Genomic DNA, 52,666 nt, shown 5'->3' with positions numbered 1-52,666 from the left:
CCCCAGTCCCACCTAGTACGGCGGATAAGCAAAATCATCTTCATCAGCATAAACGTAAGAGTTGGAAACTCCTGCCATTGCCAATTTAGGCGTTTCAGCTTTTACAGGTTCCTTGCCAAAATCTTTGTATTCTTCAAAAGTCTTGCAAATCATTGCAGACTCAAGAGAATCGGAAGCAATTAAATATTCTGTTAAAGTGCCTACCGTCGGATGTTTGTAGTCTACAGTTGAAGCTACCAGAACTGTATTTGGTTCAATACCTCTTTCTTCAGACTCAATTATCGGGCAAAAAATCCCGTGAGCGTGGAACAAAGGCCCTTTTGGTGTCAAAGGTTGCTTGCGGTAAATAGCATAAGCTTTTTCTAGTTCAGCGACGAATCCACTAACTACTTTGCCTTGTTGATATTCGCAGTAGGTTTTGCTGAAACTCGCTCCGGCGGCACCATTAAGAGTTAGTTGTAGTGGTGATTCATGTAAAAACTTTTTATTCTCACCCACTATAAAAATTAGATAGCGAGTAAAGGTTTTAAATTTAAGTTTGTCAGCTAAAAAAGCATCATAATTTTCTTTGAGCGTACCCAGTTTTAGACCACTTTCCCGGTCTTTGACAGACAATGGCCCCCGACGCACTAGAACCAAGTGTGGAGTACTGCTAATAAAGACCGTTTCGACTCCAGAGCTAAATTCATGCTCCACTTGCTGCCAATTCTCATCTGGTACAAAGCCGACAGCATTAGCATTATCTAGCCTAAGCGCCAAACCGTGAGATTGCATACCATCTGTGCCATACCGAGGATTAATCATCTGACACCAGGGGATGACTTGAGAAGGCGGTGCATTGAATTTCTCGTCTTCAAAGTCGAAATTAGCAGATGCTTTCATCGTTTTAGGCTATCAAAGTGTTTTGTTAAACCAGTTTATCGGCAGAAGGGCAAATGTGCCGTCAAACTGGCGTAGTAGTTTTTCCAGATTAAGGCAGAATCAATCTATATTGCAATCCCTGTTTCGTTTTTTAACAACAAATTCTCATCGAAACAGTGTTAGGCACTCAGCACTTATTGCTCACTATTGTTTCGGTGAACTCAAAGCGGCGAGAGTCTTTAAATCAGGCACTTCTAAATCAGGTTGACTTACTGCTGATCCTGTGGTATCTACTCCTTTTTGCCCGGCTCGACGGTTTACCCACACTGTTGATAGTCCCAGAGATTTGGCTGTAACGATATCGTGATATACACTAGCCGCAACGTGTAATATCTGCTCTAGCGGCAAATCAATTCTCTCAATAGCCACTCTGAAGTTGTTTAAGGAAGGTTTGTAACTTTTTGCCTGTTGTGCTGTGATTATCTGGTCAAATTCCACCTCCAAGTGCTTTGCCGAGAAAGCAAAGAGATCGTCATCTACGTTGGAGATAATTACCAGCTTAAACTTTTGTTTGAAGGCTTTAAGTGCCTCAACTGTATCAGGGAAAGGCAGCCAATGCTGAATCGAATCAGCAAGTGAATTTAGTTCTTCAGCAGTTGGCTCAAAGCCAAATCGCTCACCAAATTTCTGGACTACTCTCTTCAAAACTTCTCGATATTTGATATATTCTCCAATTTCGAGTTCTGCTTCAAATTCCGCAAAAAGTTCCAGAATTTGCTCGTCGTCCAAATTAGTGTTATATGCCAGCAGAAGTGGCTTTAGCACCCCTAAGATGCCGTTCTCCCAATCAATCAGGGTTCCGTAACAATCGAAAGTTAAAGCCTTGTACTGATTGAAGTCAATCACCTTTTTATACTCCAGAGCTTGATTAATTGTGTTCAGTTTTCATAAACCAAAAGACGGGTGAACCCAGCTGCGATCGCCACACAGGGAAATATTTATTCTCCGCATCACTGTGTCTTTGTCTGATTGCGTCGCTCCTTACCGATGATTTGTTGATTGATAGGCGACTATTATGACATTTAGTTAATTCTAGATCCTTCAAATTTTGCCACATCTCAAATTAATTGTAAACCCGCTTTATTCACCGAATTTTAGATTTTAAATTTGTAAAAATGGAATTGAAGATTCAAAATTATTTAATCCCAAATCTAAAATTAAATAACAGAGCTAGTGACTTGATTCCTGGGGTAAATCTAAAATCTAAAATCTAAAATCCTCTCATTGTTTGACCTCGATAACTCAGGCTATGTTGGCAGAATCCTTATTTATATCATTCTGATTAGATTCATAATTGAAGCTTAATTGCAATCAATTTAGAATTAACAATGTTCAAGAAAGTCTTAACCTAAATTTGTACTAACTTTAACTCAACCTTTGCTTACGCTGTATGCCTTAGTAAGAAGATTGTGTAGTAACTATGGCAAAATACTGTATTCCCATCGATTTTTAGATGTATTGCGACCATTAACCCAGAGCTAGAAGTCAAATTGGAGGTTATTAGGAGTTGCTGTTGACTGCATTAAGGATCGGAGATTCATGAAACTGCAACTGACCCAATTACATATACTCTGAGCCAAATTAACTGGAGCGTAGACCCATGAGACCCACAGGTGCTGCTTGCATAGCGAAAAACCAGGTGTCTACGCCGACAGCATGATATTTGCATATTTTCTGTGGAGTTTTCTTAACTTACTTGAGGAGTACAAATGCTTGAGGCGATCGCTGTTGCTTGGTTATTACTGTTTTTTGGCGATTTTTTATCTACATTCATTTACCACGTACCCGAGCACGTTTTTGGTGGCCTTCATTTAAAAACGCACCACTCTTGGAAGAAGGACTTCCGCCACTACGCTATTTTGACTTTTAATCCCCAGGTTCTTTTAGATGGTATCTTGGGAGCTTTGCCTTATGTACTCATAGCAGTAGTCTTGTGGTCTTTCTCTCCCATTGGCGTGATCTCTGGATTACTGCTTGGTCAGTTTCATGTATGGTGGAGACACATAAGTGTACTGGGTTGGCAAACTTCAAAGCCTGTAAATATTCTATGCCAAATTCTATTTATTACTACTCCTGAAAGACACTGGTTACACCATCACAAAACTAATTTGGGTTTCGGTGATATTTTTACCTTCTTTGAACAACCTGCACAAATCTGGTTACGCTGGTTACGGCTACTCAGACTTCGTTTTCGCTATTCTCGGATCTAACTGAAGCTACCGCTTACCTAAATATTTTTTAAAAGTACAAAAATCAGCTGCGATCGCAGCTGATTTTTGTACACTATTTATGTTTCGCCAGAGAGGGGATTATTCCAGTCTCAGAAATGCGCTCACCTACATACTCAAAAAAGCTGATTCCCAATTTACGAGTAGTAGCAACAAGAAACATCAATTTACCATAGATTTAAATCTATGGTTTTCTCGAATTATGAACGTTTTATTTATAGTTTTTCTAGAACTCATAAAAAAGTAAGCGAGTTATACGGAGGTAAGAACGCCTCTGGTAAGGAGCTTAAAGGTATTTGCTACCCCTCAACTTCACTGTTATATCGCCAATCTTTTTGGGAAAACTAGTCTTAATTAGTAAATTATTATATTACTAGATTTTTATGACAATTCCTCTCTTTTCTGGAGATGCTGGGCGTAGCGTGCTGATCCGAAGGGTTACGCATAGCTACGCTAAGGAAACCGTTCAGATTCTTAGCTATCTCATCACCAAAGAGATTTACTTTGAGGGTCGCATCTTGGTCTATCGGGCAGTTCGCTATGCTGACCAATTCCCCGTTGCCATCAAACAGTCTAGGGAAGCATTTATACGCAATTTCGACAAAATCCTCAATCTGCTCGGCGCTGAAGCTGCGTCTTTAGAAAATGCAGGGCTTTATCAACAGGCGCGATCGCAACTGATACAAAGTGAGAAAATGTCTGTCTTGGGAGACTTAGCGGCAGAGGTGGCAGATAAAATTACAGCAGTTTTCATTTATTTGAACCATATATATTGTAGGGGCACAGCAATGCTGTGCCCCTACGGTATGGTCTATTTACCTGGAAATAGCTGTAATAACTCGGTTAGCTCGAATGCGGTCAATTTGCAACCTGCTCTAGATGAGGTGTTTCATGTCCGCAGTTAACCTCAGAAAGATTCTCAACAAAAAAGAGTTGCCATCTCTGCTTCAGAACTTAGTCTATCAGCTCAACATGGCTATTGATGTTGAACTGGTAGACGGCACGAAACTAATTAGCATTGGGGAACAAACTGCAAAAAACCGATATCCAATAGAGGTGTCAGGAGAAATCATCGGTTGGGTTGTTGGGGAAGAACAGGCAACTCTACTTGCGACTTTGCTCTCGTTTGTGGCAAAGCAGGAAACTGAGAAGAAAGAACTCGCTATAGAATTGCTGGAGCGATACCAGGAAATTGATTTGTTTGAGGATATCTCGACTAAACTCACAACAAGTTTGGATACGCGACAGATTGCCCAACTCGTGCTTCAAGAATTGAGTCAATTAATTGAATCGTCTGCGGGGATGATTCTGCTGCTGAGTCCAGATGCAACTGCATTTGAAATCATTGCCGAATTTGGAGTGTTTTTTGACAAAAGTCAGCCGGAACCAAGTAAGGGAATTATTGGCAACATTGTGCAATCCAACCGGGCAGAACTCGTCAATGATGTGCAAGCCGATCCTCGATTAGAGGGACAAGAAAACGTTAACGCCCTGATTTGTGTACCGTTGCGAGCCAAGGAGCGGGTACTGGGAGCGATCGCGATTGGAACGCCCAAAACTGACTCATACAAGGCTGAACACCTGAAACTTGTGAGTATCTTTGCCTCTCAAACTGCGATCGCTATTGACAAAGCTATGCTTTACGAGCAAAGCACTCAAGCAGCCGTCCAGGCAAAAGCCCAGACACAGAAGCTTCAGCAAGCTCTCCAAGAATTGCAATTGGCCCAAACTCAGTTGATCCAAAGCGAAAAAATGTCCAGTCTAGGGCAACTCATTGCCGGAGTTGCCCACGAAATCAACAACCCGGTTAACTTTATTTGCGGCAATTTAAGATATGTTGCCGAGTACGCCAATGACTTGTTGCACCTGCTGCAAGAGTATCAGAAATTCCTACCTGTTGCTCCTCCAGAGTTGGAATCAGAGCTAGACAAAATCGATCTGGAATTTATCATGGAGGATCTCCCCAAATTGCTGAATTCGATGAAGGTGGGCACAGGTCGCATCGTGGAAATTGTGCAATCTCTGAAAAACTTCTCCCGCCATGACGAAGCCGAAATGAAAGCCGTCAACATCCACGATGGCATCGATGGGACGCTGATGATTCTTCACCATCGCCTGAAAGTAGATGTTCGCCGTCCGGCAATTGAAATTATTAAAGACTATGGCAAACTTCCTCTGATTGAATGCTACCCCGGACAGTTAAATCAGGTATTTATGAACATCCTGGCAAATGCCATTGATGCTCTAGAGGAGGGAATGGGCAATGAAGAAATATCCTCCCCGACTGCCCAAATCACCATTCGGACTGAAATCCTCGACAACCAGTTTGTGGTGATTCGCATTGCCGATAACGGCCCAGGCATTAAGGAGGATGTCATCGGACGCATCTACGATCCCTTCTTCACCACGAAAGAAATTGGCAAGGGAACCGGATTAGGCATGGCAATCAGTTACCAAATTATTGTGAACAGACACCTGGGATTTCTCAAGTGTCGTTCTAGCCCAGGTGAAGGGACAGAATTCTGGATTCAGATTCCAGTGAATTGTTCAGTGGTGGACGCTGTTGAAAATCACAATTTCCCGATCTCTGACCCGAAGATGGCTCACGCCTCTTCCACAACCGAATCATCCCCCAGTCCCGATGCAGACGGCTTCATTTCCTCAACAACTCCAATGCTCAAACCAACTGATCTACTAATCCGCCATAATCAACTGATTCAGCGACTTTCAGAGCAGAGTCCAAACCTTGGCGCTGCATCACCAGAGCAAATTTACCAGATGTTCCAACGTAACCCAATTTCGTTAAAGCTTTACGCCACCTTGTTGTCTTGGTTCAGCTGTCCTAATCCTAACCACATCGACCATTAAGGAAACCTTAATCATGTCTAGCCAACTTGATGAATACAACCGTCAGCTATTTGAACAATGTCCCGTTGGGCTAGTACTGTGCCAAACAGATGGGACGCTGATTGACATCAACCCCGCTTATGCTGCCATTTTGGGGCGCACTGTTACGGAAACCCTGAATCTCAGCTACTGGCAGATTACTCCTGAAAATTATGCCGCAGCCGATCGAGCGATGCTAGAGAACCTAGAACACACTGGTCGCTACGGGGCTTATGAGAAGGAGTTCATCCACAAAGACGGGCATCTAGTTCCGGTCAGGATTTCTGGACTGATGATTGAGAAGGATGGGAAGCCACTAATCTGGTCGAGTGTGGAAGATATCAGCGATTTACGATGCGCCCAGCAGGAACGCCAAGATACTGAACAAAACCTGAAACAGAGTGAAGCCCGATACCGCTCTCTGGTGACAGCTGCCACACAAATTGTTTGGGTAAGCACATCAGAAGGAATTTACTTTGAACTGGCAAGCTGGATAGCCTATACAGGTCAAAGTTTAGCTGAAGCTGAGAACGGGGGCTGGATTGATGCCGTTCATCCCGAAGATCGCGATCGCACTGCCAAAGTCTGGGATGTGGCCGTGAGAAACCGCAGCCACTATGAAGTTGAATACCGGATTCGTGGCAAAGACAACACCTACCGCCACTTTTTTGTTTGTGGTGTCCCCGTCCTAGCAGAAGACGGCAGCATCAGTGAGTGGATTGGCACCTGCACCGATATTCACGATCGCAAGTTAGGAGAACAAACTCTGCAACAGAACGAACAACGATTTCGCTCTCTGGTGACTGCCAGCTCACAAATTGTCTGGGTGGCTACCCCTGAAGGACTGGCGGTGAGCAGTGAAATGCCTACCTGGTTAGCGTACACAGGTCAGAGTGCAGATGAAATCGAGGGTTGGGGCTGGCTTGATCCGATTCACCCCGATGACCGTACCCACACAGCCCTTGCCTGGAGTACTGCTGTGGCAAATCACAATCTTTTTCAAACTGAATACCGGATGCGTGGCAAAGACGGCAGCTACCGCCACTTTTTTGTCTGTGGCGCCCCCGTACTGGAAGCAGACGGTAGCATCCGGGAATGGATTGGCACCTGCACCGATATTCACGATCGCAAACTGGCAGAAACTGAAAATCAGCGTACTAAAGAACGATATCGCTCGTTAGTAACTGCTACTTCACAAATGGTCTGGACGACATCCTCGGAAAGAATGGTGAACTCGGAAATAGTCGGTTGGCAGGCATATACAGGTCAGAGCGAAGCCGAAATGATCGGCTGGGGCTGGTTGGATGTCATGCATCCCGACGACCGTGCCCACAGTGCTGAACTTTGGAGTGCTGCTGTGGCGAACCGGAGTCTTTATCAACTTGAATATCGGATTCGTGGCAAAGACGGCACTTATCGCTACTTTTTTGGCAATGCAGTTCCTGTTTTGGAAGCAGACGGCAGCATCCGGGAATGGATTGGCACTTGCACCGATATTCACGATCGCAAGCTAGCAGAACAAACTCTCCAACAGAACGAACAACGGTTTCGCTCTCTAGTGAGTGCGATCTCACAACTTGTCTGGGGAGCTACCCCGGAAGGACTGGGAATAAGCAGTGAAATGCTCACCTGGATGGCCTATACGGGGCAGAGCGAAGCTGAAGTTGAGGGTTGGGGCTGGATTGATCCAATTCATCCCGATGACCGTGCCCACTCCGCAGAAGCTTGGAATGCTGCTGTGGCGAACCGAGGTATCCACCAAACTGAATATCGGCTGCGTGGCAAGGATGGCACATACCGCTACTTCTCTGCCTGTGGTGCCCCCGTACTGGAAAAAGACGGCAGTATTCGGGAATGGATTGGTACTTGTACTGATATTCACGATCGCAAACTGGCAGAAGCCGAAAATCAGCGTCTCATGGATATGTTAAATCATTCCAGCGATGCGATTATCGTCCGTGATATGAACGACAAAATTTTGTACTGGAATCAAGGTGCAGAAAGGCTCTATGGCTGGACTCGTGAGTTCGTGAAAGACCAATACATCCACACATTTCTGAAATCAACCTTTCCAAAACCTTTAGAAAAACTTCTACCAGAGTTTTTACGGCAGGGCACTTGGGAAGGAGAACTGGAACACACCACCCGCGACGGCAGAACCATCACAGTTCAAAGCCGTTGGACTTTGCAACGAAATTTATCCGGTCAACCCTGCGCCATGCTGGAAATCAATACTGACATTACTGCCCGCAAACAAGTAGAAATGGCTCTGCGACAACTGAATCAAGAACTGGAAGCCAGAGTTGCAGAAAGAACGGCTGCCCTGCAAAATACCTTAGCAGAAGCGCAAGGTTTAAATGCAATTTTAGATAACTTAGCAGATGGTTTGTTAGTGGCAGACACCGCAGGACAAATTACCCACTTCAATCCTGCCTTTTTAGCTATGTATGGATTGACAGCCACCGCCCTCAAAGGTCACTACCGAGAACTGCCGATATCTGGTTTAGCAGACCTGGTTGCACGAACTCAGTCCCATCCCAAAGAGGTGTTCTCTGCCGAAGTTGCACTGACGAAGGAACGCATTGGTCAGGCAGTGGCGACCGCCATTTTCAAAAAGACGGCAGATCAGGAACCCGCTGCCTGCTTCGGTTCGGCGCTGCTGATTCGGGATGTGACGGCTGAAAAAGAAATTGATCAGATGAAAACCGATTTCATCTCTACGGTTTCCCACGAGTTGCGGACACCACTAACTTCTGTCCTCGGTTTTGCCTCGATCATTCAAGAAAAGCTAGAAACCGATGTGTTCCCAATGCTTTCTACCGAAGACCGCAAGCTTCAGAAAACGATCAAGCGCATAGGTGACAATCTCAACATTATTGTGTCGGAAGCAGAACGGCTCACATCTTTGATTAACGATGTCCTGGACATTGCCAAGATGGAAGCAGGTAAAGTGGAATGGCAGATGCAGCCCATTGATCCGAGCGAATTACTCGATTTGGCAACCAATTCCACCGCCGGGTTGTTTGAAACCAATGGCTTGGAGTTGCTGTGCGAGATTGAACCTGGACTGCCTCAGATAGTAGGCGATCGCAATCGTCTGCTGCAAGTTTTAATTAACCTGATTTCTAATGCCGTTAAATTCACTGAATCAGGTTCTGTCATCTGCCGCGTCAAACGAGAGAAGGAAGGTGTTTGCATCAGTGTCATCGACACAGGGGTTGGTATTACACCTGAAGACCAGCCGAAAGTATTCGAGAAATTCCGCCAAGTTGGCGACACCCTCACCGACAAACCCAAAGGCACAGGGTTAGGACTGCCCATCTGTAAACAAATCGTCGATCATCACGGTGGTAGAATCTGGGTGGAGAGTGAACCAGGCAAGGGCAGCACATTCTCGTTCATCATTCCCACCACTGAGAGCGATCGCAAAACCACTGCTAATCTGAATCTGGATGCGCTAGTTAAACAACTCAAAGAACACGTTATCACCACAAACCCTGTGCTGAACCAAAACCGTAAAACCATTTTGGTTGTAGATGATGACGCTAACATTCGGGAACTGCTCCGTCAACAACTGGAAACCGAAGGCTACAACGTTTGGCAAGCGAAAGACGGCGTGGATGCAATTCATCAAATCAAAACAGCCCGTCCCGATCTGATTCTCTTGGACGTGATGATGCCCCAAATCAACGGCTTTGATGTGGCAGCCGTCCTCAAAAACGATCCCCACACCGCAGACATTCCGATCATCATTCTGTCAATTATTGAAAACAGGGAACGGGGCTACCATATTGGCATTGATCGCTATCTCACCAAGCCCATTGACACAGAGAAACTCCTCAACGAAATTGGCTCACTGCTTTACCAGGGCACTTCTAGTAAAAAGGTATTGGTTGTAGATAAAAATGCATCAGCTTTAAAAACCCTATCGGATGTACTGCAAACTCAGGGATACAGCGTGATTGAAGCCTCCGATCCGCAAGAATGCATCTATAAAGCCCTATCGGCCAAACCTGACATGATCATCATCAATTCCATCTTCTCTCAAGAAGCCGACCTGGTGAAAACCCTACGGTTTGAGAAGGAGTTGGAAAATGTATTTTTTATTATGCTGTCAGAACAGTAATCGCTGCGACTGCGAAATGTCCAATCCCTAATCCCTAATCCCCAATCCCTATGACCCAGAAAATTCTGATTGTTGACGATGAACCCAATATCTTGATTTTGATGGAACAAGCTTTAGAAGCATTAGAAGACAAGGGTGTTGAACTTTTAACTGCTAGAAATGGAGAAGAAGCTCTCGAAACGATTAAAACTGAAAAACCAAACCTAGTTTTTCTCGATGTGATGATGCCTAAAATGAATGGTCTGAAAGTCTGCCACATTGTTAAACACGACCTGCAAATGACTGATATCTACATTGTGATCTTGACAGCTAAAGGGCAGGAATTTGATAAACAAAAAGGAATTGAGGTTGGTGCAGATTTATATCTAACTAAACCATTCCGCCCCAAAGAAGTACTTGAAAAATCAATGCAGGTGTTGGGTTTTAACTAATTCGTAATCAATATTACTCAGCACTTACCACTCTCTTATGCTAAAAAAAATCGCTGACCAAGGAATCCTCAAGCAATTCCTGATCACTTTCTTACCACTGTCCATCCTGGTTGGGGGCGTGCTGCTGATCATTCACCAGGCAGAGAGTAAAGCTGAACGGGGCGCAATTTCTATCAACGAAAGCCGGAACGTTGACCTGCAAGCCAAAATAGCTGCTAATGATTTCAATTTAATTAAGTCAGACTTGATGTTTTTGGCTACCCAAAACGAGCTACAGTCTATGCTCAACGTACCTGGGGGTACAACTGAAACACTGGAGTTGAGACAGGCGATCGCTAAAGAGTATTTTTCGATGTCTCAGCAGAAACAACTCTATGACCAGATTCGCTTTCTTGACACAACTGGCAAAGAAATTGTCAGAGTCAACTTTAATAAAGGTCAGCCCAGCGTTGTGCCTGACGAAAAACTGCAAGTCCAAGCAAAGCGTTACTGGTTTAAAGACACCTTGCCCCTCCAATCAGGCGAGGTGTTTATATCGCCACTGGATCTAAATATTGAGCGGGGCAAGATTGAACAACCGCTTAAACCAATGATCCGTTTTGGCACTCCTGTATTTGATTCCCAAGGGCAATCTCAACATTATTGTGTCGGAAGCAGAACGGCTCACATCTTTGATTAACGATGTCCTGGACATTGCCAAGATGGAAGCAGGTAAAGTGGAATGGCAGATGCAGCCCATTGATCCGAGCGAATTACTCGATTTGGCAACCAATTCCACCGCCGGGTTGTTTGAAACCAATGGCTTGGAGTTGCTGTGCGAGATTGAACCTGGACTGCCTCAGATAGTAGGCGATCGCAATCGTCTGCTGCAAGTTTTAATTAACCTGATTTCTAATGCCGTTAAATTCACTGAATCAGGTTCTGTCATCTGCCGCGTCAAACGAGAGAAGGAAGGTGTTTGCATCAGTGTCATCGACACAGGGGTTGGTATTACACCTGAAGACCAGCCGAAAGTATTCGAGAAATTCCGCCAAGTTGGCGACACCCTCACCGACAAACCCAAAGGCACAGGGTTAGGACTGCCCATCTGTAAACAAATCGTCGATCATCACGGTGGTAGAATCTGGGTGGAGAGTGAACCAGGCAAGGGCAGCACATTCTCGTTCATCATTCCCACCACTGAGAGCGATCGCAAAACCACTGCTAATCTGAATCTGGATGCGCTAGTTAAACAACTCAAAGAACACGTTATCACCACAAACCCTGTGCTGAACCAAAACAGCAAAACAATTCTGGTAGTGGATGATGACGCTAACATTCGGGAATTGCTTCGTCAACAACTGGAAACCGAAGGCTATAATGTTCGGGAAGCGAAAGACGGCGTGGATGCGATTCATCAAATTAAAATAGCCCGTCCCGATCTGATTCTCTTGGACGTAATGATGCCCCAAATCAACGGCTTTGATGTGGCAGCTGTCCTCAAAAATAATCCCCACACCGCAGACATTCCGATCATCATTCTGTCAATTATTGAAAACAAAGAACGGGGCTACCATATTGGCATTGATCGCTATCTTACCAAGCCCATTGACCCAGAGAAACTTCTCCACGAAATTGGCTCATTGCTTTCCCAAGGCACTTCCAGTAAAAAGGTATTGGTTGTAGATAAAAATGCCTCAACCTTAAAAACCCTATCGGATGTACTACAAACTCAGGGATACAGCGTGATTGAAGCCTCCGATCCCCAAGAATGCATCAATAAAGCTCGGTCAGCCAAACCTGACATGATCATCATCGATTCTATTTTCTCTCAAGAAGCCGATATGGTGAAAGCCCTACGCTTTGAGAAAGACTTAGAGAATGTATTCTTCATTATCCTGTCTGATCGCTAATTGCATCAACTGGGGATTGCTTACCGAATTTTAGATTTTAAATTTTGGATAATGGAATTGTTGGCGGAGCCTCTCGTAGAGAAGATTCAAAATCTAAAATTAAATGACAGAGCCAGTGACTTGATTGCTCTTTTCAATCTAAAATCTAAAATCTAAAATTGTATGACTCAGAAAATTCTGATTGTTGACGATGAACCCAATATCTTGATTTTGATGGAACAAGCTTTAGAAGCATTAGAAGACAAGGGTGTTGAACTTTTAACTGCTAGAAATGGAGAAGAAGCTCTCGAAACGATTAAAACTGAAAAACCAAACCTAGTTTTTCTCGATGTGATGATGCCTAAAATGAATGGTCTGAAAGTCTGCCACATTGTTAAACACGACCTGCAAATGACTGATATCTACATTGTGATCTTGACAGCTAAAGGGCAGGAATTTGATAAACAAAAAGGAATTGAGGTTGGTGCAGATTTATATCTAACTAAACCATTTCGCCCCAAAGAAGTGCTTGAAAAGTCAAAGCAGGTATTGGGCTTTTGAGGAAAGTTCTGAATGCTTTTCATTTGCGATCGCAGTACTTGGTAGTGCTAATTTCTCTGCAATGGGCGTAGCTTGTTCTGCAACTACGCTATTTCGACTTTCAATCACCAGATTATTTTAGATGGAATTAAATACTTTTTAAAAGTACTAAAAGCTGCTGCGATCGCATCTAATTTTGATCCGCTATTCCAAAGCTATCCGCACCTTTGATAAGTCAGAAAACTATTGAGACGAAGATTAACCAAGAGTTTTCAACAGAGAACACTTACTCTTCATTCACAAATTTGGCGACTACGAACAACACTACCATCTGGCATAGTGGTGGTGATGTATATAATAGCTCCACTGATGTTGGCATTTTTAACACCAGTCAAATTAGCATCAGTAATGTTAGCACAGTTGAGAGAAGCTCCGCTTAAATCAGCGTTGGTGAGATTAGCGCCAACCAAATCGGCAACATTCAAACCCACATTACTAAGATTAGCTCCACTCAGGTTGGCTCCACTCAAAACGGCGGTGAACATTTCGGAACCACTAAAATTAACACCAACCAAGTTAGCGTCGTTGAAGATACACTCGGTCAAATCGGAAGCACTCAAGTTGGCATAACTCAGGTCAGCACCTTCAAAGATAGCACTTATCACCATACTCTTACTCAAATTAGCCCTACTGAGGTTAGTTTTGGTAAAATCAGTATAAGTAAAATCGGATTCACTCAGGTCGATACCACTGAGATTTACACCAGTCAAATCGCTGTCGCTCAAATCAACCGCCCTAAAATCTCTCTCCCCAGCAGCATACCTTTCCAGCAATTCTTCAAGATCCATAACTGAAATCCTGCATCAACTAACACATATAAAGATAACTCACTCAATCTTTGGCAAATCCTCTTTGACCCTACCAACTCTTTTGTCGCTTTCCTAACCCCAAGTTCCCATTACTTTTTAAGTCGGGCGAGTAATTTCATACAAATCCTGGGTGCGGGTATACCAGTTACCCGACAGGCGACCGATCGCGTGCAACTTTGCGACATCAATTGTGTTTTGTGGTGTCAGTAAATCGTCTCGAATATGCCACAGCACCGCCTCAGCAATAATTAATCCCGATTGGCTACCTTCATTCCCTATATAAACGACTTGCTTCAGCACACACTCAATATTAATCGGTGATTCCGCAACTCGTGGCGGACGCACTCGTTTTGAGGGAGCAGGAGTTAGTCCCGCTACTTGAAATTCGTCCACATCTGGCGGAAAATCGCCACTAGTGGCGTTCATCTGTTCCCCCAATTCTTCAACAACTATGTTGACCACTAGTTCACCCGACTGCTCTACATTGAATAAAGTATCTTTTTTAACACCACGTTTCAGACCTGTGGAGATGGCTAGAGTCGGTGGATTAGCTGTCACGCCCATAAAAAAACTGAAAGGTGCGACATTGGGCGTACCATCGCTGGCGATCGTTGACACCCAAGCGATCGGTCGGGGAACCACTGAACCGACAAGTAATTGATAGGTATTTCGTGGGTCGTTCTGGGAGGGATCGATAATCATTGAGATTTTCCTCACTAAACACTACAGTTTTTCAAAACTCGATCTTGCCGAAGAGAAGCTTTCCACCTTAATTGTGCATAATTTTCATTACTGCTCTTGCTTTTTCTAGCTATCTGTGAGATGTTCCTACTCAGTTACAATACTATGGTTTATTGACCAGAGTACAGTAGTATTAATCGGTTGATTAATTAACCCAAATGCTCACGCACTGAGTCCCAGTTTAATGTTAAAAGCCCCTAGTACAAGGGTAAAGCTTTAAGTTTTTTAATTTTTATCCTACGTTCAGAAACGGTTAAGGGGAAAAGGAAAAACCTTTCAGCCTTACCCTTTCCCCAAACCAAATTTAAATTTGAAAATGCTTAACCGAGAAGTATTGAAGTTGGAGCGATAATCTACTGCGATCGCAGCTTTTTTTGTCAGCTATTTAGTTGACTGACGTTGGGTCTTTTATGCAATCAATACAACTCTAAAATTTCTAATTCTGGTGAGAGTGGAAAGCCAAATTTTTCATGATAATGAGGAAACTTGAGTAAGAATAGGCATAAAGGTTTATTTCGATAAAAAGCTTTTAGCTTAAAGGTGCGAACTTCAAAACCTTCCTTCTGTGCTTCTTGTGATTCAGAAAAGCTTCCAGGAAAAATTTCATCAAAATGAATTTCAAATTTCCTTGCAGTTTCCAAAAAAGGCTTGCCAATCAATCTAGCACTATTGTCATAGGCAGGGTTAGGTATTACTCTCCTATACTGGCTTTCGTCGAATCCAGCCCGGAAAATAAATTCAAAAAATCCGCTAAATATCTTGAGGTTTTCACTTGTATTAAAATCTTGCCAGCCTTGAAATAAACTATCTTGAAGCTCTTGAAAAAGATTACTTATAAATTGACTTTGCACAGAATTAATTTCAGCAGTAGTTATTTCCATTTGTACCTTTTTTAAATGGTGAATTATTGACAAAAAATTCGCTTAAATTCCAGGTTTTCAAAGTCAAACAATCAAAACGCTCTTGCAATCTCAAACAAAAAGATTCGAGGGCATTTAGCCAAACGGAAATATAGGATTTTTTAAATCCCTCTACTCCAGCACATCATAGTAATGAAGTACCATAAACAGATTTAAACTTTGCGGATGATGCAATCCTCAAAGCTCACTAAATTTTATTTACAACCTGTAAAATTTATGAACTTATAAGCCGAAATACTTATGTGTTTATACTGTCATAAAAGAATAATAGAAGTCAACAAGATTAGTCATAAATTCAAACATTACTCAATATTACTATTGACAAGTTTATATTTGCTTAAAATTCATATCCATAAAAGCAATTTTTGCGCTCAAAATACGGACAATACAGATAGCTGCGTAGCAGAAGTCAGTAAAAACGGACTCAAACTCACTCAATTGAGTCCGTTTGAACCGACTTAGGCTCCATAGCAACGAAGCTGTTAGTTTGGTATTTGTTGGTAATGACCAGGCTTGAAGAGTAGGCGTACAGGTTAGCAGAGCCGACACAAGGAAAGAAAAGCTCTCCCCTGCCCCCTGCTTATTCAATCAGAAGGTAATTCTGGGAAACCTTAATTTGTGAGAGCTAGAGGCTTTTGCCAGAAGGAACTAGAATTAGGAAACACCTAGCTGGGTTCTTCTGACTTTTGAAATTAGGAGTGCATGTGTGCCAAAATCCCCTAAATATTTGCTGATTGGATCAACCGAGACTTACAGCGGTAAATCTGCAACTGTTCTGGGTTTGTCTCATCAGCTACAGCAAAAAGGACTGGATATTACCTACGGTAAACCCCTCGGTACGTGTTTGAATTCGTCTAGTGGAACCGTAATTGAAGAAGATGTCCAGTTCATCGCTCTTAGCCTCAATTTGCCGGCAAACCGCGTTGCACCTACAATGCTGGCTTTGGATGAACTAAATGTGCAAAAGCGCTTGCGGGGGGAAGACAAAACCGATTATCAGCAGTCCCTAATACAGCAATATTTGCAAATGTCCCAAGGAGATTTGGTGTTACTGGAGGGGCCTGGTGATTTGTCCGAAGGCAATTTGTTTGACTTGTCTTTGCTGCAAATGGCTGAAGTATTGGATGCTGCTGTGCTGTTAGTAGCCCGCTATAAATCGTTGCTTTCGGTTGAGGCGCTATTGGCTGCTAAAGGGCGTGTGGGCGATCGCTTGATTGGAGTTGTGATCAATGATATCCCACTCACCCAACTAGAAGCGGTTGACACTCTCTTGCGCCCATTTTTGGAACAGCAGGGGATTCCAGTGCTAGCAATACTGCCAAATAGCGCTTTGCTCCGCAGCGTGAGTGTTGGCGAACTAGTCAAGCAGTTAAAGGCTGATGTTCTCTGTCGCAACGATCGCCTAGATTTGTTGGTGGAAAGTCTGGCAATTGGAGCGATGAATGTCAACTCCGCTGTGAAGTATTTTCGCAAACGCCGGAATATGGCAGTAGTAACAGGAGGCGATCGGGTAGAAATTCAGCAAGCGGCTTTGGAAACTTCTACCCAATGCTTAATTCTCACCGGGCAACTACCCCCGCCGCCGTTCATTCTCAGTCGCGCTGAAGAACTAGAAATCCCCATTTTATCTGTTGACTTAGACACCCTCACCACTGTAGAAATTGTTGACCGCACTTTCGGGCAAGTCCGCCTCCACGAGCCGATTAAGGTTCAGTGCATTCGCCAGTTAATGTCTGAGCATTTTGACATTGAGCGCCTTTTATCTAAACTGGGTTTAACTCCCGCAGGGGCATTGTCTTAGATTCATGAGTGTAATAACTCGTGTAATCAAGCAAGATACATCATGATGTAGTGATGGCTATGGAAGTCACTGGAACTAGGAGAAAATGGATTTAACGGCAATTGATCCCCTGAAACTACCCTCGCTTCCATTGGAGAAAAAAGCTGATCTCCCTGACTGTCCAGCCATCTATTTTGCGATTTCTGGTTCTGGCGAAATCCTCTACATAGGCAGGACTGCTGATCTTGGACGTCGTTGGATATCACATCATAGATTTAAAGAACTCATTGATTTGGGAAATGTGAAGTTAGCTTGGCTACAATGCGTAGATCCTTCCATTCTGAAAACTCTTGAGGCCAAGTTGATTTATGCACTCAAGCCAAAGCTCAACGAACAACTGCCATCAAGCAATACACTTTTTTCTTATCTTCACAAAGCCAACCAAAGTACAAGCCCGATAAAAACACAGGGTAGCAAATTAGCGCACGCAATATTAGCTGCTCTGGTTGACGCCCCTTGTAGTGGGTATGATTTAGCAAAACGATTCGATGGCTCTGTAGGCTTTTTCTGGTCAGCAAGTCACCAGCAGATTTATCGAGAGTTGTCAAAGCTAGAAGATCAAGGATGGATCAGTGCCGAGTCGATTGTCCAAACAGGACGCCCAGATAAAAGGCTCTACAGCGTTACAGACTTGGGAGAACAGCAGCTCAAAGAGTGGATTGCTCAACCTTGTGAACCCACACCGATTAAAGATGATTTGCTTGTGAAAATTTTTGCTGGCCATATTGCTTCTAACCAAATGATCTTGGCAGAGCTTGAGCGTCACCAAAAAGCCCACTTAGAAAAATTATCTACATACAAGGATTTAGAACAAGAATGCTTTCAGCTAAAGCAGCAGGAGCCTCACACCATAATCTCTGATTTGGTGTGAGAGGAATGCGAGTGAGTTGAGGAGTGCTGTCTAACCGATGCCGAATGCAATTAGTCTTGGGAGGACAGCGAGGACGAAACGAACTATCTTTCCTGCAATGAACGAATGAACTCCCGAATCACATCGGTCTTATTGCGTTTCACCCGACTACAGTAATCGTCCAGGATTTTCTTTTCTGATGAAGGCAATCGAACATTGATGGAATCTTCGTATTTCATGCGTTGCATTGTAAAGCAATATGATTTACAATCATACTATGAAATACACATACCAGTACAAAGCACTTCCAACAACTGAAATTAAGCTAGAGATCAACCTCTGGTTACGGATTTGCCAGTACTGGTACAACCGTCAATTAGGGGATAGATTCGACTGGTGGGAACATAACAGAACATCCGTTGATAGTTGCCCATTGGTTGCTTCGCTTCCTGTGTTGCGAGACAAGCCCAACTATTATAGTCAGAAAAAATATCTACCAGGACTTAAGAAAAAACCTATCACGGTGCAATGGTCGGGTGAAGAGTTAGACTTATCGAGAGTTCCAGCAAACACGCTACAAGAAGTTTGCAAGCGTGTTGACAAGGCGTTTGAACGCTTCATCGCAGGCGACTCTAGCGGCAATCGAAGTGGTAAGCCTCGATTCAAAGCACAATCTCGCTATCGATCTTTTGTGGTTGAAGGTGCTGGATTAGAACTGTATTCTTGCTCGGTTGGTGGTAAATATCTGTATGTCAAAGTCCCCAAAATTGGAGTAATTAAGATTCGGTCACATCGCCATTTACCGGACGGTGCAACAATTAAGCAGTTGCAGTTCATTAAAAAGAATGATGGTTGGTTCGTTAATCTTCGATTAGAGGATACTACCGTACCCGTTTCCAATGCTGATATTATTCCAAATTGGGAGAACTCGCTTGGAATGGATGCGGTGTTGCATGAAGATGATTATCTTGCCACCTCTGAAGGCTTTAAACTCCTATCGCTTAAGGTGTTGCGAAAAAGTCAACACAAGCTGACTCGCATTTCACAGAAAAAGAATGCCCGTAAGCGTGGTTCTAAAGCCCGTCGCAAATTGGCTAAACGAGAAGGTAAACAGCACCAGCATATTGCGAGATGCCGCAAAGATTTCCAATACAAAACCGCTCACAAATTGGTGAGAACTGGTAAAAAAGTTTTCTTTCATGAAGACCTCAATCTTAAAGGTTTGTCAAAGCGTAACGCCCCAAAACAAGACGAAAACGGGGCATTCATCCCAAACGGGCAAGCTTCTAAGTCTGGACTCAATCTGAGTTGGTCTGATGCTGCGTTTGGTCAATTCTTTCAACTGCTAGGTCACATAGCTGGAAAAGCTGGAGCCGTAGTAATTGCGAAGAATCCTGCTTATACGTCTCAATTACTCGCTTATCGGGATGAAGTGATTTTCACTGATTGCAGCATTCGTGAGTATTGGGACGATAATCTAAATCTCTGGGTTGATAGAGACATTAACGCCGCTATCAACATCTTGAGAGTGGGGCTGGACATTTTCCCCACTATAAAACGCTGTAAAGGTGGCATCACGATAGTTGGTTCTATCACTGATGATACCTCTAAGGAAGTTCTCCATATTCTTGGCTGCGCCACGCTGCGCGAACGGAATATTTGAGAAGCCTACTCCATACCTGTACTCAGGTTGGTGTAGGAGATGTCACAATCCGCAAGAACTCCCAGAATCAGCAAAATTTCAGTATTTGACCCTCCTGAATGGCATTACTTATGAAACACATTGGCTGGCTTGGTGTGACCAAGTAATCCAAACAATCGAAAAATTGTAGCAATGTCTAACTCAGGTTTGCCTCGCACCTACACGCTGTTTGCTAAAATATCTGGGTCGTTTAATTGGATTATCTCCATCTTTGACCCAATCAACAGACCTTATTAACCTCGATACATTAGCGCAAGAACTGGCGACAATCCAGCAAACGGGTTCTAAAAGAATTGCCTTGCTGGGTTCTCGTCACGTCCCGATTACGCATCAGAATCTTATTGAAATGATGACATATGCCCTAGTTTTATCGGGTAATCGAATCATTACTTCTGGTGCTACAGGTACAAATTCAGCTGCCATCCGGGGAGCAACGCGGGCTGATCCGAATTTGTTAACGGTGATTCTACCCCAAAGCCTGGAACGCCAGCCCTTGGAATCGCGCCAGCAACTAGAACAGGTAATGCATTTAGTGGAAAATCCCAATAATGATAATCTGTCCCTTGCTGAAGCTAGTTACCTGTGCAACAAGGAAATTGTCTCTCGTTGCCAGCAACTGATTTGCTTTGCGTTTCACGACAGTCGCACCTTGTTGCAAACTTGTCAAGATGCAGAAGAACAAAGAAAAGTGGTGACTCTCTTCTACTTTGATTAGTCATTTGTCATTTGTCTTTTGTCATTTGTATTTGACTAATGACTAATGACTGATGACTGATGACTAATAATCAATGACTAATAAGTAATGATAATTTTTTTGTACTCGATCGCTGCTGCTGCCGTTCTAATTTATGTGCCATTTTTCCTGGTAGCTTATGCCCGTATGCGTATGGGGTATGAAACGTTTTCTACTCCTCGCGCTATGTTTGATAAATTGCCACCTTATGCCCAACCCGCGACTTGGGCACATCAGAACACCTTTGAAGCGTTTATGATATTTGCCGCAGCCGCATTGATGGCATATGTAACTGGTGTAAATTCTTCTACAGCAACAGGGGCTGCGTAGACGCAAAGCGGCTTGTCGTCAGACATCGCCTTTGTAGTAGCCCGTTTGCTATACTCAATTTTTTATATTTTGAATATACCCCTTTTGCGAACGTTTATGTTTGGCATTGGCTCCGTTAGCTTTGCCACTCTCATCTTCTTGAGCATCATCCAAGCTACTAGTTAATTGGGGAAGGTGGGGCCCCCTCTGGGGATAAGGGGTAATGGGGATTAATACCCAATCCCCAATCTAAAATCCAAAATCTAAAATCCAAAATGTTTTATGGCTTCTACTTTTTCCTTTGACATTGTGAGCGACTTTGACCGACAAGAGTTGGTTAACGCTGTCGATCAAGTTATACGAGACATCAAAGGTCGTTATGACCTCAAAGACACTCAAACTACTGTCGAGTTAGTCGAAGAAAGTATTAACGTTAGTACTGACAGCGAGTTTACCCTAGATTCTATACACGACATCCTGCGGGAAAAAGCCGCCAAGCGTAACCTCTCCCAGAAAATCTTTGATTTTGGCAAAGTTGAATCAGCCAGTGGTAATCGCGTGCGTCAAGAAATCAAACTCAAAAAAGGTATCAGTCAGGAAATCGCCAAACAAATCTCCAAATTGATTCGGGACGAATTCAAAAAGGTACAAGCCTCAATTCAAGGGGATGCGGTGCGGGTTTCTGCCAAATCTAAAGATGACTTACAAGTTGTCATGCAGCGACTGAAACAAGAAGACTACCCCGTGGCTTTACAATTTACAAATTATCGCTAACAAATTCGTAATTCGTAATTAAGACTTCAATTACGAATTACGTTAGCGTAGCGGTAGCGAGTCCGCGAGCGTCATTACGAATCACTTTAAGTTGTTCCGGCAATACTTTTTTGAAATGCCGGACGCTCAGATAACTGCTTCATATAGTTCAACACCTCTGGGTAGGAACTAAGGTCTAGCTTCAGCATGATGGGAATGTAATTCAGAACAGACCCCACTGCCACATCAGCAACAGTGAACTCATTGCCAAGTAAAAAAGGTTGCTTACTGAAAATTTCATTTAACGGAGTCAACAAGCGGGGCATTTCTCGCTCCCGATTTGCTTCTACAAAAATCCCTGTAGCTAGGGTGGAATTTCCAAACAATACCCACTGGGAAAATACAGCACGTTCCTCTAGTGAAAGTGGACTTTTACTATACTTATCGGCAAGATATAACAAAATTGCCCCAGATTCCCAAAGTTTAAAATCCCCATCAACAATTGCTGGAACTTTACGAAATGGGTTAATTGCCAAATATTCAGGCTGGAGGTGTTCACCCGCCTGCATATCAAGCTTGACGAATTCGTAAGGAACTTTTATTTCCTCTAAATACCAGTGAACAATTGAGGCTCGACTACGAGCGCCGCCGTAAAGTTTTAGCATAATTACTTAAAGAACTTTGTGAGTGTGAGAATGTTGTTTAACGTTGTCTTCTTTGGTGACAACTCTAGCGGCATTTAACACCCGTTTGCGCTCAATGGAATATTTAAATTCAGTGTAGTTTGCACCTAAGGGAATCAGGGATTTTGCAGATTCACGACGCTTGTAAGTACGAGCTGCTGCAAATGCCCTTGGCACAAATTCCTCTCCAAACTGAGCCGACTCTGGGAAGCCATCTGGCACTAGTTGTGAATCGCCATCCAGCACAGATCCCAAAGTTGTTGCATGAGCCAGCTTATAGGAGGTAGGGATGCCCTTTAAAAGCGCTTCCAAAGCCGCAGAGGGAATCGGTTCTATAACTTCGATTTGATAAACTTCTCCATCTTCTTTGACGAAGCAGGTTGCCAAGCCGATAACAATGTAATCATCGGTTGCTAAATCAGGGGCATTGGGATAGGAAATTGCAGTTGTCATCGGAAAATTTCTCAAAACTTAAAAATTGAATCTAGCGATTAGGGGATTGAGCATTGGGGATTGGGGATTGGGCATTAATTATTCTGCCCCTGCTTCCCCTCATTCCCCTCTTTAATGAACGGCTTGTTGGCATTCTACCAATTTGTCGCTCTCACTACTTGACTAGTCTTTGAGATTAACATCTGCCATTTCTGGAATTCAGCTTCGGGATCAAGTATCCATGATTAGGTTTGAGGAGCAATTGTTTATTTAGGGCGTAGACTTCTACTGGTGTGAGTAGTTTAAATTCAGTCTTAAGATGGCTTCCAAGTAACCATAAATACCTTAAGAATAAACACAGTGGTAAAACCACCAGCAGGAAAAAACTAGAATTTGATTTCACAAAGCAGGTATTTCAGGCAGGGAAAGATGAATATTCACTCATTTTTAGCTGACGGTGACCAGCAAAGCAAGCAATACAAATATGTTATAAATAGTACAAGGAAAGTCCAAGAGCATAGGACAAACGATCGCAGCAAATCTACTTTGGGGGATAGCTACTTACGCTCTTTTGCTTTGAAGTCGGCTCAACAAGGAGATTATACTGAGGCGATCGCACTTTTAAGCCAACTAATCTCTCGGCATCCCCACAATGCCGTTGATTACAACAACCGGGGGCTAATTTATTTCCAAGGTGGCGAAAGGCAAAAAGCTTTTTACGACTACAACACCGCCCTCAACCTTAATCCCAATTTGGCTAGCGCTTATAACAATCGGGCAAATTACTACGCTGCTTGTGGAGAATTAGCAGCAGCAGTTGCCGACTACGATCAAGCAATTAATTTAAATCCTTGCCACGTCCGGGCGTGGATTAACCGAGGCATTACCTGGCGTGACTTGGGGCAATATGAGGAGGCAATTGAGAATTTTGAGGTAGCACTGCTTTTCGGTCAACTAGAAGGTCATATCTGGGCTGAACGCGGCAGGACTTACCATCTTTGGGGCGACTGGAATTGTGCGATCGCTGATTATCGTCGCGCCCTCACTCAACTGCCCTCTATCGACAATAGTAAGGATATTACTGGTTGTCGCTTGCGTTTACAACTCGAAAATCAGCTAAACGAGTTGCTATCTGAATCAGCGTCCTAATTGGTAGATTAGTCCTTTTTGCAAATTCAAGATTCAAAAAGTAGATTCTTCATTTTGAATTTTGAATTTTGAATTGGATCGGAGCGACGCTGTATCGTTAATGACTAATAGATGAGAACTACATAGCTATTCAAAAATTAGCTATTAACCATTATTTATTAGCAATAATATAAATTAACACCCGGTTTATACGTAGCCAGAATCACAAGAAACCTAAATAATTCTAAATTCGCTATTTGTCTTAGGGTGATGACTCTGTTTCTTCATCTTCTCGGCGATCCGGATTCATCAACACCACCCGACGCTGACTGGGATCAAATCGGTATCCTTGTTGTTGTCTAATACTTTTAGCTTGCTGAGGATCGAAGTTACGGCTAAATTCTGCCTGCAAACCATCGACATGTCCTTCCATCAGCTTGACTTCAGTACTAATTTCTCGCAACTTTCCTTGCTGTGACCAATGATAAGACAAAAGTTGTGCTAGGGCAGATGCGGCAACGGCTGTAATCACAAGATTAACCGCTATTTTGGCAGTGCTTTCCAGTGCCATCACCTGGTAAGAACGTTGACGAAGATGCCGCTTTGGTCGAGGAATGACTCGGCGTTTTTGTATAGGTTGTAACGGAGGTCTAGACGGTTGAATCGCGTTCATGATGCTAAAAAATAACCTCGCTTAGTGAAGGGAAGCACTCAGCACTCAGCACTCAGCACTCCTGAATGCTTGATCTTAGCTGTCATATTACTTCATTTTTTTGAAATAGCTACAAGTGTTGCACCAGTTAAAAAATAACCTGGCTTACGTAAGTGCAAGGTTTCTAAGTACTTATAGTATAAAACCATAAGGTTTGGAAATTGCACCCCGTACTGCCAGGATTATTAGCTTTTTAACTGTGTCACATCGTAGCGTTATTTGTAAAGTTCTGTGGCTAATCGCCAAGCTAGAACTCCTGGAATCAGCGCCACAACTAGAGCGATGTAGACTTGAGTATCTGAGATGGAAGATATCTGAGCGATGTACAGAGTATCTAAGATAGGCATGGCTGAAAACCTCCTAACCTGAATAGATTTTGAACAGTTCGTTTACTACTTTTCCTTGTTTTGCCAGAATTGGGGAATATCTTGTTACAAGATGCAACAAAAGCAGTTATTAATCAGTAGTCGTTAGTTATTCGACCTGAGAAAAATTTATAAAAATATGAATTTATATCTGGGTATCGACTTCGGCACATCTGGCGCACGCGGTGTGGTGATTGACGAGGAAGCTTCTTATATTCAAGCTGAGGTGCGATATCCCTTCCAGGACTCACCAGCGGCTGTTACGCCAAGTTTTTGGCAGGAGGCTTTGTTTGTGCTGGTGGAACAAATACCTGAAGAATTGCGGCGAGAAATTAAAGCGATCGCAATTAATGGTACTTCTTCCACCGTCTTGCTGGTCGATGCTGCTGGCAATCCAACAGATGCACCATTGCTGTACAACGATGCGCGGGGATCATTGGTGCTAGAGCATTTGAGGAGTATCGCACCCCCCAATCATACCGTGTTGAGTGCCACCTCCAGCCTGGCCAAATTGATGTGGATGAGGCAATTACCCTCTTTTAGTGAAGCTAGATATTTCCTGCATCAAGCAGATTGGCTGGCGTTTCTCCTACATGGTCAGTTGGGTATTAGCGATTACCATAATGCTTTAAAGCTGGGTTATGACGTGGAAGAGTTGAAATACCCAGAATGGCTAGAAAAGTTGCAAATACCGATTCAGCTACCCAAAGTTTTAACTCCTGGGACTCCGATTGCCCAATTGCGCCCTGAAATTGCGGATAAGTTCGGTTTACGCAGTGATTGTTTGGTATGCGCTGGTACAACTGATAGTATTGCGGCTTTTCTCGCCAGTGGCGCAAAATTACCTGGTGAAGCCGTGACTTCCCTTGGTTCAACGTTGGTACTAAAGTTGTTAAGTCGTACCCGCATAGAGGATGCGCGATATGGAATTTACAGCCATCGCCTGGGTGATTTGTGGCTGACTGGTGGTGCTTCTAATACTGGGGGTGCAGTGCTTAAGCAATTTTTCACAAACGCTGAGTTAGAAAGCCTTAGCCGTGAGATTGATGCATCAAAAGCCAGCGAGTTAGATTATTATCCGTTGTTGAAGGTAGGCGATCGCTTCCCCATTAACGATCCCAATTTACCCCCACGATTGGAACCACGCCCAGATAACCCAGTGGAATTTTTGTATGGGTTGTTAGAAAGCATTGCCCGCATAGAAACGCGAGGGTATGAATTATTGCAACAAATGGGAGCAGACAAGTTGAGCCGTGTTTATACTGCTGGAGGTGGTGCGGTAAATGACACTTGGACTGCAATTAGGGCGCGTCATTTGCAGATTCCTGTAGTAGCGTCAGTATATACAGAAGCGGCTTACGGGACGGCGCTGTTGGCGATGGGGGATGGAAGAAGGGGTGAACAAAAGTAATTGTGTAACTATCTTTTCGTAGATATCTTGTAAATCAGTATCTATCCCAGTGACAATCGACATATCTCGGACGATACTTGGATGATTAGATACCGGACTATAGATTCCAGGTTGATCATCTGGGCAGCTATTCGGGGATGGGTGCTTCGCCACAAGTGAATGTCATCTATCCCCTTTACTAATTATTGGTGTGAGTTTTAACTAGTTTACCTCGCTAAGGTAACGGGTGTATGTATTAAGGCGATCGCAACAAACTTTGACTAGGGATATTAAGCGATCGTAGTGATGGTAAAAGAAAGGCAAATTGTGGGTTGAAAGTAACCGGATGGTAGAAAAACTTCGGGTATTTTGTAGATGATCTGATTTATGCCATGAATGCATTTGCCGGGTTCGTCAAGTCCGACATCACAAGTCCAGATGGTTTATTGTCAGGAAACTTCGAGGGCTTTATTTAGCACGCGACGCAGATGCTCCTGTAGGATACTTTCAGCCCCAGGATAAGCTGGAAGAGCCTCAATTTCAGCGTTGGAATGAGATACATAGGAGCCAGGGTAAATAATCGCAGCATAATTAACTACTTGCCTACCTTCTCTGTTTTGGATAGCGTCATGGTAAGTGTGCATCTTCTGAATATCAGCACTTTTAGGCTTTCCTTCATTGCTTGTGTTTTCCTGTGACTCACTCTCAAGTTTGTACTTGGGATCAAATAAATAAACTTGTTGAGAGCCATTAGCTAGTTTGATCTCTACTGCTACATCAGGAATTAATGTAACGCTGGCGCTTTGCAGTTCTCCATCTTTGCCATAGCTTCGTTCAGGAATTAACTTAATTTTTGTCTTGTGTTGCGGGTGAATTAAAACTAATGCTGGTTGTCCATTGGGTAAAATTCTGACGTAGACTCCCGTTTTATCCCTAGCAACTAAACACTGGGTTTCAACTTGGTATCCTTTGTGTATGGCTACTTCCAGTAGCGTTGCAATTATCCACAAAGTTCCCCAAATTTGGTAAAGTTTGTAGAGATTCTCCAAAGGTGCATCAAGGTCTGAATCATCCAAACGCACAGCAGGACTTCTGATAAATTCCAGATAGCCTTCCAAAGCAGCATGGTAAAGTGGACGGTTTAACAAAACCATCGTAATTTGATTGGGCAAATATTTAGGCTGGCTGACCTCATCCAGAAAAGCTGCTTGTTGACGAGCCTTTTTTAATTGGTAAAACAGAGACTTAATCTCTTCCAAAGGCTTACCTTTACGGTCAGCTTCAACAGCTTGCCGAATTCGTCTAAGTCTCTGATTTACAAGCTCGAAAAATAACCTAATCAACTGGTTCTCGTAAACATCAACAGTATGCTCAACTCGGACATCCGGTACGCGAATCGGTCTTCCACTCACATCCAAGTTATGCCCTCGAAAAAAAGCCTGAACTAGCCCACCAAGAGGAGGTCTGCGGACTTGATCTTGCCGAACCCAAATTTCATTAGTTTTGAGGATTTGATGAGGATTGCGAGCAAGTTGACTCAAAATCTTACTCAGTCCTGGTCTTTTGCCTGTGCCATTAATAGCTCGACGTAAGCGAACTAATTCCTGAGCTAAAGTAGTTTCGCCTAGTTGTGGTAATTTCAGACCAGCTAAAGCCCCGGTACGCTGTAAGCTTATCGCTACTGAGGTTGGCAGACGAGAATCGAGATCCTCTAGCATCTGAGCAAAAGCTTCACGACTAATTTTCTGAGGCCAAACCGCAATTGTCTGTTCCTCAATCTCATTTTGATACTCAAGTCGCAGTCGGTAGTAGCCAGGGTTTGAGCGAGGCCACTCAGCTAGTACTCGAAACTTTCCACTCAAATCCATTACCAAGAGTGGGAGTTTTTTATCTTGAAGCCAAAGCCGTATTTGTTGTAATTTTTCTTGAGGCACATGAACTTCCAGCCAAGCAGGTTGCCACTCACCTGGAGCCTCTATAATCTCGCCTTCGCGGCTAAGAAAACTTAGTTTAGAAGTAGGAGGTAAATCCATATTGTTCAAATGTTTTTAGCATTTTGCTAGCTTTAGCGTGGCTGAGATGAAATTTATTTTCAGCAATATCAACAAATGCCTTAAGGGCTTCTCCCACCCTATCATCAGCACCTTTAAGTTTGGGCAAAATTTTCTGTAACAGCTGTTCATCTAAAGCTTCTTCCCAAGATATACCCAAAACTTTAGCTTCATTCACATAGTTATTGATTTCATCTAAAACACGAAAAGCAAATGGGGTTACTAGGTGCAGTTTATCCCAAACTTCCATTAAAATTTCACGATAGTCAACTTCACCCAAATGCTCAAATAAATCATTACGGCAAACCTCAAGTTCTATCATTTGCGCTCGATCATAAACTTTGTCAGCAAAATTGTGAGTAGTTTCGTCTACATTGACTGTGCCAACAAAGTAAAGGTTAGGTGGTAACAAAACTTGTTTCTCGGATGCAAGTTCAATTTGGGCTAGTCCTTCACGCATCCTAACTTCCATCACTGAGAGAAACTTGGCAAAGTAATACTCTACCCGTGCTAAGTTCATTTCATCCAAGATTAAATGGTAAGGTCTAGGGGTGCGTTTTTCTGTTTGAGCTTGCTCATACTCTTGAGCCGCTTTTTCTAAAAAATGACTAAACGCAGTGTAATGGTATTCTTTGTCCATTGGATTGAAGTAGCCGAGTAAATCCTCGTTAGTAGTCCAATTAGGAGCCACAGGAACTAAAAGGTATTCAGCCGCTACTACCTCAGCATAAGCTTTGGTAAGCCAAGTCTTGCCAGTCCCGCTAGTTCCTGAAAGAATTACAAATTTTCTGGTCTTCAGAGCTAAGTGGTAGCGTCGCAAGATACTTTTAGAAATACGCAGACCTTTAGAGCAGATATTTTGATTAATCTCTGTAAACAAAGGTTCAGAATAGTCTGGATAAATAGTTTTGAGGATACGCTGCGCTTCTTCGTAATTATCCACATCTTTTTCCTTGTAAAATAATTCTGTAGCTCTGCATAAATCCTCAAGAGCTTTTTGCTGATTTTTAAGTTTTAAGTAGGTAAGTCCTCGATGGTAATAGCCTAAAGCGAAGTTAGGATTAATATGTAAAGATTGGTCATAATCATCAATGGCTTTATCGTAATTTTCAAGTTTATAGTAAATCTGACCTCGCTCATCGTAAATTTCATAATTTTTAGGTTGAATAAGTAGTAAATAATTATAGTCAGATATAGAATCGTCAGTATATTCTAATTTAGCTTTTACTTTTCCTCGATATCGATAAGCATCAGCTAAATTGGGAGCTTGTTCTAAAGCGAAGTCAAATAGTTGAATAGCATCTTGATGGTTTTCCTCTTGATATTTTTTCACTCCTTGTTGGCAGTAATATTTAGCATATTGTATATTAGTTTGATCTAAGTATTCTTCAATTGCTGTAATTGGTTTATCACACGTTGCCACCAAAAATAAAGGAAAAATTCCTTCAAACAGCTGTTTTATTTCATTAGTTAGCTGTTGATAGTCAAAAGTTAATACTTTGTCATATCCAATATATTTAGTAACTTGAATACACTTAGTAGCACTCTTTTGTCGAGCTACAATTTTCAACCAGTCAGCTAAAGGATTAATTGTACTAATATGTTGACTAGACTCAGAAAAGAAAGAGACATTATCAGTTAGTCGAGTATTCTGGAGAATAATTTCTTTAAGTGTTGTATTATTTTGGATGTTTTTAATAAATTTTTGTCTGTTAACACTTCTCTCAGAGATATATAAACCAAACCATAAACCGTTTTGTATAATCCGTATAAAAAAGTGAGCATTATTGAAATTAATTTCCATTTTTTTTGAGAATAAATTATACTCAAAAAAAGGAATATCTAAATCAAGAGATAAATCAATTTCTATATTAATTAATTTTATTATTTCACCTGATAATTGAGCAATAGTAAGCTGGCATAGCTGCTGAAATGGCTGTTCAATATACCTTTTAAAATCTTTTTCGTGTTTTAAATACAAATCTATTTTACTTGAATTATTTTTTAATTGTGTAAGAAGGTCAAAACTTTTTAATGAAAATGGGCATTCTGGATTTACAAAAACTTCTGTCATTTGGCCTGATAACGATAACTAAAATTATTATTGTGACATATTACACCAAATACAACTACTTGACTGCTTTAGAAATGCGATCGCACTCTTAACCTCTCTGTGTCCTCTGCGCCTCTGCGGTTCGTAAAAAATTTGTGAAAATGCGATCGCTTTTTCATTCCGCTTCCCCTGCTAACCTTTGTAACGCTAATAAACAAAGAGGGATAGCCTACTGTCGCTAAGATAACGGCTGGATTAAGGCGATCGCAACAAACTTTCACTGGCAGAAGAACGCCAAATTGTGGGTTGAAAGTAACCGGATGCTGGCAAAACTTCGGGTATTGTGTAGATGCGGATGAATGCCTTCGGCAATACACGGAGACAAAAAAGTGCAAATCACTAAGCGCAATATTGAGTTACGAGTAGATGGCAGCTTAATGCGTGTTTATGTAGCGGCTCCCAAAGCAGCCGGAAAATACCCTGGTATTGTCTTCTACAGTGATATTTATCAGTTAGGTGATCCAATAATTCGTCTAGCTAACTACTTAGCAGGATACGGCTATGTAGTAGCAGCCCCAGAAATTTTTCACCGAATTGAGCCAGTTGGTTTAGTAATTGAGCCAGACGATCTCGGACGGATGCGCGGAAATGACGATGCTCGTCGAACCTCGGTAGCTGATTATGATGCCGATTGCCTGGCTGTGATTGAATTTCTGAAAACAGAGAGTGCGGTTTCTCCAAATCAAATAGGCACTCTCGGCTTTTGTATTGGTGGACATTTAGCTTTCCGCGCCGCATTTAAAAGCGAAATTCGGGCTTGCGTCTGCTGTTACCCGACTGGTATTCCCAGTGGCAAACTGGGTAAAGAGGTAGCCGATACAATCGAGCGGGTAAGTGAAATCAAAGGCGAGATGCTAATGGTATTCGGTACTCTTGATCCTCATATCCCAGATAGCGATCGCCAAACCATAATAAAATCAATTGAGAATGCTAACATCCCTCACCAAGTTTTCTTGTATGAAGCAGAACATACATTCATGCGCGACGACGGTTATCGTTATGATTCTAGTGCTACCACCTCTGCTTGGTCTGAAATAGTAACTTTCTTAGGGCGCATATTTGCAGACTGAAAACTCCTATTATTGCTTTCTTCACGTCAATTTTGAGTTGTCTGCAACGCCAACAAACCAGCACCGTAAGCAGGTTCATACCTCGGAAAAATCACCTTTACTTCAGGAAACTTCTTAACAATTGATGCTGTAAATCTTTCATGCATCTTGCATCTACCGCGCCACACACTTCCCGTGGTGACTACTTCTAAAAGTGAGTCAGCATTAAAAATTGCATCAATTACTGTAGATGTAGCTTTTACTAACTCTTTTACAGCATCGTCAATTATCATATTCGCTACTATATCACCTGAAGCTGCTGCCAAATCTACAACTGGTGCTAAAGCAGCTATCTGTTTAACTCCCCATCCTCGCCGATATATTAATTCTATTAAATCTTCTATACTTGTCAAACCAAGATGCTGTTTGAAACCCTCTACCAAACTCGTTGGCATCTCACGACCATCATAAGATTTTAATGCTGCATTCATCCCAGCGATCGCAATTTTATAGGCGCTACCTTCATCTCCTAAAATATACCCCCATCCGCCGACTCGCTTGGTATGTCCCTGATGATTTCGCCCGAAAACTATCGAACCAGTACCTGCTGCAACCACAATTCCTACTGGCTGACCAATTCCACCAACTAAAGCAATTAAAGCATCGTTAACAATTATAATATTCGCTGGCTGTAATGCCCAAGTAATAGGTAGAGATTTGCTATTTTGCAACTCTTGTACTAAACCTTTTACTGCTTCGATATCTGCTGTACGACCTACACCCGCTAAACCCAGACATATCGCATCAATATTCACAGTATTTGTAATTATTGTTGCCTCAACCGCATGATGAATTGCAGATTGAATAGATTGTAAAGTTGCTTCGATACCTATAGTCTGATAATTAGATGTGCCCGCTTCACCACGACCTAGCACTTGACGCAAATCATTCATTAAGACACAAACAGTCTTGCTACCGCCGCCATCTATTCCTAAAACATAACTCATGTTCTGTAATAATATTAATTATTATGACGCTTCGGTTCTTCTTTTAAAGGTATAAAAAATATAGCAATCATCCCAGGAATGGTTAGTAAACAAACCAAGACAAAAAATAATGGATAGCCAAAAGTTTTTTGCAGATAACCGCTAATTAATCCGGGTAACATCATTCCTAAAGCCATGATGCCAGTAGAGATGGCAAAATGAGAAGTTTTATATTCGCCTTGGCAAATATACATTAAATAAACACTAAAAGCTGTAAAACCAAAACCATACCCAAATTGCTCCAAGGAAACCAAGGGATACACTAATGTCAACGAAGGTTTTGTATAAGCCATATACACATAAAATATATCAGGTAAATTCAATGCTAAAGCCATAGGAAACAGACATTTTTTTAATCCATATTTAGAAATTAGCAAGCCTCCTAAAATTCCTCCGCAAATTAGGGATATTACCCCAAATGTACCGTAGACTAATCCGACATCTGATGTTGATAGCCCTAAGCCCCCTACTTCTAGTTTGTCTAATAAAAATAAAGAAGCTATTTTCACAAGCATTGCTTCGCCCAGTCTGTAAAGCAAGATAAAGGCTAAAATATTTATAATTTTATTCTGAGCAAAATATGAGCTAATAATTGACCAAAAAGGTATATTTTCCCTAGCTTGTATTTGTCGTTGGTTATCTGATTCAGGTAAGGGTAAAATTAGGCGATGGGAAATAAACAGGATTGCTAAAATTAAAGCTGAGAAGCCAATAGCTATAGTCCAGCTTAAAGGAATATTATTGAGAGATACTTCAAGCTGACCTGCTAAGACTACTAATATTCCTGAGCCAAAAATGACAGCCATTCTATAAAATAGTGAGCGAATACCAACAAAGAAGGCTTGTTGTTCTGGAGATAAGGCGAGGAGGTAGAAGCCATCTGTAGCAATGTCATAAGTTGCAGAAATAAATGCTCCTATTGTTAATGCTGCGAGTGAGATGAAAAAGAAATTTGGCAGTTGTAAGGAGAAGGCTATCAAACCCAAGCAGCAGAACATGGCAAATTGGGTATAAAGTATCCATTGACGTTTGGTAGAGTAAATATCGACAATTGGGCCCCAAAACATTTTGATGACCCAAGGGAGATAGAGAAAACTTGTCCACAAGGCAATTTGAGCGTTATCTATTCCGAGTTTTTTGTAAAAGATTACGGAAACTGTGTTGATGATGATGTAAGGTATGCCGGAGGTGAAATATAAGGTGGGGATGAATGTCCAAGGGGAGGTTGTTTGGTGTTTCATGGGTTTGGAGAACGAACCGCAAAGGACGCAAAGAGCGCAAAGAAGATAAAGAAAATTAAGAAGATTAAGAAGAAAGTATGATGCGTTTGATGCCGTCTTTGAGGAGAGGGACGTTAAAGTTGATTAGGAGAGCGAGGGGGTAATGAGTCATTTTAAGGTAGGAGAAGACTTGGGCTTCGTGAATGGGGGTTAAGTTTTGGAAAGCTTTCAATTCAACAATTAGAGAGTCTCCAACCAAAAAATCTAATTTGCCTTCGCCTACTGAACGACCTTTGTAGTGTACTTTTACTGGATGCTCAAACTCATAAGGTATTCCGCGAATAAGAAATTCTTCTCTCAACGCCTTGTGATAAACCTCCTCTAAAAACCCCCCTCCTAATACCTGATGTACCTCAATCGCCGCTCCAATCACCCTATTAAGCTAGATTTTCTAACTGAACACTTGGTTGCCTCATCTTACCTTCCTCCTCTTCCTTTGCGTCCTTTGCGTCCTTTGCGGTTCGTTTCCATCAATCCCTCTCTCCAACCCTGTGGCAAAATTTATTAGAGTCCTTCCTTAGTTTTCCCGCATGACCGCAACCATTCCCAATCTGCCCAGTCTCTACGACCCCTTTTCCACCGAAGCCAAGTGGCAAAAATTCTGGGAAGACAACCAAGTTTACAAAGCTGACCCCAACAAAGGCGGCGAACCCTACTGCATCGTCATTCCACCGCCGAATGTCACCGGCAGCTTACACATGGGTCACGCTTTTGAAAGTGCGTTGATTGATACCCTCGTGCGCTACCACCGGATGCAGGGACGCAATACCCTCTGGCTACCCGGAACTGACCACGCCAGCATTGCTGTGCATACTATGCTGGAAAGGCAACTCAAGACAGAGGGTAAGACTCGCTACGAGTTGGGGCGCGAAAAATTCTTAGAACGCGCTTGGCAATGGAAAGCGGAGTCTGAGGGAACGATTCTGAATCAGCTACGACGCTTGGGTGTCTCGGTGGACTGGTCACGGGAAAGGTTTACCCTGGATGAGGGTTTATCTAAAGCTGTTGTGGAGGCGTTTACTCGTCTTTACGAGGAAGGTTTAATTTATCGTGGTGAATATTTAGTTAACTGGTGTCCAGCTTCTCAGTCGGCTGTGTCTGATGTGGAGGTGGAAAATCAAGAGGTTAATGGGAATCTTTGGCACTTCCGCTATCCCCTCACCGATGGTTCCGGTTTTGTAGAGGTGGCGACAACTAGACCAGAAACTATGCTGGGCGATACGGCAGTAGCAGTCAATCCCAAGGACGATCGCTACAAACATCTCATTGGCAAAACTTTAACTCTGCCCATTCTACACCGAGAAATTCCGATTATTGGCGATGAATTTGTTGACCCCACTTTCGGTACGGGTTGCGTAAAGGTGACTCCCGCCCATGACCCCAATGATTTTGATATGGGTAAGCGTCACAATCTGCCGTTGATCAACATTATGAATAAAGACGGCACTCTCAACGCCAATGCTGGGGAGTTTCAAGGACAAGACCGCTTTGTTGCTAGAAAAAATGTGGTTTCTCGCCTAGAAACAGATGGCTTTTTGGTGAAGATAGAAGATTATAAGCATACCGTTCCCTACAGCGATCGCGGTAAAGTACCCATTGAACCCCTTCTCTCAACTCAGTGGTTTCTCAAAATTCGCCCCCTAGCTGACAAAACTCTCGAATTCCTCGACCAGCAAAACTCTCCAGGGTTTGTCCCCCAACGTTGGACAAAGGTCTATCGTGATTGGCTAGTAAAACTCAATGATTGGTGTATCTCTCGCCAACTGTGGTGGGGACACCAAATTCCGGCTTGGTACGCTGTCAGTGAAACGGATGGGCAAATTACCGATAACACGCCGTTTGTAGTGGCGAAATCGGAAACTGAAGCTTGGGAGAAAGCTAAATCACAATTTGGTGAAAATGTCAACTTAGAACAAGACCCAGATGTGTTAGATACTTGGTTTTCTTCTGGACTCTGGCCATTTTCGACTTTGGGCTGGCCAGAACAAACTCAGGATTTAGCAACTTATTACCCGACTACCACTTTGGTGACAGGCTTTGATATCATCTTTTTCTGGGTAGCCAGAATGACGATGATGGCTGGGCATTTTACCGGACAAATGCCTTTCCAAACAGTTTACATCCACGGCTTGGTACTGGATGAAAAAGGTCAGAAGATGGGAAAGAGCAAAGGTAATGGCATTGACCCATTGTTATTAATTGACAAATATGGTACTGATGCCCTGCGGTATACCCTAATTAGGGAAGTTGCGGGGGCTGGACAAAATATCCGGTTGGAGTACGATCGCAAAAAGGATGAATCAGCATCGGTGGAGGCATCTCGCAACTTTACTAACAAGTTGTGGAACGCTGCCCGATTTGTAATGATGAATTTGGATGGACAAACTCCTGCACAACTTGGTCAACCACTCAGCAATGAATTGAGCGATCGCTGGATTCTCTCGCGCTATCATCAAGTTGTCAAAGAAACCACCAATTACATCGATAATTACGGTTTAGGGGAAGCAGCTAAGGGACTCTACGAATTCATTTGGGGTGATTTCTGCGATCAGTATATTGAACTGGTTAAATCTCGCCTTCAGCAAGATGCAGATCCCGTGTCGCGGCGGGTAGCACAGCAAACCCTTGGCTACGTACTGGAAGGGATTTTGAAACTACTTCATCCCTTTATGCCCCATATTACCGAGGAAATTTGGCAAACTCTCACCCAACAACCAGCAGATTCACCGCAAACTCTACCGTTACAAATCTATCCCCAGGTGGATGCCAACCGAATTGATCCAGCTTTGGAAGAACAGTTTGAATTGCTGATTGCTACTATCCGCACAATTCGGAATTTGCGTGCTGAGGCGGATATTAAACCAGGCGTAAAAGTTACAGCGAATTTGCAAACTGAAAGTGAGAAAGAGCGGGAAATTCTCACTGCTGGACAGGATTACATTAAAGATTTGGCGAAAGTTGAGACTTTAACAATTACTGAGAAGCAAAAAAGCGAAACTGTTGCTGCGAAAAAACCTCAAAGGGGTTTAAAGACAATTGGCTTAATTATTGTGGCGATAGTGTTTGGTAGATTGGGTTTAGCTGTGGGGAATGCCATTGATGAAACTCCCATTGTCGGAACTTTCTTTGAACTAGTTGGTTTTGGTTACACAGCTTGGTTTGTTAGCCAAAATTTCCTAACTGCTCAATCTAGACAAAGGTTATGGAGAGGTTTTTTCTCGCAGAGAGAATTAGAACAAGCACAAGAATCAGAAAATGCGATCGCTGGTGTGATTGGTACAATACAAGTGCTAATTCCCCTCAGCGGCGTAGTGGATATTGAAGTTGTGCGTGCGAAGCTAGAGAAAAGCTTGAGTAAAGCCGAAGCAGAAGTTCAGTCCCTGAGTGCCAGATTAAACAATCCTAGTTTTGTAGATAGAGCTAGAGCAGACGTAGTGCAAGGAGCGCGGGACGCTTTAGCGGAAGCACAGAAGCAAACAGAAATTTTGCGCGATCGCCTGCGTGGCTTAGGATAACTGTAATGGGTAATGGGAGTGTCAATAATTCCCAATTACCCATTACCAATTAACAAGAGCCAAATATCAATTCTGGCACTTATTTTTTTATGAATTTTTTTATGAATTTTGAATTTTGAATTGGAGCGAAGCGACCTCATGCTATATCTAGCCCAGGTGCGTAAAAACGATTTTTTAGACCAGCACCAGTTACGCTTATTAGCGCGTCAAGAAGCTGATAACTTGTGGGCGATAATTCCAGAAGAAGCTTTCATTCTGCTAGGAAAGGGAAAGATTATGAGTGAGAACTTGCTTGTTTTAGTGGAACTTTCCCCTACAGGCGACATTGAAAGACTAGAAGACGCCACCAACTGGGTACTTCATCTGGTACAAAACTACCTCACCATCGGCATTACCCCGGAATTTTTGCAGCAGGAAGCCGAGCGAGCCGAACATTGGCGACAATCCCTGACATTGCAAAACCAAGACTTAGCGCGACGTTCCTTAGAATTGGAAGCTCGTCGTGAACAAATTCAAGCCTTAGAAGAAAGCCTCAAACGCGAGAAAAATGGTTATCCCCAAGAGGAAAGTTAAAAGTTTGTAATTGTGTTGCCTATAAGAGACTTCCAATTAAAAAAATATCTAAATTGTCGGGTGGTTATGCCTTTGGCTAACGCACTATGACACAAGCAACGCCTGAAATTCCGGCTAAAAAAGGATTATAAAAATAAAATTGCTATTTGACCCGAAATTACCCACAAAAGCTTTTTTTGGTGTGCCATTTGAAGTGTACGGCAGAGGTAGAATGAGACAACAAGAGTATGGTGTGACAGTATGGTTCACTGGTCTAAGTGGTGCAGGTAAAACTACTATCTGTCAATTTGTGGAGAAGGAACTGCGGATACAGGGATACAGAGTTGAAGTTCTGGATGGCGACGCGGTACGTCAAAACCTATGCAAAGGGTTGGGTTTCACTAAAGAGGATCGAGAAGAGAATATTCGGCGCATTGGCTTTGTGGCTCACCTTCTTGCCAAAAATAATGTAATTGTATTGGTTTCGGCCATTTCACCTTACCGCGAAATTCGGGAGGAAGTGCGCCAAAGTATTCCATATTTCATTGAAGTGTACGTCAATGCATCATTAGAAGTTTGTGAACAGCGAGACGTAAAAGGGTTATATAAAAAAGCCAGATCCGGGGAAATTAAACACTTCACTGGTATTGATGATCCTTATGAAATACCACTCTGTCCTGAAGTCGAATGCAAAACTAACGAAGAAAGTGTTGCCCAAAGTGCGACTAAGGTCTTAGAAAAGCTGGAAGAGTTGGGTTATATAGTTGCTAGACTGAATGAATTATGAGTTAAAAAAAGTTTTTAACTCATAACTTTTACTACGATGCCAATAATTGCCGAATTAACCTGGCTACAGCTTTTTGCGTGAAACGGTTGGCAATTTGTTGACCTAAACGTTGTACATCTGAATTTACCAATAACTGGGCAATTTTGGGCGCAAGTTGCACTGGGTCAAAGCCTTTTGTTTCTCGGAGAATACCTAATATACGTTTGATATGCTCCAAGGTTTGTTGTTGCTCAACTGTCGCGGATGGAGTTTCATTAACTGTTGTCAATCCTACCCGTTCCCGTAACAAGGAAGTAAAGTTATGCAAAACATTTTTACCTAAAGCATCGAGTCCGTTAACAGATTCATCTACCAGCTTGTCACGAATGAAAGCGCCGCGTTCAGATGACAGAAATTCTATCCCCTGATTCAGCACTAAATTAAAGTCGTAATCTTGACTGTTACGCGCATTACGTAATAAGTTTTCTAAGCGGTTCCAGCGAAATCTGCCATCTTTAAATAGCAAATCTTGCAATGATGCTCTTAATTGCGGTGCTGGGTCGGTTAATAGGCGTTTAGAAACGTAGGGATAAGCTTCGCTGAGAACTTTAAAGTTGGGATCTATATAGATTGCAATACCTTCGAGCGTCACGAGGGAGCGAATAATTAAGGCGTAGTAGGGTGGTACGCGGAAAGGATATTCATACATCAAAGCCGATAGTTCATCGGTGATGCTTTTAATATTAAGATCGGCAACACTGGCTCCTTCGGCATCAGCAAAGACTCTCGCAAAAGCTGGGATAATTGGTGTTAAATCGGTTTCTGGTGATAAGAAATCTAACTTAACGTAATCTTTTGCTAATCCTTCAAAGTCGCGGTTAACGACGTGGACGATCGCTTCAATTAAACCATAACGCTGTGGTGGCTGAATCTCGCTCATCATCCCAAAGTCGAGATAAGCTAACTTGCCATCTGGTGTTGCTAACAAATTACCAGGGTGGGGATCAGCGTGGAAAAATCCGTGTTCTAGCAACTGGCGCAGGGAACACTGCACACCCACTTCAATCAAGTAACGAGCATTTATGCCTTGGGCGCTAATTTCTTCTGTCTGGGTTAATTTGGTGCCGTTAATCCACTCCATCGTTAAGACGCGACGATTGGTATATTCCCAGTAAATTTTTGGTACATATATGTCTTTTATATGACCGTATAAATTGAAAAAACGTTCAGCATTTTCACCCTCGTGGATGTAATCCATCTCTTCAAAAATGCGATCGCCTAATTCATCGAGAATACCAACTAAGTCACTTCTTACCCGTTTGACCTTTTTCTGCACCCAAGCGGCGAGGTTACGCAAGATATACAAGTCAATGGTGATCCCCTCTCTTAAGTCGGGGCGTTGAATTTTAACGGCGACTTCTTCACCAGTTTTTAGCTTACCTTTATAGACTTGCCCCAATGAAGCCGCAGCAATTGGCTGGGCCGAGAGTTCGGCATAAACCTCTTCTGGAGGTGCGCCTAGTTCTTCTTTGATAAACTGGTAAGCAATTTCGTTGGGAAAAGGCGGTAATTGGTCTTGTAGCTTAGTTAATTCTTCTAGGTATACGGGAGGAACTAAATCCGGTCTGGTGGACAAAGCTTGGCCAATTTTGATGTAAGCAGGCCCCAGTTGCGTCAGCAATACTCTTAGCTGAGTGGCTCGGCGACGGTCATTTTTGACGACAATTCCCCGTTTACTATCCGACCACAACCCAAAAGCAAAGGATAGAGTCGGCCCCAACACGGCGAAAATCCGCCGTACAACTTGCACTTTTCTGTTTTGGTAATGCGCCGCTATGCTCACGGGATCGTAAAGCATCTCAGGTTGGGCAGTTGTCCTCACCTTTTGGGCGGCTAAAAGGCTTGGCGATGTCTGCTCTGGGCGTAGCTGCGGCACAACCAAGCCTTGTGTACCATTTTCTTCTGGCACTACATCAATAACGTCCAGTTCGCCTCGGCGATTTGTGCCGTTGCGACTGTCCTTCTGAATCGGTCGGGAACTAGGGGGAAGTGTCTTAACAATCATGAAGAAGGCCACCGGTCAGAACGATCACATTAAGTATTGTAACAATATGTTGAGGAATTGGGCATTGGGCATTGGGCATTGGGCATTGGGCATTGGGCATTGGGAATTGGGCATTGGGAATTGGGCATTGGGCATTGAGGATTGTTTATCGTAAACCAAAGGGTTTAAGACCCCAACAATACAGGTAGCGCGGAATCGGAGCCACTTTCAGTCGGGGTTTAAATAAGAGTCTGAAAATGTCTTGAATTTTGAATTTTGTTAGCGTAGCGTTAGCGAGTCTGCGAGCGTCATTTTGAATTTTGAATTGTTTATTTCCCCCCTACTCCCTACTTCGCACTACCAATAGGTCTGCTAAACTGAAATGGGCATAGCATACTAGTTCAATAGTAGTAACTATTGCTAGTTGCTGAAAGATCATACTTATTGTCCTGTAAATTGGAAGTATTCGGCATCTGTCCTCACGGAGAATTTGGCTTGATGTTGCTTTGCCTGCGAATTGAAAACTTTGCCCTAATTGACCAACTGGAATTGGAATTTGGCGCGGGATTAAATGTGTTGACAGGTGAAACCGGCGCTGGAAAATCGATTATCTTGGATGCCATTGATGCCGCTTTGGGCGGTAAAGTCTCTAGTCGAGTCATTCGCACGGGGACAAGTCGGGCAATGGTAGAAGCGACTTTCACCTCAAACGCTCCCCTAGCTGCTTGGTTGAGCGAACAAGAAATAGATTTACTTGATGAAAATTCCGTAGTCATTAGCCGAGAAATCACAGCCACTGCTAGTAATATCCGCAGCCGATCGCGGGTGAATGGGGTGTTGGTAAATCGGCAAATTATGGGAGGAATGCGCGATCGCTTGGTGGAAATCACAGCCCAAGGTCAAACGGTACAAGTGGGACAATCTGCCCAAGTCCGCGACTGGTTGGATTTATATGGCGGTGATTCCCTGATGCAGCAGCGCCATAAAGTCGCCACTAACTTCAGTTCTTACCAACAGGCGCATTTAGCACTAGAAAAACGCCGGACATCAGAACGGGAACGGTTGCAAAAACTCGACTTGCTCACTTATCAAGTGCAAGAATTGGGAGCAACCAATCTCAGCGAACCTAATGAATTGGAACAGTTGGGACAAGAACGGGAACGCCTGAATCATGTCGTCGATTTGCAACAGATGAGTTACAAAGTTTATCAGGCTTTGTATCAAAACTATAATGAAACTCCCGCCGCAGCAGATTTATTGGGAGACAGTGAAGCAACATTAAATGATATGGTGGAATATGATACCCAACTGCAACCCCTATTGGAATTGGTGCGGGACGCGCAAGCTGCGGTAATGGAAGTGGGAAGGCAGATTAATACCTATGGGGATGGTTTGGAAGCCGATCCGCAGCGGTTGTCAGAGGTGGAAGAACGCATTCAGGAATTAAAGCAAATTTGTCGTAAGTATGGGCCGACGCTTACAGAAGCGATCGCTTATTACCAACGTATTCAAGAGCAATTAGCCCAACTCAACGACAGCGAACAATCTATTGAAAATCTAGAACAGCAAGAAAAGGCGTGTTTTGAGAAACTTACCCAAGCAAGTAATCAGTTAACTCAACTGCGTAGCAAGGCGGCTGCTAATTTAGAATCACGTTTGATATCTGAACTCAAGCCCCTAGCGATGGAAAAGGTGAAGTTTCTGGTTGAAATATTACCAGCTTCCCCAACTGCTATGGGAGCAGATAAAATTACCTTTACATTTAGTTCCAACCCTGGAGAACCACTGCAACCGTTAACAGAAATTGCCTCTGGCGGGGAAATGAGCCGCTTTTTACTGGCTCTGAAAGCTTGTTTTTCTCAGGTTGATGTGGCTGGGACAATGGTATTTGATGAAATTGATGTCGGGGTTTCGGGAAGGGTAGCCCAAGCGATCGCGGAAAAATTACATCAGCTAAGTCAACGCAATCAAGTATTATGTGTTACCCACCAGCCTTTAGTTGCGGCAATGGCCGATCGCCATTTTCGCGTCGATAAACAAACTATCAATCAAAGTAAAGGTAAAAAAGCTAACAATGACAACGCCGAGCAGCGTACCGTTGTCAGAGTTACTACCTTGGATAATTTAACCACTCGCCGGGAAGAACTAGCGCAATTAGCTGGTGGTAAATCTGCAAGTGATGCGATCGCTTTTGCCGAATCTCTGTTATTACAAGCTGCTAACCACCGTCGCGGGGAGCAAACTTGAGCAAATAATTACTAATTCGTAATTCGTAATTAATGGTAGAGAGTAACTTGATTAATCAATGGAGATATAAAAGCGTGTAGCATCACTATTATCAATTACGAATTATACTGACGAGTTTAGGCTGCCAATTCTGAAAGGCGTAAACCTGCGATGTTATCGCAGCTAAAAGTCTCTCTACCCATCCATCGGCGGCAGATTAGCTCTATAATTTGGCCTGCCCAGTTGCGGAAAAACCATTGGCACAAGGAGCCATCTTCTTGAGGAGTCATAGACAGAGGAATAAAGCCCTTCTTCTGCCACACTTCTGCTGCTGCATAGATATCATCAACAAGAATGGCAACGTGATGGACAGTATTAAAACCTCGCTTCTGGAATAAGCTAGCGATCCGTTCATCTGGCGTATTAGGCGCAAGCAGTACCAAAATCATGCCTGACGGCATTAAGGCTGAGAGAAAGTACATACTAGCATCTTCGGGCAATAAGTTTTGCTCTGGACAAAAATCATCAGGCCATTTTCCTGGTCCTTCGGTGATTTTGGCATCATAGTTGACCAGAGTATTAGCGTAGTCTGTGAGAGTTTCTGAATCAGGAAACAACAGTACATAGTGATCTACAACAACTAGTTCGCCAAATAGATGTATGTAAAAGGATGAGTTTAAGAATTCTGGAGTCTTGCACTCTTCTTTATACAAGAGCAATCCGTCAGTTTCTACAAAAGGCGACTCCTTATTCATCGAAGTCTCGGCTAAGTTAAAACCTTTTGCAGCGTCTGCTGGAAGGTTATTGCTCATAATGCTCACCTAGAAAAAGGATTTAGTATTTAACATTGCGGCTCAGAAACTGGGCTTATATCTAGCATTATAGGACTTACGCAAAACTACACGCGCTCAGGGGCAATTCATGAATTGCCCTAAGAAGAAAATCACTCTTTTTGGCTATTGTTTGCGTAAGTCCTGCATTATACTAAGATTGCTTTGAGCCAATCTCAAGCACCTGCGATGCGATCGCGGTAACTACTGGCAGGAAGAACTAGCGCAATTCACTGGTGGTCAATCTGCAAGTGACGCGATCGCTTTTGCCGAATCTCTGTTATTACAAGCTGCTAACCACCGTCAAAAAATTAAAAATTAAGCTTCTAATAATGACTGACCGAGATAACCTCCAACAGCTTTAACACCAGGTAAGGCGAAGAAATACCCACCACCAATGGGGCGAATATACTCCTCTAAAGGTTCCCCAATCAAGCGATTTTGCACCGTCACAAAGCCCTTTTCTAGGTCAGCCTGAAAACAGACAAATAACAAACCCATATCTAACTGTCCAGCTTTGTCAAACCCGCGTGAATAATTGAAACCACGCCGCAGAATCAAACTCGACTCTGATTTGCGTGGATTAGCAAGGCGGATATGAGCATCTAGGCGGATTTGTTGACCCTTTGGGTCTTGAGTATAATTGGGAATATCTTTCTCGTGCTTCATTCCCAAAGGTGCGCCTGAGTCCTTATTGCGCCCAATAATTGTCTCTTGCTCTTGTAGTGGTGTACGATCCCAGTGTTCGACTAAGTTGCGGATCACTCGCACCACTTGATAGCTTCCCCCTACTGTCCAAGCTGGTTCGCCGCTGTTTGGCTTTACCCAGACAATCCGGTTCATCAATTTGTCATCACTAGCATCTAGATTTGCCGTACCATCTTTGAAACCAAGCAGGTTACGCACCGTAGTTTTACCTTGTTTTTTGTGGGTATTCGGCGGCAGAAACCCCGCTATTTGCCAACGCAAAGTTATCAAGTCAGGCAAGTTTTTAACGATGTCGCGTAAAGCGTGGAGATTCGATTCCTCGGTATTCGCACAGAATTGCAACAGTATATCCCCATGACATAAATCTGGGTCAAGCTGGTCATTGGGAAAATTGGCCATAGTATCTAACCGCTTGGGTTTCAAGTTGCCGAGTCCAAAGCGGTTATCGAACAGTGAGTTACCCACAGCTAGGGTGATGGTGAGGTTATTGGGAACCACTACAGGCCCAAGAATCCCCGAATCATTGGGTGGAAATTTGGGGTCGCGCGACTTGGGTGTTCCCCCTGCCATGAGAAACTGGATGCGCTCAGTTAAAGTTTTGAACAACCGCACTAAATCTGCTTTATTGGCAGCAGTTGTATCAAATGCAACCATTAACCCAGAGGCAGGAGTAGGGGTAAGAATACCTGCTTGGTGAAGTCCAAAGAACGGCACGACCTCTTCAGATGGGTCAAGAGGTGTTCCTAGAAGAGTCTGATAACCCAAACTGGTCAAAGCTGCTACTCCACCTGCTGCGGCCATACCGATGAGCAAGTCACGACGGCTGATGCGGGGAGTAATGCGTAAATTTGGTTGCTTTGTAATAGACATAGTTTCCTCCTCTAGGAATGATTGATAAATTACTCAACTCCCAAAGTGCCGCGCAGCTGAGACAAATCTTCAGCAAGAGATGCGATCGCTGTTTTCATGTCTTTCTTGTCTGCTTCACTCACCTTGTCGTAGGTAGCAAAACCACCATCAGGGGTTTTGTATTTAGCAAGTTTTTGGTCAACTTTGGTGAAATTTGCATCCACACGCGCCAGTAGTTCGGGGTTAGCTTTTTGGATGACGGGGCGCAATAACTCGACAATCTTTTGGGAACCATCGACATTAGCGCTGAAGTCCCAGAGGTCAGTATGACTGTAACGGTCTTCTTCTCCAGAAATCTTGGTTTTACCCACTTCTTCAATCAAGTCAGCAGCACCGCCAACCATCTTTTTCGGTTCAATGGTCAAGGTGGCAATGCGCTTTTGTAAATCTAGTCCATCTTTCTGTAGCTTTTCGGCATAGGGTTTCATGCCTTTTGTAGTTTTGTCCTGGAATAAAGCTTTTTCTAGGCGATGGTATCCGGTGAATTGTGGGTCAGCCTCTTTTTTGGCAAAGTCATCAGCACGGGAATCCATGCTTTTGTCGAGGTCGGAGAACAATTCAGCTACCGGTTCTGTGCGTTCATAGTGAAGATGGGCAGATGCATAGGTTTTTTGAGCCTTGGGAAGGTCGCCAGCAATCACGGCATCTGTCAATATCTTGGTTTTAGTAACCAGTTGGTCAATTTCTTTAGTGATGTAGACTTTATATTCTGCGATCGCACCGACTAATTGACCTTGATCTACAGTCCCTTTGGCTTGAGAATCTCCTCCTGCTTTCACTGTGAGTTTCCCTTTGGGATTGCTGCGTAAACCGCAAGCCATGTCATAGTCACCTGGTTCTAGATTGGTTTTGAGTTTTTGAACGAAGCCAGGAGCAATATTTTCCTTTTCCTCAACGACTTTCACCCCAGACAAAATCTCCCACTCCACAGGTTTGCTGCTTTTGTTGGTCAGCACAAAGTTGTTTTGCCCAGATGTTACTGTCAGCTGATTGGGTTCGCAACCTTGATCTGTCACAGCCAAAGCAGTTTCCGCAGAATTGTTAGCAGAGGTATCACTAGCTACCTTAGCTTCTGGAGTATTACTCGCGACAGTATCGCTTGATTTGTTCGATTCACAGGCAGCTACTGTCAAGGCAATTAGACAGATAATTGTTGAGTACTTTAAAACATTTTTCATTGTTGTCTTTTCCTAAAAGTTATGGAAGTAGCTAATAATGCCTTGCTGTAGTCTTCTGTGCCGTGTTATCCCCTAAGAAGAACAGCGACATCGTAGGAATTAGATAGCCAAAATAGGCGATCGCTTCGCTGACAGTCGGGGCATCGTTATATCCAAAAAATCCTGCCAAAAGTGAACCGAGAAACCCGTTATTGGGAAGTACTCCGCTAGCATCGAATACCACTGTTTGTAGTAAGTTCCACACTCCCGCTTCATGAAAAGCTCTCACCCCACTTGCTAAGAGTCCAGCCGCAACCAGGATAATGAAGGCTCCTGTCCATTTAAAAAATCGCTTCAAGTTGATGCGGATACCACCCTGATAGATGCCTACACCGACGGCTAGTGCGGCTGCATATCCAAACAATGCCCCCACGGGAGCTTGAATTCCCAAATTTTGCTGAAACGTCGCCAGCAGAAACACTACTGTTTCCAGACCTTCCCGCAGCACTGCAAAGAATGACATCCCCACGAGTGCTGTACCCCATTTATCCCCCGACTGAATCGCAGTTTCAATTTGAGACTGTAACTCGCCTTTCAGAGAACGAGCCGCACGGCGCATCCAGAAAACCATCCAGGTGAGAACCCCAACTGCGACAATGGAAATTACCGCTTCAAATAGTTCCTGTTCTTTCTGCGGAAACTCCTGACTGGTTATTTGCAAAATAATCCCAGCAGCTAGACAAATAAAAGTCGCTAGTGCGATGCCAATCCAGACTGACTTCATCAAATGGGTACGACCAGTTTGCTTGAGATAACTGGCAATGATCCCCACGACAAGTGCAGCTTCAACGCCCTCTCGGAACATGATCAAGAAGGGAAAAAGCATGGATAACCTTATTAACTATAATTACTATCAAATCATCATGAGAATAATAACTTACTTGAGAACATTTGTATATAACTGCAAGTGAAAAAATCTTATAAGAATAAATTTTCGGATAAAAAACTCCTGCAACCATGAACAACGAGATCCCCGACTTCTCTAAGAAGTCGGGGATCTGAGTCTTGTAATTGCTATATATCCCAATCAACAGCGTAATATGTGTGCGATCGCCTGGACGCAACTCTTAAACGTCAAGTAAGACTTGTTCTTTACAAACCATCCTTTGTTAGTTGCTTCGGCGTAGCCCAATATCAAGTTCGGTTGATTACTGTTGATTACTGTTGATTACTTATTAAACCCGTCGATACAATGCTATTGTCAGCCGATGTAATGACATTGTTAACCGATACAATGCTATTGTCAGCCGATACAATGGCATTGCTAGTCGATACAATGGCATTGTTAGCCGATGCAATGGCATTGTTAACCGATACAATGTCATTGCAAGTCAAGAGACTTGTGTGTAGACTGTAGCCTGTGGGGGAGAGGAATAGAATCAGGGTTAGAAGAATAAGTTTGCACATCGAGTCAGATTCATCGCAACTACCCAAGCCGGATAGAAAGACTACATCTGACTAGATATGACTATGTTGTAAAGTTTTTTAATACTCCTGCAAAGCCCCTAACTTCCGAATTCCCGGCCAAATCATCGCCGTAGCAATCACTACTACAATTGTGCCAATTCCACCACCCACAACCGAAATCACTGGGCCAAACAAGGCAGCTGTCAAGCCTGACTCAAAGCCCCCTAACTCATTCGAGGCACTAATAAACACGCTATTGATAGCAGCAACCCGACCACGCAAATGATCAGGTGTTCTAATTTGAACTAATGTATGGCGAATCACAACGCTAATACTATCTAGTGCGCCACCCAGGATCAGCATCAACATAGACAGCCAAAAGGAATGAGAAAGTCCAAAGATAATTGTGACAACCCCAAAGCCAACCACTGACCACAATAAGGCTGGGCCTGCTTTGCGTAACGGTGGTAAATACACCAGGGTAATGCCCATACTCAAAGCACCGATGGAGTGGGCTGCCTGTAGATATCCTAACTCCACTGGCCCCACATGTAAAATATCTTTGGCAAAGATCGGAAGGAGCGCGATCGCACCACCCAACAATACAGCAAACATATCCAATGTAATCGCTGCTAAAATTAACTGATTCTGCCAAACAAATTTAGCACCAGCTGACAGGGCTTTGAGTGAGATTGGCTCAGTTGTGCGAATACCTTTTTTCTCTTTGATCGGCAGCGTTAAAATAAAACAGAGCAAGGCGGCGATCGCAGCTAATACATAAACTCCTGTAGCACTTCCCAGCAAAGCAATCCCGAATCCTCCCAAAGCTGGGCCGATGACTGCGGCTAATTGAAAGCTACCACTATTCCAAGTTGCTGCATTCGTAAAAGCACTGACAGGTATCAACTGCCACATGAAGGCATCACTGGCAGGTCTGAGGAAAGCCCTAGCAACACCTGTTAATACTAAGCAGGCGTAAATTAGAAAAACTGCACCTTTAGTATAGGAAAGTACACCCAAAGCCAGGGAGCAGAGAGCTAGCAGCATCACCGACAGTAAGATGATCAGTTTGCGATCGCGGCGATCGGCCACATGTCCGACAATCAAGGTGAGGGCAATCATCGGCAAGACTTGCGCCAGCCCCACGCCACCTAAAGCGATCGCTGAGTCAGTCCGCTCATAGAGTTCCCAGCCGATGGCTACAGTTTGCATTTGCGATCCCACGGACAGCACCAGCCGTCCAATGGTAAATAGCCGATAGTCTCGAAACTTCAAGGCTGCAAAGGGATCGTGCGGTGTAACCTCAGAGTTATGGGGATTTGAGTTCTGTTTGCTCGAAGACATTTTTTAGTAAAGTTAAGCCTTCTTCAATGTTGGAAATTTGCTCTTCTGTAAGACCTTTCAGCAGATCGGTAATATGAGCGCGAGTTTGATCTTGGGATTGCTTGAGATGATGCCTTCCATCTTCAGTGAGATTGAGCAGCACCCGCCGCCGCTCTTGAGGATGAGCGCAGCGTTTCACAAAGTCGCGTTGTACTAAGCGTTCTATAGTTGCTGATGCCGTGGCAGAGGTGACACCTAAATGCTCTGCGAGGTCAGATAATGAAGCTCCAGGATTGCGGTTGATAAATGCTAGCGATCGCAACTGAGGTATAGATAAAAAAGCGGCACTGTGGGCACGCATATCCGCTCGGATAAACCGCATCATTAATGGAACTGTGTCCATTACCCTAGCGGCACATTCTTCGGAAGTTGCACCTTTAGTAGGTTTATCCAAGGTCATTAGCTTGTTGTTCTCCTGATTACATTGCCATCCGTGGATCAAGTTTTCCAGCGATGATGGTTAAGATTATTAACCTTAATAAGAGAATTGTACAATCCAGACCAAAGCGATAGATGCTAATACAACACGGCGTAAATAAACCACCGATTCCAAATCAATCAAACGCTTACGCTGTATTCATTTTGAATTTTGAATTTTGAATTTTGAATTCCGCCTTGCGGTGCTAGTTCCATTACGGATTACATTGCTACGCGTGGATAAAGTCGTCCACCGATGATCGTCAAGACTATTACTGTTAATAAGAGAATTGCCAAATCCCAACCAAAGCCATAGACGCTGATTCCATCCACTAACATTGTGCTGCGTAAAGCGTCAACCTCATAAGTTAAGGGATTCAAATGGGAAACAAACTTTAACCAGTCGGGCATCATTGAGATCGGATAAATAGCATTGCTGGCAAAAAATAACGGCATAGTTAACATTTGTCCAATTCCGGTCATCCGCTCTCTGGTTTTTGCCAAACAGCCAATAATTAATGAAAAAAGACAAAAGCAAGCCGCCCCCAGCATCACTATCAGTAGCACTTGCAGAAAAGCTAGAGGATGGAGATTTAATTTTACATGTAAGACAAAAGACAATACATAAATTACTGCTACCTGTGATAAGCACCGTACTCCACACGCTAGAGCTTTGCCCAAAACCATTGCTACACGGGGTGTAGGACTTGCAAGAAATTTATGTACAATCCCTAAATCTCGCTCCCAAATTAGTGTCATTCCACCGGTGAAAATGGCCACATTCAACACGCTTTGAGCGAGAATGCCAGCAGCCATGAAGTCTAAATATGGTAAGTTCCCTGTATGAATTTCGTGAAGTTTGGAGAACACTTGCCCAAAAATCAGCAACCATAATGACGGTTGCACTGATCTGACTATTAAATCAGTGGGATCGTGGCGGAGTTTACGCACTTCCAATTCAGCGATCGCCAGAGTTTTCGTAACTAGCTCTTTAATTGCAGAGATAAAATTGGCTCGGCGAGTGGGTGGTGCTTTAACCCAACCGTTGAGCAGTACGTCTGGTTCTTGCTGTGTCACGGTAGTTGACTCCTGATGTTAACTGGTCGCCTGTATAGTGAATAAAGACATCATCCAAAGTTGCGTTTGGTTTATCTAAAGAAGCTTTTAAGTCGCTTGGTGCGCCTGTAATTACGACTTCACCTTGCTGCATAATTGCCACGCGGTTACATAAGCTATCTGCTTCTTCTAAAAAGTGGGTTGTTAAAAATATAGTTGTGCCGTAATCAGCACAAAGTTGTTTCACAAGCTGCCATACTTGAGTTCGAGCGATCGGATCTAGTCCGACAGTCGGCTCATCAAGAAACAAAATTTGGGGTTGATGTAGAACTGATACGCCGATTTCCAGCTTGCGGATCATCCCGCCAGAGTAGTTTCTTACCAAGCGTTTCGCCGCATCTTGCAAACCCATGTATTCTAGAATTTCATAGATGCGGCGATCGCGTCCTTTGGCAGGTATTCCATACAGCTTGGCGAAGATTAAGAGATTTTCGTAACCCGTGAGGCTACCATCAGCAGAGAGCGCCTGGGGCACATAGCCGATCGCCCGTCTCACAGGATTAGATTGCTGAGTCACATCATAGCCAGCCAGAGTTGCTGTTCCTGCACTGGGAGGCAGTAAAGTTGTCAACATCTTAATAACTGTACTTTTTCCTGCTCCATTGGGCCCAAGCAGTCCAAACACTTCACCCTGTTCCACAGATATGCTCAGGTTATTAACAGCGGTTAACTTGCCAAAACGGCGCGTGAGTCCCTGAGTTTCCAAAATCAGCGCTCTTGGTTCGCTTGGAGATTCTGACCGATTTATTTTCCCCGTCAGTATAGTCACAAGTTTGATGCACTTCCATCAATTAGTTAAGCTAACTATTAGCTTCTCAATATATTCGTCTGAAGTCAATAGACTTGTGACAAAAATCTGAATCAACTTAAGTTGAGCTATCGCCTTCTCTACGAGAGGCTGCGCCAACGGGGCGGGAATAGGGAATAGGGAATAGGGAATTAGCCCCGTTCGCGGTAGCGTCTTGTAGAGTTGCAAGGTTTTAAGCCTTGCCCCTCTCTACGAGACGCTAAAAGCGAACGTGGGCGAAAAAATCCTTGTATCGCAAGGTAGGTTGAAACCCAATCCCCTTGTGTCTGGCTTAATTTTCCCTGTTAAGAGTTAAAAGTTCCCTTTCATTTGCAGCTACCATCCACGCAGTACGACGATTCATAAGTACTAGAACGCTTGCCAAAGATGGTGTAGCGATGATCGCGGATTTGTTCGTAAAAGCGATCGCCTGCCCATTTCATGCCCGGTAAGGCTCGATAAGCCTCTACAAATATACTTCCTACTGGCGATAACCGCCCAATCTCTTCTGCGGCATTACTACCTTGCCAACGTCTCTGAGGATCGTTGCCATCAATTAAAATTATTCCCTGTTCGCAATCTTGGGCTGTAATTCCCCACTGTAAAAGCGTTTGCTCATCTTGTATGGGTGCGTAGGCAAATAACTTTCCCTTGTCTAAGGTTTCTAGCAATTGCACTAGTGTAACGCAGAGATTACAATTTCCGTCGTAGATTATGTAGTAATTCATAAAAATAATGGCTCTTTTGCAATTGACTTGTTATATCATGTCCGCTTGATTGCTTATTAAACCCGAAGAACCCCACCCCCGCCAAAGCTATG

General features: G+C 43.3%; 48 protein-coding genes and 3 pseudogenes. 24 read left to right on the top strand and 27 right to left on the bottom strand.

What is annotated here, in order from left to right; genetic code table 11:
- Window positions 1-12 precede the first annotated feature (12 nt).
- On the bottom strand, window positions 13-882 hold the full coding sequence (locus HWQ41_RS18945) for a DUF5895 domain-containing protein (RefSeq protein WP_292765997.1): 870 nt from the start codon (window positions 880-882) through the stop codon (window positions 13-15).
- A gap of 183 nt (window positions 883-1,065) precedes the next feature.
- Complete coding sequence (locus HWQ41_RS18940; protein ID WP_292765994.1) at window positions 1,066-1,767, bottom strand: haloacid dehalogenase type II; 702 nt, start codon at window positions 1,765-1,767, stop codon at window positions 1,066-1,068.
- 863 nt (window positions 1,768-2,630) lie between these two features.
- On the opposite strand from HWQ41_RS18940, the gene HWQ41_RS18935 reads away from it, so the two are divergent.
- From HWQ41_RS18935 to HWQ41_RS18900, 8 genes and pseudogenes are all read left to right on the top strand, one after another.
- Window positions 2,631-3,131, top strand: coding sequence for a fatty acid hydroxylase (locus HWQ41_RS18935; RefSeq protein WP_292765992.1), 501 nt, complete (start codon window positions 2,631-2,633; stop codon window positions 3,129-3,131).
- A gap of 401 nt (window positions 3,132-3,532) precedes the next feature.
- Window positions 3,533-4,054, top strand: a complete 522-nt coding sequence (locus tag HWQ41_RS18930) for a hypothetical protein (RefSeq protein ID WP_292765989.1) — start codon at window positions 3,533-3,535, stop codon at window positions 4,052-4,054.
- Entirely contained in the window at window positions 4,041-6,017 is a 1,977-nt protein-coding gene (locus HWQ41_RS18925; RefSeq protein ID WP_292765986.1) for an ATP-binding protein, read from the top strand. Before HWQ41_RS18930 ends, HWQ41_RS18925 begins: the two co-directional genes overlap by 14 nt.
- A gap of 13 nt (window positions 6,018-6,030) precedes the next feature.
- On the top strand, window positions 6,031-10,161 hold the full coding sequence (locus HWQ41_RS18920) for a PAS domain S-box protein (RefSeq protein WP_292765983.1): 4,131 nt from the start codon (window positions 6,031-6,033) through the stop codon (window positions 10,159-10,161).
- Between the two features lie 50 nt (window positions 10,162-10,211).
- Window positions 10,212-10,592, top strand: a complete 381-nt coding sequence (locus HWQ41_RS18915; protein ID WP_292765981.1) for a response regulator — start codon at window positions 10,212-10,214, stop codon at window positions 10,590-10,592.
- 37 nt (window positions 10,593-10,629) lie between these two features.
- Window positions 10,630-11,271, top strand: a complete 642-nt coding sequence (locus HWQ41_RS18910; RefSeq protein WP_292765979.1) for a hypothetical protein — start codon at window positions 10,630-10,632, stop codon at window positions 11,269-11,271.
- Window positions 11,222-12,484: pseudogene (locus tag HWQ41_RS18905) on the top strand (hybrid sensor histidine kinase/response regulator); the annotation flags it as partial. The gene HWQ41_RS18910 and the pseudogene HWQ41_RS18905, both read left to right, overlap by 50 nt.
- A 162-nt stretch (window positions 12,485-12,646) precedes the next feature.
- The gene (locus HWQ41_RS18900) at window positions 12,647-13,024 is read left to right on the top strand and encodes a response regulator (RefSeq protein WP_292765974.1); all 378 of its coding nucleotides are present in this window, start codon (window positions 12,647-12,649) and stop codon (window positions 13,022-13,024) included.
- Here the strand turns inward: HWQ41_RS18900 and HWQ41_RS18895 are convergent.
- The 4 genes from HWQ41_RS18895 to HWQ41_RS18880 form a co-directional block, all read right to left on the bottom strand.
- Window positions 13,001-13,132 (bottom strand): hypothetical protein, encoded by a 132-nt coding sequence (locus tag HWQ41_RS18895; RefSeq protein ID WP_292765971.1) that lies wholly within the window; start codon window positions 13,130-13,132, stop codon window positions 13,001-13,003. The two genes, HWQ41_RS18900 and HWQ41_RS18895, sit on opposite strands and share 24 nt — an antisense overlap.
- 164 nt (window positions 13,133-13,296) lie before the next feature.
- Window positions 13,297-13,851 (bottom strand): pentapeptide repeat-containing protein, encoded by a 555-nt coding sequence (locus HWQ41_RS18890; protein WP_292765968.1) that lies wholly within the window; start codon window positions 13,849-13,851, stop codon window positions 13,297-13,299.
- 117 nt (window positions 13,852-13,968) lie between these two features.
- Complete coding sequence (locus tag HWQ41_RS18885; RefSeq protein WP_292765965.1) at window positions 13,969-14,574, bottom strand: flavin reductase family protein; 606 nt, start codon at window positions 14,572-14,574, stop codon at window positions 13,969-13,971.
- A 455-nt stretch (window positions 14,575-15,029) separates the two neighbouring features.
- The gene (locus HWQ41_RS18880; protein ID WP_292765962.1) at window positions 15,030-15,494 is read right to left on the bottom strand and encodes a hypothetical protein; all 465 of its coding nucleotides are present in this window, start codon (window positions 15,492-15,494) and stop codon (window positions 15,030-15,032) included.
- 745 nt (window positions 15,495-16,239) lie between these two features.
- Between HWQ41_RS18880 and HWQ41_RS18875 the strand changes: the two genes are divergently transcribed.
- Together HWQ41_RS18875 and HWQ41_RS18870 are read left to right on the top strand one after the other, a co-directional pair.
- On the top strand, window positions 16,240-17,334 hold the full coding sequence (locus HWQ41_RS18875) for a phosphotransacetylase family protein (RefSeq protein ID WP_292765959.1): 1,095 nt from the start codon (window positions 16,240-16,242) through the stop codon (window positions 17,332-17,334).
- 85 nt (window positions 17,335-17,419) lie between these two features.
- Window positions 17,420-18,244 (top strand): helix-turn-helix transcriptional regulator, encoded by an 825-nt coding sequence (locus HWQ41_RS18870; RefSeq protein ID WP_292765956.1) that lies wholly within the window; start codon window positions 17,420-17,422, stop codon window positions 18,242-18,244.
- Window positions 18,245-18,327: 83 nt separating this feature from the next.
- Here HWQ41_RS18870 and HWQ41_RS18865 read toward each other — a convergent pair whose 3' ends face one another.
- Window positions 18,328-18,471, bottom strand: a complete 144-nt coding sequence (locus tag HWQ41_RS18865) for a CopG family transcriptional regulator (RefSeq protein WP_292765953.1) — start codon at window positions 18,469-18,471, stop codon at window positions 18,328-18,330.
- A gap of 29 nt (window positions 18,472-18,500) precedes the next feature.
- Between HWQ41_RS18865 and HWQ41_RS18860 the strand changes: the two genes are divergently transcribed.
- From HWQ41_RS18860 to HWQ41_RS18840, 5 genes and pseudogenes are all read left to right on the top strand, one after another.
- Window positions 18,501-19,886 (top strand): transposase, encoded by a 1,386-nt coding sequence (locus HWQ41_RS18860; protein WP_292765950.1) that lies wholly within the window; start codon window positions 18,501-18,503, stop codon window positions 19,884-19,886.
- Window positions 19,822-20,055, top strand: coding sequence for a hypothetical protein (locus HWQ41_RS18855; RefSeq protein WP_292765947.1), 234 nt, complete (start codon window positions 19,822-19,824; stop codon window positions 20,053-20,055). The genes HWQ41_RS18860 and HWQ41_RS18855 overlap by 65 nt, the downstream gene beginning before the upstream one ends.
- An 81-nt stretch (window positions 20,056-20,136) precedes the next feature.
- A complete protein-coding gene (locus tag HWQ41_RS18850) occupies window positions 20,137-20,640 on the top strand; it encodes a DNA recombination-mediator protein A (RefSeq protein ID WP_292765944.1) in 504 nt (167 codons plus the stop codon).
- A gap of 87 nt (window positions 20,641-20,727) precedes the next feature.
- Window positions 20,728-21,153, top strand: a pseudogene (locus HWQ41_RS18845) (MAPEG family protein).
- Between the two features lie 96 nt (window positions 21,154-21,249).
- Entirely contained in the window at window positions 21,250-21,741 is a 492-nt protein-coding gene (locus tag HWQ41_RS18840; RefSeq protein ID WP_292765941.1) for a YajQ family cyclic di-GMP-binding protein, read from the top strand.
- An 86-nt stretch (window positions 21,742-21,827) separates the two neighbouring features.
- Here the strand turns inward: HWQ41_RS18840 and HWQ41_RS18835 are convergent, their stop codons facing one another.
- Window positions 21,828-22,385, bottom strand: a complete 558-nt coding sequence (locus HWQ41_RS18835; RefSeq protein ID WP_292765939.1) for a glutathione S-transferase family protein — start codon at window positions 22,383-22,385, stop codon at window positions 21,828-21,830.
- Between the two features lie 6 nt (window positions 22,386-22,391).
- On the bottom strand, window positions 22,392-22,856 hold the full coding sequence (locus HWQ41_RS18830) for a hypothetical protein (RefSeq protein ID WP_292765937.1): 465 nt from the start codon (window positions 22,854-22,856) through the stop codon (window positions 22,392-22,394).
- A 408-nt stretch (window positions 22,857-23,264) separates the two neighbouring features.
- On the opposite strand from HWQ41_RS18830, the gene HWQ41_RS18825 reads away from it, so the two are divergent.
- Window positions 23,265-23,984: a tetratricopeptide repeat protein gene (locus HWQ41_RS18825; RefSeq protein ID WP_292765934.1), complete on the top strand. Its 720-nt coding sequence runs from the start codon at window positions 23,265-23,267 to the stop codon at window positions 23,982-23,984.
- A 241-nt stretch (window positions 23,985-24,225) separates the two neighbouring features.
- On the opposite strand, the gene HWQ41_RS18820 is transcribed toward HWQ41_RS18825, so the two are convergent.
- Both HWQ41_RS18820 and psaM read right to left on the bottom strand, forming a co-directional pair.
- Window positions 24,226-24,636, bottom strand: coding sequence for a hypothetical protein (locus HWQ41_RS18820; protein WP_292765931.1), 411 nt, complete (start codon window positions 24,634-24,636; stop codon window positions 24,226-24,228).
- Window positions 24,637-24,890: 254 nt separating this feature from the next.
- On the bottom strand, window positions 24,891-24,980 hold the full coding sequence (psaM, locus tag HWQ41_RS18815) for a photosystem I reaction center subunit XII (protein ID WP_040630342.1): 90 nt from the start codon (window positions 24,978-24,980) through the stop codon (window positions 24,891-24,893).
- 199 nt (window positions 24,981-25,179) lie between these two features.
- On the opposite strand from psaM, the gene HWQ41_RS18810 reads away from it, so the two are divergent.
- Complete coding sequence (locus HWQ41_RS18810) at window positions 25,180-26,451, top strand: FGGY-family carbohydrate kinase (RefSeq protein ID WP_292765928.1); 1,272 nt, start codon at window positions 25,180-25,182, stop codon at window positions 26,449-26,451.
- A 201-nt stretch (window positions 26,452-26,652) separates the two neighbouring features.
- On the opposite strand, the gene HWQ41_RS18805 is transcribed toward HWQ41_RS18810, so the two are convergent.
- Genes HWQ41_RS18805 through HWQ41_RS18795 form a run of 3 tightly spaced genes read right to left on the bottom strand, consistent with a single transcriptional unit; the run spans window position 26,653 to window position 30,555 of the window.
- On the bottom strand, window positions 26,653-26,832 hold the full coding sequence (locus HWQ41_RS18805; protein WP_292765926.1) for a hypothetical protein: 180 nt from the start codon (window positions 26,830-26,832) through the stop codon (window positions 26,653-26,655).
- A gap of 47 nt (window positions 26,833-26,879) precedes the next feature.
- Window positions 26,880-28,463, bottom strand: coding sequence for a DUF2357 domain-containing protein (locus tag HWQ41_RS18800; protein ID WP_292765923.1), 1,584 nt, complete (start codon window positions 28,461-28,463; stop codon window positions 26,880-26,882).
- A complete protein-coding gene (locus HWQ41_RS18795) occupies window positions 28,441-30,555 on the bottom strand; it encodes a tetratricopeptide repeat protein (RefSeq protein ID WP_292765921.1) in 2,115 nt (704 codons plus the stop codon). Before HWQ41_RS18795 ends, HWQ41_RS18800 begins: the two co-directional genes overlap by 23 nt.
- Before the next feature lie 368 nt (window positions 30,556-30,923).
- On the opposite strand from HWQ41_RS18795, the gene HWQ41_RS18790 reads away from it, so the two are divergent.
- The gene (locus HWQ41_RS18790; RefSeq protein WP_292765919.1) at window positions 30,924-31,664 is read left to right on the top strand and encodes a dienelactone hydrolase family protein; all 741 of its coding nucleotides are present in this window, start codon (window positions 30,924-30,926) and stop codon (window positions 31,662-31,664) included.
- A gap of 26 nt (window positions 31,665-31,690) precedes the next feature.
- Here the strand turns inward: HWQ41_RS18790 and HWQ41_RS18785 are convergent, their stop codons facing one another.
- The 3 genes and pseudogenes from HWQ41_RS18785 to HWQ41_RS18775 all read right to left on the bottom strand — a co-directional run bounded on the left by HWQ41_RS18785 (window position 31,691) and on the right by HWQ41_RS18775 (window position 34,385).
- Entirely contained in the window at window positions 31,691-32,650 is a 960-nt protein-coding gene (locus HWQ41_RS18785) for an N-acetylglucosamine kinase (protein WP_292765917.1), read from the bottom strand.
- 14 nt (window positions 32,651-32,664) lie between these two features.
- Window positions 32,665-33,930 carry an MFS transporter gene (locus HWQ41_RS18780; RefSeq protein ID WP_292765915.1) on the bottom strand — a complete coding sequence of 422 codons (1,266 nt, stop codon included), beginning with the start codon at window positions 33,928-33,930 and terminating at the stop codon, window positions 32,665-32,667.
- A 64-nt stretch (window positions 33,931-33,994) separates the two neighbouring features.
- Window positions 33,995-34,385: pseudogene (locus HWQ41_RS18775) on the bottom strand (GxxExxY protein).
- A 114-nt stretch (window positions 34,386-34,499) separates the two neighbouring features.
- On the opposite strand from HWQ41_RS18775, the gene HWQ41_RS18770 reads away from it, so the two are divergent.
- The 3 genes from HWQ41_RS18770 to cysC all read left to right on the top strand — a co-directional run bounded on the left by HWQ41_RS18770 (window position 34,500) and on the right by cysC (window position 38,823).
- Window positions 34,500-37,484, top strand: coding sequence for a valine--tRNA ligase (locus HWQ41_RS18770; protein ID WP_292765912.1), 2,985 nt, complete (start codon window positions 34,500-34,502; stop codon window positions 37,482-37,484).
- A gap of 138 nt (window positions 37,485-37,622) precedes the next feature.
- A complete protein-coding gene (locus HWQ41_RS18765; RefSeq protein WP_292766003.1) occupies window positions 37,623-38,057 on the top strand; it encodes a hypothetical protein in 435 nt (144 codons plus the stop codon).
- Window positions 38,058-38,268: 211 nt separating this feature from the next.
- On the top strand, window positions 38,269-38,823 hold the full coding sequence (cysC, locus tag HWQ41_RS18760; RefSeq protein ID WP_292766000.1) for an adenylyl-sulfate kinase: 555 nt from the start codon (window positions 38,269-38,271) through the stop codon (window positions 38,821-38,823).
- A 31-nt stretch (window positions 38,824-38,854) separates the two neighbouring features.
- Here the strand turns inward: cysC and HWQ41_RS18755 are convergent, their stop codons facing one another.
- Complete coding sequence (locus tag HWQ41_RS18755) at window positions 38,855-40,867, bottom strand: AarF/ABC1/UbiB kinase family protein (RefSeq protein WP_292765910.1); 2,013 nt, start codon at window positions 40,865-40,867, stop codon at window positions 38,855-38,857.
- Here HWQ41_RS18755 and HWQ41_RS18750 point away from each other — a divergent pair.
- Window positions 40,866-41,021 (top strand): hypothetical protein, encoded by a 156-nt coding sequence (locus HWQ41_RS18750; RefSeq protein WP_292765908.1) that lies wholly within the window; start codon window positions 40,866-40,868, stop codon window positions 41,019-41,021. The genes HWQ41_RS18755 and HWQ41_RS18750 overlap by 2 nt on opposite strands.
- A 323-nt stretch (window positions 41,022-41,344) precedes the next feature.
- Window positions 41,345-43,093 carry a DNA repair protein RecN gene (recN, locus tag HWQ41_RS18745; RefSeq protein WP_292765906.1) on the top strand — a complete coding sequence of 583 codons (1,749 nt, stop codon included), beginning with the start codon at window positions 41,345-41,347 and terminating at the stop codon, window positions 43,091-43,093.
- A 116-nt stretch (window positions 43,094-43,209) separates the two neighbouring features.
- On the opposite strand, the gene HWQ41_RS18740 is transcribed toward recN, so the two are convergent.
- The 4 genes from HWQ41_RS18740 to efeU all read right to left on the bottom strand — a co-directional run bounded on the left by HWQ41_RS18740 (window position 43,210) and on the right by efeU (window position 47,562).
- Entirely contained in the window at window positions 43,210-43,884 is a 675-nt protein-coding gene (locus HWQ41_RS18740) for a VOC family protein (protein ID WP_292765903.1), read from the bottom strand.
- Window positions 43,885-44,220: 336 nt separating this feature from the next.
- On the bottom strand, window positions 44,221-45,480 hold the full coding sequence (efeB, locus tag HWQ41_RS18735; RefSeq protein ID WP_292765901.1) for an iron uptake transporter deferrochelatase/peroxidase subunit: 1,260 nt from the start codon (window positions 45,478-45,480) through the stop codon (window positions 44,221-44,223).
- A gap of 29 nt (window positions 45,481-45,509) precedes the next feature.
- Entirely contained in the window at window positions 45,510-46,697 is a 1,188-nt protein-coding gene (efeO, locus tag HWQ41_RS18730) for an iron uptake system protein EfeO (protein WP_292765898.1), read from the bottom strand.
- A 31-nt stretch (window positions 46,698-46,728) separates the two neighbouring features.
- Window positions 46,729-47,562, bottom strand: a complete 834-nt coding sequence (gene efeU / locus HWQ41_RS18725; protein WP_292765896.1) for an iron uptake transporter permease EfeU — start codon at window positions 47,560-47,562, stop codon at window positions 46,729-46,731.
- Between the two features lie 366 nt (window positions 47,563-47,928).
- Between efeU and HWQ41_RS18720 the strand changes: the two genes are divergently transcribed.
- A complete protein-coding gene (locus HWQ41_RS18720) occupies window positions 47,929-48,093 on the top strand; it encodes a hypothetical protein (RefSeq protein ID WP_292765894.1) in 165 nt (54 codons plus the stop codon).
- A 128-nt stretch (window positions 48,094-48,221) separates the two neighbouring features.
- On the opposite strand, the gene HWQ41_RS18715 is transcribed toward HWQ41_RS18720, so the two are convergent.
- The 5 genes from HWQ41_RS18715 to HWQ41_RS18690 form a co-directional block, all read right to left on the bottom strand.
- Window positions 48,222-49,487, bottom strand: a complete 1,266-nt coding sequence (locus HWQ41_RS18715; RefSeq protein ID WP_292765892.1) for an MFS transporter — start codon at window positions 49,485-49,487, stop codon at window positions 48,222-48,224.
- The gene (locus tag HWQ41_RS18710) at window positions 49,453-49,926 is read right to left on the bottom strand and encodes a MarR family transcriptional regulator (RefSeq protein WP_292765890.1); all 474 of its coding nucleotides are present in this window, start codon (window positions 49,924-49,926) and stop codon (window positions 49,453-49,455) included. The genes HWQ41_RS18715 and HWQ41_RS18710 overlap by 35 nt, the downstream gene beginning before the upstream one ends.
- Window positions 49,927-50,165: 239 nt before the next feature.
- The gene (locus HWQ41_RS18700) at window positions 50,166-51,020 is read right to left on the bottom strand and encodes an ABC transporter permease (protein ID WP_292765888.1); all 855 of its coding nucleotides are present in this window, start codon (window positions 51,018-51,020) and stop codon (window positions 50,166-50,168) included.
- Complete coding sequence (locus HWQ41_RS18695) at window positions 50,977-51,828, bottom strand: ATP-binding cassette domain-containing protein (protein ID WP_292765886.1); 852 nt, start codon at window positions 51,826-51,828, stop codon at window positions 50,977-50,979. Before HWQ41_RS18695 ends, HWQ41_RS18700 begins: the two co-directional genes overlap by 44 nt.
- A 344-nt stretch (window positions 51,829-52,172) precedes the next feature.
- Complete coding sequence (locus tag HWQ41_RS18690; protein ID WP_292765884.1) at window positions 52,173-52,574, bottom strand: thiol-disulfide oxidoreductase DCC family protein; 402 nt, start codon at window positions 52,572-52,574, stop codon at window positions 52,173-52,175.
- Window positions 52,575-52,666 lie beyond the last annotated feature (92 nt).

It is taken from the genome of Nostoc sp. NOS(2021), from assembly GCF_017115025.1.
GTDB lineage: Bacteria > Cyanobacteriota > Cyanobacteriia > Cyanobacteriales > Nostocaceae > Nostoc.
This window is presented reverse-complemented; position numbering and strand designations above follow the sequence as displayed.

Excerpts from the sequence above, each read along its gene's own strand:
- HWQ41_RS18945 (WP_292765997.1), bottom strand. The coding sequence starts at position 882 with ATGAAAGCATCTGCTAATTTCGACTTTGAAGACGAGAAATTCAATGCA.
- HWQ41_RS18935 (WP_292765992.1), top strand. The coding sequence starts at position 2,631 with ATGCTTGAGGCGATCGCTGTTGCTTGGTTATTACTGTTTTTTGGCGAT.
- HWQ41_RS18930 (WP_292765989.1), top strand. The coding sequence starts at position 3,533 with ATGACAATTCCTCTCTTTTCTGGAGATGCTGGGCGTAGCGTGCTGATC.
- HWQ41_RS18925 (WP_292765986.1), top strand. The coding sequence starts at position 4,041 with ATGTCCGCAGTTAACCTCAGAAAGATTCTCAACAAAAAAGAGTTGCCA.
- HWQ41_RS18920 (WP_292765983.1), top strand. The coding sequence starts at position 6,031 with ATGTCTAGCCAACTTGATGAATACAACCGTCAGCTATTTGAACAATGT.
- HWQ41_RS18915 (WP_292765981.1), top strand. The coding sequence starts at position 10,212 with ATGACCCAGAAAATTCTGATTGTTGACGATGAACCCAATATCTTGATT.
- HWQ41_RS18910 (WP_292765979.1), top strand. The coding sequence starts at position 10,630 with ATGCTAAAAAAAATCGCTGACCAAGGAATCCTCAAGCAATTCCTGATC.
- HWQ41_RS18900 (WP_292765974.1), top strand. The coding sequence starts at position 12,647 with ATGACTCAGAAAATTCTGATTGTTGACGATGAACCCAATATCTTGATT.
- HWQ41_RS18890 (WP_292765968.1), bottom strand. The coding sequence starts at position 13,851 with ATGGATCTTGAAGAATTGCTGGAAAGGTATGCTGCTGGGGAGAGAGAT.
- HWQ41_RS18885 (WP_292765965.1), bottom strand. The coding sequence starts at position 14,574 with ATGATTATCGATCCCTCCCAGAACGACCCACGAAATACCTATCAATTA.
- HWQ41_RS18880 (WP_292765962.1), bottom strand. The coding sequence starts at position 15,494 with ATGGAAATAACTACTGCTGAAATTAATTCTGTGCAAAGTCAATTTATA.
- HWQ41_RS18870 (WP_292765956.1), top strand. The coding sequence starts at position 17,420 with ATGGATTTAACGGCAATTGATCCCCTGAAACTACCCTCGCTTCCATTG.
- HWQ41_RS18865 (WP_292765953.1), bottom strand. The coding sequence starts at position 18,471 with ATGCAACGCATGAAATACGAAGATTCCATCAATGTTCGATTGCCTTCA.
- HWQ41_RS18860 (WP_292765950.1), top strand. The coding sequence starts at position 18,501 with ATGAAATACACATACCAGTACAAAGCACTTCCAACAACTGAAATTAAG.
- HWQ41_RS18855 (WP_292765947.1), top strand. The coding sequence starts at position 19,822 with ATGATACCTCTAAGGAAGTTCTCCATATTCTTGGCTGCGCCACGCTGC.
- HWQ41_RS18840 (WP_292765941.1), top strand. The coding sequence starts at position 21,250 with ATGGCTTCTACTTTTTCCTTTGACATTGTGAGCGACTTTGACCGACAA.
- HWQ41_RS18835 (WP_292765939.1), bottom strand. The coding sequence starts at position 22,385 with ATGCTAAAACTTTACGGCGGCGCTCGTAGTCGAGCCTCAATTGTTCAC.
- HWQ41_RS18830 (WP_292765937.1), bottom strand. The coding sequence starts at position 22,856 with ATGACAACTGCAATTTCCTATCCCAATGCCCCTGATTTAGCAACCGAT.
- HWQ41_RS18825 (WP_292765934.1), top strand. The coding sequence starts at position 23,265 with ATGAATATTCACTCATTTTTAGCTGACGGTGACCAGCAAAGCAAGCAA.
- HWQ41_RS18820 (WP_292765931.1), bottom strand. The coding sequence starts at position 24,636 with ATGAACGCGATTCAACCGTCTAGACCTCCGTTACAACCTATACAAAAA.
- HWQ41_RS18810 (WP_292765928.1), top strand. The coding sequence starts at position 25,180 with ATGAATTTATATCTGGGTATCGACTTCGGCACATCTGGCGCACGCGGT.
- HWQ41_RS18805 (WP_292765926.1), bottom strand. The coding sequence starts at position 26,832 with ATGCATTCATGGCATAAATCAGATCATCTACAAAATACCCGAAGTTTT.
- HWQ41_RS18800 (WP_292765923.1), bottom strand. The coding sequence starts at position 28,463 with ATGGATTTACCTCCTACTTCTAAACTAAGTTTTCTTAGCCGCGAAGGC.
- HWQ41_RS18795 (WP_292765921.1), bottom strand. The coding sequence starts at position 30,555 with ATGACAGAAGTTTTTGTAAATCCAGAATGCCCATTTTCATTAAAAAGT.
- HWQ41_RS18785 (WP_292765917.1), bottom strand. The coding sequence starts at position 32,650 with ATGAGTTATGTTTTAGGAATAGATGGCGGCGGTAGCAAGACTGTTTGT.
- HWQ41_RS18780 (WP_292765915.1), bottom strand. The coding sequence starts at position 33,930 with ATGAAACACCAAACAACCTCCCCTTGGACATTCATCCCCACCTTATAT.
- HWQ41_RS18770 (WP_292765912.1), top strand. The coding sequence starts at position 34,500 with ATGACCGCAACCATTCCCAATCTGCCCAGTCTCTACGACCCCTTTTCC.
- HWQ41_RS18765 (WP_292766003.1), top strand. The coding sequence starts at position 37,623 with ATGCTATATCTAGCCCAGGTGCGTAAAAACGATTTTTTAGACCAGCAC.
- cysC (WP_292766000.1), top strand. The coding sequence starts at position 38,269 with ATGAGACAACAAGAGTATGGTGTGACAGTATGGTTCACTGGTCTAAGT.
- HWQ41_RS18750 (WP_292765908.1), top strand. The coding sequence starts at position 40,866 with ATGAAGAAGGCCACCGGTCAGAACGATCACATTAAGTATTGTAACAAT.
- HWQ41_RS18755 (WP_292765910.1), bottom strand. The coding sequence starts at position 40,867 with ATGATTGTTAAGACACTTCCCCCTAGTTCCCGACCGATTCAGAAGGAC.
- recN (WP_292765906.1), top strand. The coding sequence starts at position 41,345 with ATGTTGCTTTGCCTGCGAATTGAAAACTTTGCCCTAATTGACCAACTG.
- HWQ41_RS18740 (WP_292765903.1), bottom strand. The coding sequence starts at position 43,884 with ATGAGCAATAACCTTCCAGCAGACGCTGCAAAAGGTTTTAACTTAGCC.
- efeB (WP_292765901.1), bottom strand. The coding sequence starts at position 45,480 with ATGTCTATTACAAAGCAACCAAATTTACGCATTACTCCCCGCATCAGC.
- efeO (WP_292765898.1), bottom strand. The coding sequence starts at position 46,697 with ATGAAAAATGTTTTAAAGTACTCAACAATTATCTGTCTAATTGCCTTG.
- efeU (WP_292765896.1), bottom strand. The coding sequence starts at position 47,562 with ATGCTTTTTCCCTTCTTGATCATGTTCCGAGAGGGCGTTGAAGCTGCA.
- HWQ41_RS18720 (WP_292765894.1), top strand. The coding sequence starts at position 47,929 with ATGCTATTGTCAGCCGATGTAATGACATTGTTAACCGATACAATGCTA.
- HWQ41_RS18715 (WP_292765892.1), bottom strand. The coding sequence starts at position 49,487 with ATGTCTTCGAGCAAACAGAACTCAAATCCCCATAACTCTGAGGTTACA.
- HWQ41_RS18710 (WP_292765890.1), bottom strand. The coding sequence starts at position 49,926 with ATGACCTTGGATAAACCTACTAAAGGTGCAACTTCCGAAGAATGTGCC.
- HWQ41_RS18690 (WP_292765884.1), bottom strand. The coding sequence starts at position 52,574 with ATGAATTACTACATAATCTACGACGGAAATTGTAATCTCTGCGTTACA.